The following is a 57,671-nucleotide window of genomic DNA, read 5'->3' on the forward strand; positions in this document are numbered from 1 at the left end:
TCAGGCGCAGGGTGACGGCAAGTTCGGCCTGCCGGAGTTCTGGAATATCAAATACCCCTTCCCGGCCAATGAGCCCTTCATCCCGCACGATATGATCGAGGTGGGCTCGTACAAACGAAGCTTCGACGTCTCGGCCGACTGGGCCGGTCAGGACGCCTTCCTGCATATCGGGGCGGCGGGCGCGGCCTATTACATCTGGGTCAATGGCGAGAAGGTCGGATATTCAGAAGACTCCAAGCTGCCGTCCGAATTTAATGTCACAAAGTTCCTCAAGCCCGGTCATAACGAGATCGCGCTGGAAATCTACCGCTATGCCGATGGCTCCTATCTGGAGGATCAGGACTTCTGGCGGCTGTCGGGCATAGAGCGCTCGGTCTATCTTTATGCGGAGCCAAAGACGCGCCTGCGCGATTTCACCGTGCGCGCCTCGCTGGACAAGACCTATACGGACGGCGTCTTTGCGCTGGAGGCCGAACTGGCCGGTCAGAAGGGTGCGGCCACGGTGACCGCCACCGTCTATGACGGCGAGACGCAGGTGCTTAAAACGTCAGCAAAAGCAAATGTCGGCAAGCCCGCGCAACTGAGCGGCACGCTCAAAGGCGTCAAGGCGTGGACGGCGGAGACGCCCAACCTCTACCGGCTGGTGATCGAGGTCACGGACGCCAAGGGGAACCTGATCTCGGCCACCGCCAGGAAGATCGGCTTCCGCACGGTGGAAATCCGTAATGGTGAGGTGCAGGTCAATGGCAAGCGCATCCTGATCAAGGGCGTCAACCGTCACGAGCACGATCCGAAGACCTACCGCGTCATGTCGCCGGAGCTGATGCGCAAGGATGTCGAGCTGATGAAGCAGGCCAATGTCAATGCGCTGCGCACCTCGCACTACCCCAACGACCCGTATCTCTACGACCTCGCCGACGAATACGGTCTCTACATCATGGATGAGGCCAATATCGAGAGCCATGAATATATGACGCTCGGTCGCGACACGGGTGATGTCAGCGTGCAACTGGGCTATAAGCCGCACTGGGCCGCCGCGCATCTCGACCGGGTCAGCCGCATGGTCGAGCGCGACAAGAACCACCCCTCAATCATCTTCTGGTCACTGGGCAATGAGACGGGGGTTGGGCCCAATTTCGAGGCCGCGGCAAAATGGGTGCGCCAGAATGATCCGACGCGCCTCATTTCCTTCCTGGGCTACAGCGCCCTGACCGAAGACCACAGGCCGAACGCCTATGTCGATATCTACGCGCCCATGTACGATGATATCGATCGGATGCGCGACTATGCCGAGAACCAGCAATTCACCCAGCCGATGATCCAGACGGAGTACGCCCACGCCATGGGCAACAGCCTGGGTAATTTCGCTGACTACTGGGAGACGATCGGCGCGCACAAAAAGCTTCAGGGAGGCTTCGTCTGGGACTGGGTCGATCAGTATGTCTACGCCAAAGATTCCGCGGGGCGCACCTACTGGGCGTCTGGTTTCGACCTCAACCCCAAACGCGGTGACAACAGCGTCGTGGGTGACGGTATCGTGCAGGCCGACCGCACGCCGGATCCTGAATACTATGAGTTGCGACACGTACAGGCGCCGCTGACGTTCAGTCAGGACCCAGCGGGTAACGTGTCTGTGCACAACCGCCAGGACTTCAGCGACCTGTCCGGTTATGCGCTGCGCTGGGAGGTGACGATAGACGGCCACCGTCTGGCCGATGGGCCGCTGGAAAAGCCTGTGGTTAAGGCGGGCGAGACGAAGCCTCTGGCGCTGAACCTGCCCGATTTGCCGGCTGACGGAGAAGCGATCCTGACCCTGCGCGCGGTGGCGCATGAGGGCGCAATCAAGGGCGTGCCGGGTGGCACTGAACTGGCGTTTGGTCAGTTCATCCTACGCCCGGCCAGGCCATTGCCTTCGCTGACGGCAGGCGGCGTGCAATTGTTGCGCACAAATGAGGTTTTGTCGCTCAGAGCCGCTGCCCGGCAGTTGACGGTCGATTTGCGCACCGGCCAGATGCATTATGAGCAGGGCGGCCGCCGCCTTCTCAGCGGCGGGACGCCCAACTTCTGGCGCGGCCTGACCGATAATGATGTGGGCATCGGCCTCGCCAAAAGCCACGCCGACTGGAAACACTATTCCACCACAAGGCGTCTACTGGATATCGACAGCGCCGCTGACCGCATCAAGGTGCGCTATGCGCTGGGCGAAGGCGGCGGGCGCTTTGACATCACCTATCAGATGGCCGCCGACGGTCAGGTCGATGTCACCGCTGACTTTGTGCCTTTAAAAGACGATCTGCCCGATCCGCTGCGCGTCGGTCTGCGCTTCGATTTCGATGCAGCGCTGGACGGGTTGAACTGGTACGGGCGCGGACCGTGGGAAACCTATGCCGATCGCAAGACGGGCGCGGCGCTGGGGCTTTATAGCGGGTCCGTGCGGGCGCAGTATCACGATTATGCTCGCCCCCAAGAGTCGGGCAACAAGACGGATGTGCGCTGGCTGAGCCTGGCTGATGCCGCAGGCTTTGGTGTCCGCGTCAGCGGGGCGCAGCCTCTGTCGGTCAATGCCCTGCCATTTCCCTATGAGGACCTCTATATGCGCCCGCAAGGCACATGGAAGTCCTCAGATATTGCGCCGCGTGGTGACGGGTCGCTGTTGGTCGATATCGCTCAGGCCGGCGTAGGCGGCGATACTGGCTGGAACAGTATTGGACGCCCGCTGGTCAAATACCGCATCCCCTTGCAGCCGATCAGCTATCGCTTCCGCCTGACAGCCACTGAAAAGACGAATTAATCAGAGGAAATCCCATGTCACGAGTTTGGCTTTTTTCGACCCTACTACTGGCCTGTTCGGGCGCGGCCTCGGCGGCGGAGACCACCCTGTTTGACGGCACGCAGCCCCTCAGCATTGTGCACGACAAGACCGAGACCACGTCGCTGGCGGCGCAGATGCTGTCGGATGATCTGAAGGCCCTGACGGGTCAGACGGCGAAGGTATCGAAACGCCTGTCTGACTGTGCGCAGGTCTGCGTCGTCATCGGCCGTTTTGATGCGCCGGCTGTCACGCAACTGGCCAAGGCGGCGGGGGTTGATCCGCTCGCGCTGAAAGGCCAGTGGGAACGCTATGGCCGCGTCGCCTTCGCGCATAAGGGCAAGACCTACGTACTCATCTATGGCTCCGACCGGCGCGGCACCGTCTATGGCGTCACCGACCTGTCGCGTGAGCTGGGCGTATCGCCCTGGGAATGGTGGGCGGATGTCAAGCCGCGTCGCGTCAGCCGCCTCGTCATCGACGGCGCGCCGCGTCTGTCGAAGGCCCCGTCGGTGCAGTATCGCGGCATCTTTCTGAATGACGAGGACTGGGGGCTTGAGCCGTGGGCGGGCAAGACTCTGGAGCCCGAAGTCGGCAATATCGGGCCTAAAACCTATAAACGCGTCTTTGAGCTGATGTGGCGTCTGAAGGCCAATACGCTGTGGCCGGCCATGCACATCAATACCGTGCAGTTCTACGGCAATAAGGCCAATCCCAAGCTGGCCGACGCCTACGCGATTGTCATGGGGACCTCGCACGCCGAGCCGATGGCGCGCAACAATCTGCGCGAATGGGATGAGGCGCGCAACGGTCCCTTCAATTTCAAGGTCAACCGCGACAAGATCCTCGACTACTGGCGAACGCGCCTGAAGGAGACGGCCCGCGACGAAAACATCTACACGGTCGGCCTGCGCGGCCTGCACGATGGCCCCATGCAGGGCGCCGACACCCTTGAGGCGCGCAAGGACGTGCTGCAGTCGGTGATCAGCCTGCAACGCGACCTGATCCGCTCGACCTTCGGCAAAGCGCCGGAGACGGTGCCGCAGGCCTATGTGCTCTATCATGAGCTTCAGGAAGCCTACGATGCCGGGCTGAAACTGCCCGACGACGTGACCCTGATGTGGGCGGACGACAATTACGGCTATGTGCGCCGTCTCAGCAATCCGGAAGAGCGCAAGCGGTCCGGCGGCTCCGGCGTCTATTACCACCTGTCCTACTGGGGGCGTCCGCACGACTATCTGTGGCTGGGGACGACGCACCCGGCGCTGATCCATGCCGAAATGCAGAAGGCCTATGCGCTGGACGCCCGGCGCCTCTGGATCGTCAATGTCGGCGACATCAAGCCGATTGAGTATCTGACGCAATATTTCCTCGATCTGGCCTTCGATGCGGACGGCTTTGCCGAAGCCCCGCGCGATCACCTGACGAAATGGGCGGCGGAGCAGTTTGGGGCGGACAAGGCCTCAGAGATCGCCGATCTGATGATGGGCTATTACGACCTCGCCTTTGAACGGAAGCCCGAATATATGGGCTTTTCCGAAACCGAGCCGGTGACGCCGGTGACCGAAAGCGATTTCGTCAAGCCCGATGGCGAAAAGGCGCAGGCGCGTCTGAAGGCCTATGCCGATCTGGTGGCCCGCGCCGAGGCGGTGGAAAAGACCCTACCCGCCGACCGTCAGTCGGCCTTCTTCGAGATGATCCTTTATCCGGTGCGCGGTGCGGCCAATCTCAACAGCCGCAAACTGAACCTCGATCTGGCGGGGCTCTATGCCCGCCAGGGCCGCGCCAGCGCCAACGCCTATGTGGCGAAAGCCAAGGCGGCGCATCAGGCCCTGGTCGCCGATACGGCTGCCTATAATGGGCTGGAAAACGGCAAGTGGAACCACATGATGGATATGGCCCCGCGCAAACTGCCGGTGTTTCTGGAACCCACCTGGCCGCAATGGTCGGTGTCGCCGGAAAAGGGCTGTGCCGCGGCGGTCTCCGGCGGCTGGTGGAACGACGAAAACGCGCTTACCTTTGTCACGGGTCAGCCGCGCAGCCGGGTCATCGAGCTGTTTAGCCGCGATACCGAGGCGCGCGACTGGTCGCTGAAAGTCACGGGAGACAGCCTGAAGGTTTCCGGTACGAGCGGGCGTCTGGCCACCGACAACGGTTTTGAGCAACGCCTGACCGTCTCCTATGACGGCGGGGCGTCCACCGGCCCCATCGACATCGCCTGTGGCGGCAAGACGGTGCGCGTCTATACCAAGCTGCTGCCGGCGCCGCCCCAGACGCCGTTTATCGAAAACGACCGCCGTGTGATCATTCCGCTGGCCACACAGAGCGGTGACGACTGGGAGCGGCTGGAGGGTCTTGGCCATTCCGGCAACAGCCTGCGCTCACGCCTGACCCTGCCCACGCGCACGACACCTGCGGGCACGCCCCTGACCTATAGCTTCACCACCTATAGCGCCGTTGGCGGCACCTTAAGCGTCGTGGCCCTGCCGGTCCATGCGCTGAACCCGGCGACGGGCCTTAAGGTCGCGGTGCAACTGGATGACGGCCCGGTGCAGTTGATGGATTTCGCGACCGTGGGCCGCAGCGATGTCTGGCGCGGCAATGTCCTGACCAACAAGGCCATCCAGACGCAAGGCTTCAAAAAGCTGGAGGCCGGGGTGCACAGCCTGAAGCTCTGGCCGCTCGATCCCGGCGTGGTGCTCGACTATGCCGAGGTGCGACTTGATGGAGCGGACAAATATTACGGGGTGGTGGAACCCGCATCGCATTGAGGCAAAAGGGTATAAGCCCATGAGGATGTGGCATGATCAACGAAACCGACTATGACCTGAACTTCGCTGCCCGCCCAAAGGCCACGCTAATGGGGTCAGAAAAGGAGCCGCTGATTGTTATTGACGAGGCGTTTTTGCATCCGGAACGTCTTGTCCAATACGCGACGACCGAAGCGCGCTTTGGGCCCGGTGGCGTGGCATACCCGGGTGTGCGCGCAGCGGTTCCCCAAGCCCTGAATGTCGCTCTCTTTTACGCGTTACAGCCCCTGGCCCAACATGTGTTTGGCGTTTCGGACGATGATGAGATGTCCATGACGACGTCCTTTGCGATGGTCTCCTATCCGCCTGAAAAGCTGATGCTGGCGCAGGCTTTGCCGCATTACGATTCGACACCAGACAAAAATCTGGCTGTGGTCGTCTATCTGTGTGACTCATCATGGGGAGGGACACGGTTCTACCGCCATCGTTCGACCGGCTTCGAGCGAATCTCGACTGACCGCGCTGAAAGCTATAACAGGCGACTGGCCGATGAGTTGCGGATGACCCCTGCGATTAGCGGTTATCCGGACGCTGCCCACCCCCTTTTCGACGTCGTGCAGGAGGTTGAGGCCCGCTTTAACCGCCTGGTTCTCTACAGGTCGCGTGCCCTCCATTCCGGAATTATAGTTCCGACAAAAATCCACAGTGAAGATCCGGCCGCCGGGCGCTTAACCCTGACCGCGTTCATGGAAGCTGCGACCCCCGCGCACCCACCTGGCGACCATGTTAAGGACTTGCCAAAATAAGTCGTACAAATTAGGGTTTGGATACAATCTTCCATTTCTCTGATAAAATATGAGGCAGGCCAGATGAAAGTCACCAAACGCGAATGGGTCCGGGGAACGGCGGGTCTGGCTCTGGCTTCGGCCTTGCCCGCCAGGGCGGCTCAGCTGGTCGAACCGGGCTTTGACAAGATAGCCGACGGGCCGTTCAAGCCGGAATGGGCCTCGCTTCAGAGCCAGTATCAGGTGCCCGACTGGTTCCGCGACGCCAAGTTCGGCATCTGGGCGCACTGGGGCCCGCAATGTGTACCGGAAGCGGGCGACTGGTACGCGCGTGAAATGTATTTGCAGGGCAGCGGGTCTTATAAGCATTTCGTCAAGACCTATGGCCACCCGGCGGATACGGGTTTTATGGACCTGTTGCCGCGCTGGAAGGCCGAAAACTGGAACCCGGATGAGCTGCTTGATCTCTATGTCAGCGCTGGGGCCAAATACTTCATGTCGATGGCCAACCACCACGACAATTTTGACATGTATGCCTCGCGCTTCCATGACTGGAACTCGACGCGTATCGGCCCACGCAAGGACATTGTCGGCATCTGGGAAAAGGCGGCGCGTAAGCGGGGTCTGCGCTTTGGCGTCTCCAACCACTCCGCCCACGCCTGGCACTGGTTCCAGACGGCCTATGGCTATGATGCCGAAGGCCCGCGTCAGGGCGAACGCTATGACGCCTACAAGCTGAACGCGCTCGATGGCAAGGGCAAGTGGTGGGAAGGGCTCGATCCCCGTATGCTCTACGGTGATCCGGTCATGGCCCTGCCCGATGGCTTCGATAACATAACCTCCGCCAATGCCTGGCACGAACTAAACGACCGGGTGTGGGACGAAAAGCCGCCGCTGAACAATCCGGCCTTTACGCGCCAATGGTATCTTCGCTGTAAGGATCTGATCGACAGCTATCGCCCCGATATCGTCTATTTCGACAATTTCGATCTGCCTCTGGGACAGGTGGGGCTCGATGTCACCGCCCACTTCTACAATGCCTCGGCCAAATGGCATGGGGGCAAGGTTGAGGGCGTGGTCAATATGAAGCCGCACGGCCCCTTCAATGGCGGTATCGTCGCCGATGTCGAGCGCGGCTCGAAATCGGCCATCGACGCGCGGCCGTGGCAGACCTGCACCTGCATTGGCCAATGGCACTATAACCGCCGCCTGTATGACGAAAAGCGCTACCTGCCTGCGGCCGACGTGGTCCATCGCCTGTGCGATATCGTCTCCAAGAACGGCAATCTGCTGCTCAGCGTGCCGGTGCGCCCGGACGGCACGATCGATTCCGAAGAACGCAAGATCGTCGAAGGCATCGGATCCTGGATGGCACGCTTCTCCGAAGCCATTTACGGTACACGCCCGTGGCGGGTCTTTGGCGAAGGCCCCACTCAGGTGGGCGTCGGCATGTTCGGCGAAAGCGCCCAGAAGCCCTTTACCGCCGAAGACCTGCGCTTTACCACGAAGGACAAGGCGTTCTATGCGATCACGCTGGGCCGGCCGGCACAGACGGTCACTATCCGCTCCCTGCAAGGCCGGGATCAGAAGCGCGTCAAGCGGGTGGAGGTGGTGGGCAGCCGCGATCCGCTGACCTTCCGTCAGAGCGCCGACGGTCTGGTCATCGACATTCCGCCAGCGGCCAGCCATGAGTTTGGTGTGGCCCTAAAAATCTACGGCGTGGTCTGATAAGAAAGGGGGCAAACGCCCCCTTTCGTTTAACCTTTGAAGCTGACAACGGCCTTTTGTCCGTCATAGAGGTGGTTGCGGGTCCGTGGCGGGTTTTGCCCGTCGATCAGCACAAGACGCAGCGCGCGTTTTTGCACCATGCCGGGGAAGCGGCCTTTGCGGGCCCCGATGCTGAGGCTCTGCGTCGCCTGCGACCAGGTCAGCGTATAGGTGCTGTACGCGCCTTTTTCGTAGTCATAGGTTTCGTTGTCGTCTTCATAGAGCGTAAAGCTGGCGTCCGCCCCGGCATAGATGCGGACCTCATAGGGCGCGTCCGGTTGCTCGGTGGCGTACTGCACAACCGGCCCCAGCGGCAGGATCGAGCCTTCGCGGATAAAGAACGGAAACACATTGAGCGGGGTTTCGCGCGTCACGCTCTGACCGCCCGCGAGCCTTTCTCCGCTCCAGAAGTGGTACCAGCCGTTGCCCGCCGGCAGATAGGTCTGTGTAGTGAGGTCCCGCACCTTGCGGCTTTCGGCCAGGGCGCGCAGATCGGCCGGCGTGCGCCACGCCAGACGCAAAGACCGCCCGGACGTCGCCTGATAATATTCGATCTTCACCGCCACAGCCTGCCCGCGCTTCAGGGTAAGCGGGGTGCCCTTATAGCGCGGTGCGCCGTTAGACCAGTCTTCGACCACAAGCTTGCCGTCGATAAACAGGCGGAAGCCGTCATCACCTTCGAGCCCAAGCTCAAACGCGCCGTCTTCCGGGGCAATCACCTGACCTTCCCAGCGGGCGGAGAAGTTGTTGAGGCTGCTCAAGCCCCCCGGCGCTTCGGCCAGAGGCGGCCCCGGCCAGGTGTGATCGAGTTTCGCGTCGATGACCTTGCCCTTCGGCGTCTCGAAATTTTCGCCTTCAAAATACTGGCCCGCCAGCCCGGGCCGGCCGTCGGGTGTGCGCAGCGCCTCAGCCGGAATCGTGGTCGCCGGCGGGTCCTGAAGATTATACATGGCGCGCGTCACCGGCTGCACCAGGCAGGCCGGGCCGAACATGAAGGTGTCGTTGATGTCGTACACCTTCGGGTCGTGCGGAAAGTCCATCGGCAGGGCCCGCATCAGCGTATAGTGTGAGGATGTTACCTGCCAGCTCAGGCTGTAGATATAGGGCAGCAGGCGATAGCGCAGATGCACCGCCTCCAGAAGTGCGGCATAGACCGTTGAGTCCAGCGTTTTGAAAATATAGGGCTCGCGCTCGATACTGGTGCCGTGCACGCGCATCAGGGGGTTGAAGACCGCAAACTGGAACCAGCGGGCAAACAACTCTCTGTAGGCGGGGTTGTTTTCACCGCCGGGGAAGGTGGTCACGAAGAAGCCGCCCGTATCCTGCGTCCAGTAGGGATTGCCAGTAATGGTGACGTTGAGACCGCCGGAAATCTGTTCGGCAAAGGTCTTCCAACTGGCGAAGATATCGCCCGACCAAGAGGTGGCGGCTGTGCGCTGCGCCCCGGCCCAGGCCGAGCGCGTCAGGGTCAGGACGCGCTTATTGCCGGTGGCGCGCTGCCCGTCATAGGTGCCCTGCGTCGTCATCAGGGTGTAGGGGTTGAGGTAGCGCGTAAAGTCGCCCATGGCATTGACGCCGAGGCCCTTGATATCGGCCTCCACCTCCGAGGCGTCCCAGCAGGCCGTGCCCACCTCGACCTCGGTGCCATCCATCCACAGGGCATCGACGCCCTTGTCCAGCAACCCGTGCTTGATGTGCTTGAAATAGATCTGCCGGCCCTTGGCGCTGAAGGCGTCGTAGATGCGCGCCTTTTTGGAGATCCAGTGCAGCGGCTTAAAGCGCAGGCCGTAGCTGTCGAGTTCTTTCGCCAACGCCGTATCGTTGCCGATGGATGGCCAGATAGAGATCATCAGCTTCAGATGCAGATCATGGATTTTGCGGATCATGCCATCGGGATCGGGGAAGCGTTCCTTGTCCCAGATCATACCGCTCCAGCTACCGTCCTTGTCTGAGCCCCAGTATTGCCAGTCCTGCACGATATAATCGAGCGGGAAGCCCTCCTTGCGGAAGGTCTCGGCCACCTCGACCAGACGCTGCTGCGTCTTGTAGCGCTCCTTGCTCATGAACAGACCGAAGGCCTGTTTCGGATACATGGGCGCGGCCCCGGTCAGGGTGCGATAGGCGGCGATGACCTTATCGGCGCTGCCGCCGCCCATGAAGTAGTAATCGACGCCGCCCGGCGCGCTTTCGGCCCACAGGGTCGCGCCGTCCGCGCCGTCAGAAAAGCGCATCTTGGAATAGGTGTCCCACAGGATGCCGTAGCCCTCGGACGACACCATGACGGGGATGATGATGCCGGTATTGGTCTGCACCAGAAGCAGGTTCTGACCGCGGCGGTTCAGCGTCGCTTCGTTGACATAGCCGAAGCCGTAAATGCCTTCGCCGGGTTTCAGGGTGAAGCTGTTTTCGACCTCATAACTGGGGGCGTTTTGCAAGGTGACCGGGCGAATGGCCTGCGGTGACGTGGCGCGTTCGCGCGTATAGAGGCGGCCATCGGCCGACAGGAAGCTCAGCGCGCCCGACACCTTGTCGATCTCGATGTTCAGGGCCGCGCTTTTGATCCGCAGCGTGGTCTTGCCGTCCTCGATCTGGAAGGCGACGGATTTGGGGCGACTCAAGATAACGATACTTTTGTTCGCCCAGTGGTTTTTGCCGAGATGCGCGTTCACCCGTACCGTGGCGGGACCATAGAACAGGACCGTCTTCGTGACGCCGTTCAGATGGAACTGCACGCCTTCGCTCAGCCGCTGATACTGAAAGCCCGGTGTATCGGGCGCCGGGAGGCGGATCACGTGCCCGTTGGCGTCAAGCGCGCTCTGACCCTTGGCGTGGGCGGCATGGGCCGCCGCCGCGAGAGAAGAGCCCGTTAAGGCCGCAAAGGCCCGACGTGAAAGACGCATACTCACCTCCCGATCTGTTTTATTGGTCTGAGTATATTATCGTTAGTTTTGTTCGGTGCTCAAGGTTTGATTTGGACCCAATACGGTTTCGTGAGCCGCAATTGGCGTCTGTAAATTGAATTGACACACCACTTTCGTCAAGGCTACGAAATTGGTTGGCCAAATTGAGCGTTACGGCTGCTTTCGGGACAGGGGCATGAGACACGATCTGAGCGTAAGCGTAAAGTTGTGGCGCTATCTGGCGGGCATAGTTTTAAGCGGGTGCCTTATGGCCGGGGCCGTGTTGGCCGAGCCGCTGCGCGCCTCCGGTGTGCTGATGGCCGAACCGTCGGGCCCGGTGATCAGCCGCTACCTCTTCGGTCAGTTTTCCGAACATCTGGGGCGCGGTATCTATGAGGGCATCTGGGTCGGACCCGACAGCCGCATCCCCAATGTGCACGGCATCCGCAGCGATGTGGTGGGGGCACTGAAGGCCATCCACGTGCCGGTCGTGCGCTGGCCCGGCGGCTGCTTTGCCGATGAATATAACTGGCGCGACGGTATCGGCCCACGGGCCAAACGCCCGGCGCGCAAGAACAACTGGTGGGCCGGATCGCCGGAAACCAATGCCTTTGGCACGCATGAATATTTCGACTTTGTGGAACAGATCGGGGCCGACGCCTATGTGTCGATGAATGTCGGCGCCTCTACCCCGACCGAAATGCGCCAGTGGATCGAATATATGACCTCGGACGGTGAGGATGCGCTGGCGCAGGAGCGTCGGCGCAATGGCCGTGACAAGCCGTGGCCGGTCAAGTTCATCGGCATAGGCAACGAATACTGGGGCTGTGGCGGCAAGATGACGCCGCAGCAGTACGGGCGCGACTTCATGCGCTTTACCGCCTTCTACCATCCGCAGCCCGGTCAGGCGGCAACCCGTGTCGCCGTGGGGGCGAAGAACGGTCTGACCGAATGGACCGACGCCGTGATGGATGAGGCGCTGGAGAATATGGACGCGCTGTCGCTCCATTATTACACCTCGCCCACCGGCAATGTCGATGTGACCAAACCCGCCACGGGCTTCGACGCGCAGGACTGGGCCGATACCTTCGTGCAGACCCTGAAGATGGAGGACTACATCAGCGCCCATTCCCGCGTGATGGACGCCCATGATCCGCAAAAGCGGGTGGCACTGTTTATCGACGAATGGGGCACCTGGTACACGGTCGAGCCGGGCACCGATCCCGGTCATCTCTATCAGCAGAACAGCCTGCGTGACGCTCTGGTGGCGGCGGTGAATTTCGACATCTTCATCCGTCACGCCGACCGTGTGCGCATGGCCAATATCGCCCAGACGGTCAATGTCCTGCAATCCCTCATCCTGACGCGCGGGCCTCAGATGGTGCTGACGCCGACCTATTACGCCTATCAGATGTACGTACCGTTTCAGGAGGCGACCGCCCTGCCGCTGCGGCTGGCGGCCCCGGATATCAAGGTCGGTACCACCTGGATGCCGTCGCTCAGCGGGGCGGCGGCGCGCGCGACCAACGGCGACTATCTGGTGGCGCTGAGCAATCTGTCGCCACAGGAGGCCGTGGAGATGCGCCTCGACCTGCGCGACCTGCGGGTACAGACGCTCAGTGCGCAGATACTGACGGCGGAGGCGATGGACGCCCACAATGATTTCGGGCGTGCAGACACCGTAAAGCCGCACCCCTTTGACGGGGCGCGGCTCGAAAACGGGTATCTGGTGCTGACGCAGCCGGCCAAATCGCTGATCGTGCTGACCCTGAAATAGGCCTTCAGGGCTTTACCTTGACCTCACGGATCGTGCCGTCGCGATTGTAGCGCAGCGGTTCGATGGCGATGGAGCGCTTGTGATCGCCGCCGCCGGGCAGCAGGTTGTCGTGATAGAAGAACCACGGCTTGCCCTTGAAGGTGATAATCGCCTGATGGTTGGTCGAGATTTTCAGATAGTCGAAAATCACGCCGCGATAGGTATAGGGGCCCATCGGCGTTTTTGAGGTGGCATAGACGATCTGCCCCGGCCAGCCGGTCGAAAAGCTGAAATAATAGAGGCCCTTATGCTTGTGCAGGAAGGGGGCCTCACCATATTTCTTCTTGGGATCATTGGCCGGAAAGCCCTCGATGACCAGATTTTCGATCGGCCCGGCCAGCGAGGTCATATCGGCATTGAGCTTGACGATCTTGGGCACGCGCGTGCCAAAGGTGAGATAGGCCTGACCGTCATCGTCGATCAGCACCTGCGGGTCGATGGGCTCGTCCCCGGCATTGGCGTCGCGCGCCTTGTCGATCAGGGCGTCGCTGCGCGCATCCTTGAACGGCCCGGCCGGGGTATCGGCCACGGCCACGCCGATCTTATCGCCGCCTACGGGGGCGTAGAAGTAGTATTTGCCGTTGCGATAGGCGGCTTCGGGGGCCCAGGCCTTGGCATCGGGGCGCGCCCATTTGAACACGGTGACGCTCAGAAACGACCCATCGTCGCGCCAGGTTTTCAGGTCGTTGGACGTATAGAGCCGCCAGCTTGTCGAATCCCAGTAGGTGCCGGAATTGGAGGCGTCGTCCGTGGCGTAGAGATAGACCTTGCCATTGAAGACGTGCGGCGAGGGGTCGGCATTGAAGCGCGTGCTGATCGGTTCACCGGCAAGGGCCTGCGTCGCCGAGAGCAGCAGGAGGGCGGAACTGAGTTTAAAGGTCATGACGTCCTCTATCGCGAAGTAAAGGTGAGGGTGGCGGCGCTCAGGCCCTCGGCGCGGGCCTCAAACGTGAAGCGCCCGCCGGTTTTGGTCGTCTGCACAATGGCCTGTGCGTAACCGTTGAAGAGGCGGCGATAAGAGGCCTTGTCCGGCTCGTGGCTGTTGGGATTGCCGTTGCCGACGCCGATCAGGCGGCCCTGACCGGTCAAAGCAAACTGGATCAGATCGTCGGCCAGCGGCACGGTGACACCCGCCTTATCGACGGCGCTGACGCTGATCATGGCCACGTCCTGACCGTCGGCGCTCAGTTGTGTCCGGTCGGCGCTGAGGACCAGACGATGGGGTGCACCGGCGGTCTTGCGCTCGCTCTTCATCATCACCATGCCGCCCTTATAGCCATAGGCGGTGAGGGTGCCCGGCGCAAAAGGCACGGCCCATTCCAGATGCGAGTCGCGCCGCATCGTCTGGCGGCCCAGCGACTTGCGATTGAGGAAGAGTTCCACCTCATCGCAGTTGGAATAGGCCCAGACTGAAACCGTCTCGCCTTCGCTCCAGTTCCAGTGCGGCAAAAGGTGCAGCACGGGTTCGTCCTGCCACCAGGCGCGGTAATAGTGATAGATGTCCTTGGGGAAGCCGCAACTGTCGAAGACGCCGAAATTGGAGGCAACCGACGGCCACCAGTTGAAGGGCGTCGGTTCGCCGCGATAGTCGAACCCGGTCCAGATGAAACCGCCCAGCAGGTAAGGCTTTGAATTATAGAGGCTCCACCAGGTTTCCGCCGTCGCCCCCCAATAGGGGTGTTCGGTGTCGTAAGAGGCCACGACCTGCCGTTTGGCGTCGGTCTTGTATTCACCGCGGGTCGACACCGCGCTGGCCGTTTCGGTGCCGATGATCGGCATGTCGGGGAAGCGCGCGCGGAAGGGCTCGATCTGGGCTTCGTGATAGTTGAAGCCGATGACGTCCAGCGCCGTCGTAATGCCGTCGCCAAAGCCCTTGTTCATGGCCGCATTGACCTTGCGCGTCGGGTCAAGCTCACGGATGCATCGCGCCATGCTTTTGGCGACTTTAAGGCCGCGCGCCGTCATCTGCTGCGGTTCCTCATTGCCGATGGACCACAGGATGACGCTGGGGTGGTTTCGGTCGCGGCGGATCAGGGCCTCAAGCTCGCTCAGGCCCTGCCGGCTGGAGGTCATCTGGCGCACCTCGTCAATGACCAGCAGGCCCAGCTCGTCGCAGGCATCGAGCAGCTCCGGCGTCGGCGGATTGTGCGAGGTGCGATAGGCGTTGGAGCCCAGACTCTTGAGCTGCTTCAGACGCCACACCTGAAGCGCATCCGGAATGGCCGCACCCACCCCCGCATGGTCCTGATGGTTGTTGGTGCCCTTGATCTTGACGGGTTGGCCATTGAGGAAGAAGCCTTCCCTGGCATCAAAACGCAGGTCGCGCAGGCCGAAACGCAGCGAATAGAGATCGTGGGTCGCCTCCGTCGTCACCTCGACCCGCAGCGTGTAGAGATAGGGGCTGTCGATCGACCACAGGCGCGGTTGCGGCAGGGTGAGGCGCACCTCGCGGGTTGCCGGGGATTGCGCGTTCAGCTCAACCGTCTGGCGCGTCGTGGCGACCGCGGTGCCGTCCTTGTCCAGTGCCGTGACCTCAAGCGTGGCAACTTGCGCCGCCTCGCTGCGGTTGACGAGATCGACCGTGGCTTCGACCGTGCCGTTGGTCTGCGGCCGCACAAAGACGCCCCATTGCGGCACGTGAACGGGGTCGGCCTTGACCAGCCAGACATGGCGATAGATGCCGGCCCCTTCGTAGAACCAGCCTTCGCCATAGGACGCATCAACGCGCACCAGCAGCACATTGGGCGTGTCGTCCGTATTGATAAAGTCGCTAATATCGACGCGGAAGGAGGTATAGCCGCTGTCGTGACGCTCAAGGATATAGCCATTGAAGATGATGGTGGCGTCGCGGAACACGCCATCGAACTCCAGCCACAGGCACCTGCCCGCATCGGCCTTATCCAGCGTGATCAGGCGGCGATACCAGCCGACCGAGGTTTCCGGAAACTTGCGCCCGATCGGCTTATAGCCGTGCGCGGCGGCGTAGTCCTCATCGTCCTTGTCCGCCGGGTTGCGGCGATAGTCTTCGTTATTGACGAAGGGCAGTTCGACCGCCCAGTCGTGCGGCAGGATGACGGACCGCCAGGTCGAATCGTCGTAATCGGCCGCGTCCGGCTTGGCCCCGCTGCGCCCCTGTTTGGCAAGGGTGCGTTGGTTGGCCCCAAAACCAAAATCGCGCTCCAGGTCTTCGGCATGACCGAAATGAAAGCGCCAGCCGTCATCGAGCCGCAGGCGCTGACGCGGGCTGCTTGACGCCGGGGAGGTGGCGGCGGCGACCGGGGCCGCCAGAGTGCTGGCCATGCCGATAACGGGGAGGCTGGCCACTACGGTGCGTCGGTTGGGTGTCATCGGTCACGCAATCATAAAAGAGGCGCATCCTCTCAAAAATCCGGAGTTTGGAGAGGATGCGCCCAGTTGCCGAAGCCGGCACACGCTTTGTCCGGCGTTTCGGGGAGAACGGTAATCAGGTCAGACGAGGATCTTGCCGGGCGAGGCCAGACCGTTGCTGGCCCCTCTGGCCAGAAGGATCGCCCCTTCGACGGCGTCCTGTTCCGGCTCGCTGAGGAGGGCTGCGTCACGTGTCGAAAGCCAGGGGCGGATCGGCTCGCCCAGACCGCCCACCAGAGCGATGCGTTTGGCCCCCAGATGGTGCAGGCGACGCAGATAAAGCCCGATATCTTCGGCCACCGCGCGCACCAGTGCCGTGGCGACCAGATCGCCCTTTTCGGCATAGCCCATGATGGTGGGGGCCATCGCGCCATAATCGCTGGGCGTCGCCGTGGTGACAAAGGCGATCACATCGGCGGGCTGCCCGCCAAACGAGGCGATCATTTCGCGCGTGAAGTCGGTCGCCGGGGCGATCTTGTCAAAGCCGCGCAGCGCCGCCCGCAGCGCCGCCCGGCCCAGACCCGCCGCCGAGCCGTCATCACCGACTTCGAACCCCCAGCCGCCAATGCCCTGACCCACACCGTCGCTGAGGATATAGCCCGCGCTGCCTGTGCCGCAGATCTGAATGGCCCCGTCCTTGCCGGAAAACGCCCCCAGACAGGCGGCGTGCGCGTCGCTGGCCACCGAGATCGCGCCGAAATCCGGCCCGGCATCGACGGTCACCTGCGCGCTGGTGGCCGAGGTGACCCCGGCCAGCCCCAGCCCGATATGGATGTCGGGCAGGTCGGCATGGGTGAGCTGTGCCTGTGACAAGGCCTCATCGACGGCGGCCATGATATTGCGCCACACAAGCCCCAGCCCCAGCCGGATATTGCCCGCGCCGCCATAGCCTTCGCCTAACACCTGACCGGCCCGGTTGCGCAGACGCGCGCGGCAGCGCGTGCCGCCGCCATCGACGCCGATATAGTAGAGGGGAGGAATGATATCGGTCATATTATTCATGCTTATAACAGAAACAGGACGCTCCGGTTACCCGGATCAGAGTTTGATGATGAGGTGTTTGCGGTCCATCCACCAGCCCAATCCCCAGCAGACCAGCATATAGGCGACCGCACAGGCCAAAGCGCCCCACGATCCCGTCACCGGCGTGCGGAAGAGGTTAAGGCCGATCAGGTCGTAAAGGCCATGCCCTTCGGCGTTTTTGAAGGTTTGCAGGACGGTGACCAAAAGCTCTGAAAACAGATAGATAACGAGCGGATTGCGCCCGAAGGTCTCAAAGAAGCCCAAGCCCTCGCTGCGTTTGGCCACATCGACATAGGCAATGATCCCCGACAGGATCAGGCAGTCGAACCCTATGGTCAGTAGCGCAAAGGATGAGGTCCACAAACGCTTGGAGAAGGGGAAGCCGAAACTCCAGACGAGGGCGACGGAAGCGAGGGCCAGCCCGACACCACTTAGGATCAGGACGGTGCCAAAGCGGTCTTCGGTTTTGAGGATCAGACGGCCGCACAGATAGCCGGCCAGCACATTGACGATGGCGGGAAGGGTTGAGAGCAGACCTTCCGGATCATAACCCCTGGCTCCGCCGCGGTACATGTGATCGAGCCCAAGCACGAACTGGTCGATTTTGGCCCCCAGATTGCCCGTCATGGTGAGCGCGTCGGCGGCGGGTGTAAAGGCGTAGAGCAGGCCCCAATAGCCCAGCAGCAGCCCGCCACTGAGGATGAGAATGCCCTTTACCGACAGATAGCGCGCCGCCAGCGCTGCAAACAGATAGCAGAGCGCGATACGCTGAAGCACGCCCATAATGCGGGTGTGGCCGATATCATTGAAGGCCCATGCGCCATCCGGCGTCTGATGCACGAAGGGGAACCAGTACATCAGATAGCCGAGCAGGAAGATCAGGGCCGAGCGCTTCAGCGCCTTCAGCAGAAACGCTTTCTGTGGCAGAGGCTTGCGAAAGGCGAAAACCATCGAGTTGCCGATGGCGAACAGAAACGACGGGAAGACCAGATCGGTCAGGGTAAAGCCGAACCATTGCGCGTGCTGAAGCTGCGCAAAGGGCTCGGCCCCGGCGGGCGACGTATTGACCACGATCATGACGCAGATGGTCAGGCCGCGAAACACATCAAGGGCGGTATAACGGGCGGCGCTCATGCCTTGGCCCCCAGTTGTGCGACAAGGGCGTGGGCCGCCTTGAGCGGCTGTTTCGGTGCGTGGCGTTTGAAGGGGATATCGGCCCTGACCCACGCCTGCTCCCAGCCGATCAGGTCGCGCGTAAAGGCCTTCTGATCGAAGGGGGCGCCACCGTTCGCCGAGACGCGCAAGGCGGCCAGAAGCTTCATCCAGCGCGGCAGGTAGAAGTCCTTATAGAGCCCCTGCCACGCTTTTGAGGCATAGTCGTTGAGATTGCCCTTGCCGCCCCAGACCGTCACCTGCGCCTTGGCATTCAGCACATAATAGGCCTTGTCTTCGGGCGTATCGCCATAGGCGCGCGCCGCGTCGATCCAGCTCGCCAGCGTGTCGGGTTGGGCCCCCATCAGCGTATCGACCTGCGTGACCAGCGCGCGGATTTCTTCGCGCAGGGCGTCGCCGGTTTTCATATCGCCCGCCTTATAGGCCTTCATGGCGGCGATCAGACGGTCGTCGATCTCTTCGGAGACCAGATGCCGCACGGCGTCGATCACGTCGTGGCGATAAAGGGCCGAACCTTCAAAGCCCTTCAGCGACAGGAAGGCCGCAACGGCGCTGCGCAGTTTGGCGCGATCGCCCGGATGGCCCTCAAACTCCACCATGTCCGCCGTCGGGCGCTTGCACAGAAGATAGGCCCCGGCCTTGCTGCGCCACCAGCGCGGCGTCCAGTAGCGCGTCGAAAACGCCGCCTCAACATAGGTGGTCCATGCGGCCACCAGCGCAGGTGTCACCTGCCCATAGCGGCTTTTCAGATAGATGGTGAGCCATTCGCTCACCGTCTGGTCGGTCTGACCCCAGGCCAGATCATAGGCGTATTCATAGACGATGGAATTGTTGTGCAGACCTTCCGGGAAGAGGCCGAAGCCTTTGAGATCGCCGGTATCCTTGCGCGCCAGAACGCTTTTGATATCGTCGCGGTAGAAGCCGAGGTCGCCATAGACGGGGTTGGATGCGCCGTAATTGTGCACATAGCCGTAGATCCACGGCTTACCCTGAAAGGCGTTGCTCGATTGCCAGACGCCGGGATAGCGGTCATTGCCGATATCGAGGATCATCAGCCTGTCCTGCGGCACGTTGCGCAGGAAGGCCCCGATGGCGTCCGGCGTCCAGAAATGCTTGTCCGCGCCGAACAGCCAGCCCTGCATGGTCCACACGGCGTCGGGCCGCGCCTGACGGATGGAGTCGTAGATGGCCTTGCCATACGCGGCGAGGCGCTCGGCCTTCACCGCCGGATCGACGACGGTTTCCGTCTCCCTGGTATTGGCGGTGGAGTCGCCATACTTGGCGGCCTTGACGTCCGACCCGTCGTGCGAGATCGGCGGCAGCATCTCATTGAAGGAGTCGGCCAGATAATAACGGCCCCCGCCATAGGTTTCGCTATAGAGCGCAATGAAGCGCGCGGCGATCTTGGCAAACAGCGGATCGGCCGGATCGAGCCAGTAGGTCTCATGGAAGCCTTCCCACGGGCGCATGGGATAGATGCGCGCTTCCGGGTGCTTCTGCGCAAAGGCCTTGGGGACATAGCCGCCAAAGGCCGGCAGGATGGGCGTCATGCCCAGCTCGGTCATGCGGGCGAGAATCTGCACCTGTAGCTTGTGCTTCTTCTCGATCCACGCTTGCGGCACGGGGGCCAGATAGCCTTCGATATTGCCCATGCGGTGCCAGGGCGTGAAGGCGGGGCCTGAGAAGTAGTCGCCCAGTTCGGCGTCGCTGAGGCCCAGCTCGCGCCACAGGGCCTGCCAGACATATTCCTGTCCTTCCATGGCCAGAGGCATGTCGATGCCGTGCAGCGCCATCCAGTCCAGTTCGCGCTCCCAGCGCGCCCAGTCCCAGAAGGGCGTCGTATACCCAAAGGTGCACGTATTCATATAGACGCGGTGGGCGAACGGGCTTTCGACCTTGGCGGTGTCCGCCGTCGGCAGGCGCGCGGGCAGGGCGACGCGGTCGCCTTCCCAACTGGTCTGGGCTGCGCCCACACGTTTTAGATAGCTATAGGCCCCGTGCGTCAGCGCGACCGGCGAATTGCCGCGAATGGTGACCTGCCCCCCCGTCGTCGTGGTCGCGTACCACGGCAGTGCGCCTGACGGATCGAGGCTCAGGCGGATGCGCGCGGCGTCGCGGCCCAGAAAACGCTTCAGCACCGCTTGCGCGGCTGACGGAGCGGTTGCGGCGTGAAGGGCGGGCGCGAGACCAAGCGTGGTCGCCGTCGCTATAGAGGTCGAAAGAAACGTCCGGCGGCTAAGAGCGGGCATTGTCAGGTCTCAACAGAGGAAGATAGGCGCGAGGATCGTCGGTTCACGCCTCAGCCACATCAGGCCTTAGTCACACTTCCTTTTGGGAATGAGGCGGGATGGTCTGGCCAGGTTTACTGTTAAGCCGAAGAAATATTATATTTAATATTTGATCCGGCCCGATAATTCTTTTTTGCCTGTGAAGGCTCTGGTCACTCACTCTATGCGTCAAAAAATTGGCCTGTCAATTTTTTTATGTCAAACATCTGTCGCTTTTTTCCCTTGGCCCGGTCCGGCGTGATCGGGGTCATACGCTGTGTATGGGCGTAGCAAGGCCTTTAGGGCAGAGATTTTCTAGGCTTTTTTAAGCGGTCAATCGTTTGTCGCTTATTACCGCGGATAGACAGGCCCCCTGGCCATACGGGCGTTGAGCGCCGGTTTGGCCCTCGATTTTCGATTTTTCGCATTTTGGCGCGCCAATATTGGTTTGACCTATTTTCCGTCCGGGCGGCCTGATTCCCTCGACCGCATTGGTAAACCAAAGCGCTGGAGGCCGGTTTTCATATCGGCGCTATCTCACTTTGTGTCATATATGAGACAGTGGTTCGACGAGATTGGAATTTGGTTGACCTCTTGTTCGTGCTCGCAAAGAATTTAAATAGCTGAAATATAACAATTAAAAACAAACCGCCAAAAATCGTTTCGCAATTGCGTCAAAATTGGCCCGCAAAAATCGTTTGTGTCAGCCATATTACAAATTGACAGGCCAATTATTCGGCGCATATTCGAGTGCGATGGACGCGGACCGCATAGTAAGTTGTGCGGGTAGCGTTATCAATAAGACGATAGAAAAAGCAAAAAATGCTTAAGTTGAGTTCGCCGCGACTTTAAATTCTGTGTTGCGGTCAGGTGGTCCTGAAGGTGTAATTGACAGACCTTTACCTGACGGCAAGCACAGAACAGAGGCGGGGCACGGAATTGCACCAAGCCTGTGCCGCTCAATTGAGTAAGGCCAGATATCCCAGGAGAAGTTAGAGATGAAATTGCGGTCATACGCGAGGGGGACGAAATCCATCCTTCTTGGCGCCACCATGCTGATGGGTTGCGGTGCCGCTGTCGCGCAAGCGCAGGAAGCGGCCAAGAACGCGGCTGAGCCGGAAGTGGTCGTGGTTACGGGTCTGAAAAAGAGCTATGCCGACGCCGTTCGTGCCAAGCGCAACAATATCGAAATCACCGATGGTATCTCCTCGGATGGTCTGGGTCGCTTCCCCGACCTGAACGTGGGTGAAGCCCTGCAACGCGTCCCCGGCGTCCAGATCAACCGCGAAGCCGAAGGCCGTAACGCCACCATCAACCTGCGCGGTATGCCAGGCTCCTACGCCCGCACGACGCTGAACGGGGTGGCCTTTGCCGCGCCGCCGTCGCTCGCCAATGATCAGGGCGCGCCGCTCGGTGCTTTTAACTCCGACATCTTCTCGGCCTTCGTCATCGAAAAGTCGCCGATGGCCAATGCCCAGTCGGGCGGCCTCTCCGGCAATATCGACATGCAAATCGCCGGCGCCCTGTCGCGCACGGACGGCGGCGTGTTCAAGGCGGCGATGGAATATAACGAGCTGGGCGGTAAGACCGCTCCCGCCTTCACCCTGGGCTATAACAAGCACCTGAGCAGCACCCTGGCCGTCTTTGGTACGGTGGCCTACAAGAAAGAAAACTTCCGCCGTGATACGCTGCGTTTTAACGGCTACAGCCGTCTGACGCCGGGCCTGACGGGCCTGTCGAAGTCGCAGTTTGCCGCCACCTATGGCGATTACTATTCGGCCACAGCTTGTCCGTCGTCGGGCTCCTTCTGCCGCACGCTGAACAGCGTGGTCGGCGCTTTGCCTAACGAAAACTTCAACACCGCCACAACGGGTTCGAAGGGCAATACCGGCGTCTATGCGCTGGACGCCATCCGTCAGTATACCCGTGAGAATATCGGTCAGTTGTGGACCGCTTCGGGCGGCGTTGAATGGAAGCCGAACGACAACACAAAGGTCGGCCTGATCGGTTACTACACCCAGCGCGATCTGCCGAAGACCACCCAGTACTTCCTGATCAACGCCGTCTGGGATGGCGCGGGCACCATCACGCCGTCGGGCACGCCGGTTCAGACCTCTGACGGTCGCTGGCTCTATCAGACGGCCGACTACGCTAACTTCCCGGCCAAGTCGTCGACGCGCCTCTACTCGCAGAAGCAGGAGTCGCAGGGCTTCATCGGCAACCTCGACTGGTCGAACGAAGACTGGAAGGTTTCGGCCATTGTTGCCGGTTCAAAAGGGGCCAACCAGTCTCTGGAAACCGAGCTCGATCTGCAAACCAACCCGGTCACCGGCGGCAACGGGATCAGCGGCCGTCTGACGACCGGCTTCGGCGATCTGGATGGCTTCAGCTACACGGTCAACCCGACCCCGCAAAACCGCATCTTCAACACGGGCTGGATCTGGGGCGGCAGCGACGACCCGGAAGGTTACAACACGGCTGACGGCAAGTACTACCTGAACATCTCCGGTTCGGAGAGTTTCGCTGAGCAGACGGTGACGTCCGCACAGATCGATGCGGAACGCTTTGTGAAGTTCGGTCCGATCACCAGCATCAAGGGCGGGCTGCGCCTCGAAAAGAATGAGTTCAAGTCGCGCGGCTTCCGTAACATGGCTTATGGCGCCAAGTTGCAGAATATCACGCAGGACCTGGTCTATACCCCGTCCTTCGTCAACGACTTCATGAACGGCAATGCTTCGATCAGCAAGAACTGGCAGGTTATCGATGCCGAGCGCTTCATTGCGGCGGTCACCCCCGTGGACATCTACACCCCCTCGGGTGGCGGTCTGACCACGCGCGGCTTTAATATCCTGTACAAGGATGGCGCCTTTGCCGATAACAACTACCGCACCCAAAACGACCTGACCCAGGCCTACATCCAATTCAAGTACGAAACGGAAGTGCTGGGCCACCGTCTGCGTGGTAACTTCGGTACGCGTTACGAAGGCACGCAGAACACCATCGACTCGCTCGACACCTACCGCAACTTCACCGGTGCCGTCGGCTCCCTGTCGGACTTCAAGTGGCAGCGTCTGGAAAACAAGTATCATTACTGGCTGCCGTCGGCGATCTTCGCCGCCGACATCAAGGATGACCTGATCCTGCGTGGCGCCTATTACAAGACCTACGTCCGTCCGCAGGACCGTCAATTCTCGCCGGTGACTCGCATTGGTGAGCCGGTAAGCTCGAACCAGAATGCTGGCAATCTGACTTCGGCGACGGCGTCGATCCGAATTGGTAACAACAAGCTGCGTCCATACCTCGCCGACTCCTACGATCTGTCGCTGGAATGGTATAACCGTCCGAACGGCGTGATCTCGCTGGCCTACTTCAAGAAGGTCATCACCGGCCGTATCGTGGGCACCTCGGACCCGGCCATCCTGTGTCCGGCCGATGGGTCGAACTGGGGTTATGGGCCGCTGTCGTGGGATGGCCAGACGTGTACCGCTACTAGCCGTAGCACGGCCACGAACAAGCTGTATATCTCAGCCTCAGGGGCCTACAACCTCGACAGCGACACGACCGTGGACGGGCTTGAGTTCAACATCCAGCAGAACTTCGACTTCCTGCCGGGCTTCTGGAAGAACTTTGGCGGTAACTTCAACTACGCCTATACCAAGTCGAAGAGCCCGGCCATCGCGCCCTTCCCCGGTATCTCGAAGCACGCGGCGAACGCCATCCTGTACTACGAGACCCCGAAATACGGTATCCGCGCGGTTTACAACTACCGTACCGACTATCCTCTGAACGCCAACGGCACCTATACGGGTGGCGCGCGTTCGGTGAAGGAACGCGGTCAGCTCGACCTGTCGGCCTCGTATAACCTGACCGATCGTTTCACCATCTCGCTCGATGCCTATAACATCACCGACGAGAAGCGTTACGAGTTCGAAAACGATCACCGCTTCGTGCGCTGGATCGACTATGACGGCCGTACCTTCACCCTCACGGGTCGTGCGACCTTCTAAGCCTCCTGCGGGTTCCCGTTCGCGGGAACCCGCCTACACCGTGTCCAGAGCGCTCCCCCTCCTGAAAAATAGCTCTGGATACGGGCCTCGATGCCTGACAAGTGTTTTGTCAGGCATCTTTTTTTCAGCTAGCGGTAAGGGACATGTCCCAGAAGATAAGACACGTGGTCATTGCCGGAGGCGGCACGGCGGGGTGGATGACCGCCGCCTGGTTTGCCAAACTGCTCAAGGACGATGTCGAAACCATCACCCTCGTCGAAAGCGAAGAGATTTCGACCATCGGCGTGGGCGAGGCGACAACCCCCTATATCCGCGTCTTCAATCAGGTTCTCGGCATTGACGAACACGCCTTCCTCAAGGCGACCTATGGCACCTACAAACTCGGTATCGAATTTGTCGATTGGGGTGCTCTCGATAACCGCTATGTGCACCCGTTCGGCCCCTTCGGACGAGAATTCGGGGCCCTGCCGTTTCATTCGGTGTGGCTGCGCCATGCCCTGAGTGGCGATGAGACGCCGCTCGATTCCTATAATCTTCAGGCGCTGGCGGCCAAGGCCGGCAAGTTCATGCCGCCCGCCGGGGCCAATTCGCCGCTGGCTGAAATCAGCTATGCCTATCATTTCGATGCCGCCCACTACGCCGCCTTCCTGCGCCAGATGTCCGAGGCCGAAGGGGTGCGCCGTGTCGAAGGCCGCATCGAACACGTCGATCTGAATGAGCGGGGGTTCATCACCGGCCTGCGTCTGAACGGCGAGCGCCTGATCGAGGGCGATCTGTTTATCGACTGCACCGGTTTCCGCTCGCTCCTGCTGGGCGAGGCGCTGGGGGTCGGTTTTGAGGACTGGTCGCACTGGCTGCCGTGCGACCGCGCCCTGGCTGTGCCCAGCCGCGCCACCGAGCCGCCGGTGCCCTATACGCGCTCGACCGCCCATAGTGCCGGGTGGCGCTGGCGTATCCCGTTGCAGCACCGCGTCGGCAATGGCAGCGTCTATTGCAGTCAGTTCATGGACGAGGACGCGGCGCGCGAAAACCTGCTGGCCAATCTCGATGGGGAGCCTCTGGCCGAACCGCGCGCCATCCGTTTCCAGACCGGCCGCCGCCGGAAATTCTGGGAAAAGAACTGCGTCGCCATCGGCCTGTCGTCCGGCTTTCTGGAGCCGCTGGAATCGACTTCGATCATGCTGATTCAGAACGGTATCGCGCGATTGCAGTATCTGTTCCCCGATCGCGACTTCCATCAGGCCGATATCGACACCTATAATGCCGATCTGACGCGTGAATATGAGGAGGTGCGTGACTTTCTCATCCTGCACTATTATGCCGGATCGCGCCGGGACAGCGCCTTCTGGACCTACTGCCGCGACATGGCCGTGCCGGTCGCCCTGACCCACCGGCTCGACCTGTTCCGCAGCCGGGGCCGCATCCCGCAGGAGCGCGGCGAGCAGTTTCGAACGGGCAACTGGCTGGCGGTCATGTGGGGGCAGGGCCTGCGCCCGGCGGCCCCCGATCCGCTGACGCTCAGCATCCCTGAGGCGCGCTCGGAAACCTGGCTGCGCCAGACGCGCGAAGTGATCGCCGCCTGTCGTGACCGGATGCCACCGCACGAGGACTATATCCGCCACTTCTGCGCGGCCAATGTTTAGATAAGGACTGCCATGACCCGATCGACCCGCCGCGAAACCCTTGGGGGGCTTCTGGCCCTCAGCACCCTGCCTCTGCTGGCGGCGCAGGCCCGTGCACAGACGGGGTCATCGGGTGCGGGGGCCTCGACCAGGGTGCTCGGTTTCAACGCCCCGGCGGCGCGCTGGATGGAGGCCCTGCCGGTCGGTAATGGCCGTCTGGGGGCCATGGTCTATGGCGGGATCAAAAGCGAGCGGCTGCAACTGAACCATATCGAGCTGTGGTCCGGGCGCTCGGTCGAAGACAATCCGAAGACGACGCGCGCCGCCCTGCCCAAGGTGCGTGAGCTTCTGTTCGCCGGCAACCGCGTCGAGGCCAATCGTCTGGCGCAGGATCAGATGATGGGCCCGATGAATGAGGTTGATTACGGGTCCTATCAGATGCTGGGTGACCTGCGGCTGGAGATGGGCCATGGCGAGGCCGTCAGCGACTATAGCCGCGAACTCGACATGGCCACGGGTCAGGTCACGGTCCGCTATAAGATTGGCAAGGCCACCTACAGCCGCACCGTGATGGCCTCGGCCCCGGATCAGTGTCTGGCCGTCTATATCGAAACCAGCGCCCCCGAAGGCCTGTCCCTGACGGCGATGCTCAGGCGCGACCGCGATGTGGCGTTCGACTGGCAGGGCGGGGTACTGAAAATGTTCGGTCAGCCCCAGCCTTATGGCGTGCATTTCTGCGCCTATCTGGCCTGCCGCAGCGACGGCGGCCGCGTTGCGCCGGACGGTCAGGGTTTCCGCATCACGGGCGCGCGTTCCGTCCTTCTGACCCTGACCGGGGCCACCGATCTGCTGGCGCCCGCTCCGGAAACCGTCGCCCGGGCGGCGCAGGCCAAACTCGCCGCCCGTTCTTGGAAGAGCCTCGCCCGCGATCAGATTCGCGATCACCGCGCCCTGTTCGACCGCGTGGAGTTGACGCTGGCACCGTCTGGCGTCCCGGTTCTGGCGTCCGAGCGTCTGGCGGCGGCGTCCGACGCGGCCGAAAAGGCGCTGATCGAGACCTACTTCAATTTCGGGCGTTACCTGCTGATCGGCTCGAACCGGCCCGGTTCCCTGCCGCCCAATCTTCAGGGCCTGTGGGCCGACGGCTTTGCCCCGCCGTGGAGCGCCGACTACCACATCAATATCAATATCCAGATGAACTACTGGCCGGCCGAGGTGTGCGGCCTGTCCGAACTGCACCACAGCCTGTTCGACTATGTGGACCGCCTGATGCCCCATGCGCGTCAGACGGCGCAGATCGCCTATGGCTGCCGCGGGGCCGTGGCCCACTACACGACCAATCCGTGGGGGCACACGGCGCTGGACGGCAATGTGCAGTGGGGATTGTGGCCGGAGGGTCTGGCGTGGCTCACCCTGCATTACTGGGAACATTATCTCTATACAGGCGACCTCGACTTCCTGCGGGCGCGCGCCCTGCCGGTGTTCAAGGCCTGTGCCGAATTTACGCTCGACTATCTGGTCGAAGACCCGCGCACCGGCAAGCTGGTGTCCGGTCCCGCCAGTTCGCCCGAAAACAGCTATGTCATGGACAATGGCAAGGTCGGCTATGTCGATATGGGGTGCGCCATGTCGCAGTCCATGGCCTTCACCGTCCTGACACTGACAAAAAAGGCGGCGGACACCCTGTCGGCAGAGCCTGAATTGCGCGAGGCCTGTGCGGCGGCGCTGGCGCGACTGGACCGGCTGAAGATCGGGCCCGATGGCCGCGTGCAGGAATGGAGCGAGCCGCTTACCGAAGCCGAGCCCGGTCACCGGCATATCTCGCACCTGTTCGGCCTCTATCCCGGCATTGAGATTGATGTCCACGATACGCCCGATCTGGCTGAGGCGGCGCGGCGCACCCTGACCGAGCGCCTGCGGCATGGGGGCGGTCATACGGGCTGGAGCGCGGCGTGGCTCACCATGTTCCGGGCGCGGCTGGGCGACGGCGAAGAATCTCTGGCCATGCTGAGAAAGCTGTTTCGTCAGTCTACGGGGGCCAACTTCTTCGATACCCACCCCTACACGCCGGAGCCGATCTTCCAGATCGACGGTAATCTGGGGGCGACGGCGGCCATCGCCGAGATGCTGGTGCAAAGCCACAATGGCAGCCTGCGCCTTCTGCCGGCCCTGCCGAAATCGTGGGCGAACGGGCGGGTGCGCGGCCTGCGCGCGCGCGGCGGTGTGAGCGTCGATCTGCAATGGGCCGAGGGCAGGCTGACCCACTGTGTAGTCAGGGCGTCGCGCAAGGCGCAATACCGCCTTGTGCCGCCGCCGGGTCAGTCGGGCCTTGCACCGCTCAGCCATGGCAAGCAGAAGCTCGTCTGGGGGCAGGTGGCCGACTTGCAGGCTGGCCAGAGCTATGCGCTCTAGGCCGGGCCGTGACGACGAGATAGCTGCGGGCAGCGCACCCGATCAAATGCGTGCGGGCGCATTGACCCGGCGGGCGGGCACGCGCTATCCAAGACGTTCAACAGCCGTGCGGCGGAACGTCATGTCAAACGAAGACCTAGCCTCGGACGAGTTACGCACCCAGCGCGATCTGAGAGCCTATCAGATCATCGGGCAGTCCCTGCTGCAACGCATCCGGTCCGGCGAGTTTCATGCGACGGGCAAGCTGCCGACCGAGCGCGAACTGGCCGAGGTCTATAGCGTCGGCCGCGCGGTCATTCGGGACGCTCTGGTCATGCTCGAAGTCAAGGGGCTGGTGCAGTCGCGTCAGGGTTCGGGCATCTATATCACCAAGGCCGCCTACGCCGAAGGCTGGCCCGATCGCAAGGAAGAGTTCGCCGATCGCCCTCTGAGCGAAGCGCCCGCGCCGAAATGGCTCGATATCCTGCACGCCCAGCAATGCCTCGAAAGCCATATTGCCCGACAGGCGGCCCTTGCGGGCGCTGACGAGGGGGGTGCGCTGGAGGAGTTGGTCGAGCGGCTGCGCCAGGCACCGTCACCGACCGAACTGAACCGCCTGAATGGCCTGTGGCACGCCACGCTGGCGCAGGCCGCGCGCAACAGCGAACTGATGTGGTTGTCGCAGCAGATGTGGGAGCGGCGTGCGCAGGCGGCCACCGCGCAGACTCTGGGCGACTATCCCAATTTGGCCGCTACCCGACAACTGTGCGCCCTCGATCACAGGCGCACGCTGGAGGCGATCCGAAAAGGCGATGCCGACCGCGCCTATTTTGCTATGTGGCATCACTTCGAAAACCTCAAAGCCCTGTACAAACCCGAAAAGGCCCCCATCAGCGTGTAAGTGCGCCCGGCATTGGCCGGTCAATCTGCATACAGGGCGAGGAGTTAAAAAGTAACAGATATAGCGTTTTGAGCCGCGCGTTCTGAGGCCATAACGTCAAGATTTTGATATTGGTTGGCCAATAAAACGTGTATGCTGCTATGGTTCGGGCCTGACGCACCGGGTTCCAGCAGATCGGAAAGAGTTGAGAGCCCTGATGAACCCCAGAATGGCATCCAGACAAAGCCGTGACGGCCATAGCGACGCCGAGCCTGTGCTGAGCGAGGAAGCGTGGAACGAACGCGATCTGCGGGCCTATCAGGTCATTGGCAAGTCGCTTCTGGAGCGTATCCGTTCGGGTGAGTTTCGCGCCAGCGGCAAGCTGCCGACCGAGCGCGATCTGGCTGAAATCTATGGCGTCGGGCGGGCGGTTATCCGCGATGCGCTGGTCATGCTCGAGGTCAAGGGCGCGGTGCAGTCGCGGCAGGGCTCCGGCATCTACATCATGCCGCAGGCCTATGCGCAGGGCGTCAATGTCGATCCGTCAGACGGCTTTGCGGGCGCAGAGCTGGCGGTCGCGCAACTGAACCCGCAGCACCTGATCGACGCGCATCAGTGGCTGGATTGCCAGATTGCGCGCATCACCGCCGCGCGGCATACCGAAGACGACATGGCGGCGATGGAGAAGGCTCTGCAAGGGCTGATCAATACCAGCGCGGACGAAGAATATGAGCCGCGCAATCACCACTTCCATCGCCAGATCGCTCAGGCGACGCACAATTTCGAGTTCGTCTTCATGTCGGAACAGGCCTGGCAGCGGCGTCAGCAAAGCCCGGCCATGCGCAATCTGAGCGTGCTTCTCTATGGCGACCGCTTCCGCAGTCTGGTCTTTGCCGACCATCAGCGCACGCTTGATTTCCTGCACCGCGGCGACGGCGACGGGGCCTTCTATTCCATGTGGCACCATTATGAGAACCTCAAGACGGCGCTAACCCTGGCCGAGTCGCTCCCTGCCATTCAGGGCTAAAGGCGCCTAAACCCCCTCGGCCTCGAACCCGGCGGCCCGGTGGCTGCCGTCGCAGAACGGTTTGGCCCCCGACTGACCGCAGCGGCACAAGAGAGCGCTCTCGACCCGCGTCACCACGCGCCCGGTCCCGGCGCAGATTTCGAGATTGCCGGTAATGCGCAGCGGGCCATTGCGCTGCGGATCGACCAGCAGTGGCCCGTCCCGTACGGCGAGGGGCTCAAGGCTCTGTGTTTCAGGCTCCCCCGTAGCTGTGAACTGGACCTCATGATGGGAGCCGTCGCAATAGGGCTTGTTCTTTGAGGCTCCGCAGCGGCAGAAGGTCGCGCGAAGTCCGATCGTCTCGCCCGCCACCGTCAGTGGCGCATGGATAGCATTGGGACCATTCTCACGCGTGCGCATCATATTGACTGCCGGTGCCCGTTCATCCGGGCGCGTCTTCCCGCGGTAGCCAATGGCACCGGATGGGCACGCGTGCGCCACCTCGATAAGTTGATCTGTCGGTGTTTCATCCGGGTGCAGCCAGGGGCCCACGACATTTGCGATGAAGCTTTTGGGGGCACCCGTCACGCAGAAGCGCGCATGGATGCAACGTTTCATATCGACGACCAAGGTGAGGTCTTTCCCTTCAACCACTTCGGGCGCGGAGTTGCTGCCGTCGGAAGGGGCGACGCTTTTCAAAGACTCCGGTGCGGCTTCGGGCGGCGTTGTGTCAGGGGTGTCGGTCACGGTGGCTGTCCGAAGGTAGGTGGTGTAAACTGATCTTAGTTGCGAAAGCGCGCGTTCCACGCGGGGACTTGACGCGATCTGACGTCCGCCCTCTTCAATTTCTTTCAGCCGGTCGCCCAGGAGCTTGCGAATAGCCGGGGTCGAACCGGGCGTATCCAGTGTGCGCAGCGTGGCGAAACTCAGTCCGGCATTGCAGTCGTCGTGCTCATTGGCCTTTAAACGGGCCAGTTCGCGCGCCAGCGGGTCGAGCGCCCGCATCAGACTGATCGAGGTATTGATCATCAGCCGCTTCTCGGCCATGTCGGTGGAGGCGAAGCCCTGCGCCAGAAATCGCAGCATATGGTTATAGACGGCGTTGCCCAGATCGAGCACCTGACGCGGACGGTCGCATTCGACCCACACGCGGTCTTGCGGGTCGTGGATCGGTTTGCGCATCACCGGATTGCGGGCAGCATTATAGGCGGGCTTGAAGTCCGGAGTGTCGGCGAGGCGCGCCTCATAAGCCTCACGGATCTTGACGAAGCGGCTGTAGTGACTGCGCTTGCAGCCGATCTCCGTGCCTTCGCCCTGCTCCACAATGGTCTCGATGGCCTTTTTTGCGGAAGCCAGATCGGTGATGCGCACCAATCCGGTCAAAGGCAGTATGCTGGGACACACCTGAAGGGCGGGATCGCCGCAAAAGAGCGAGGCTTCGCCCATCTGTTCGCTCAGTTGCTCAAGCCCGGCCTCTACCGAGCGGTAGAGGTGTCCCACCGTCAGATAGTCCTGCGCCGATGGCATAAGACGCAGACCGGCCAGCGCGCGCTGATAGGCCGGACGATTGTCAAAACCGCGGCCATCCGGTTCATGGCTGCCCTCGGGCCGTTCCAGATAAATGAAATGCTGAAGGGTTTCGGGCGTAAAAGGCGCCAGCCGCACCTGGATCCCCGACGGGTGATAGCCATCGGCCACCGGAAAATTCGGGCGGCTGAGGTGACCTACGCCGCCAATAGCGTTCATCAGATTAGCGACCAGCGTCAGATGCGTCATTTCGTCGATGGCAACGTCAACAATGGCCCGGTGCCAGCCACGCACGGTCTCGCGCAGGTCTTCGGCTACGTCGTCGTCTGCTTCCGTCTTAAGCGACCAGGCCGCGTAGAGGTAGCAGCACATCAGGTTGTGCTCGATCTCCGCCGCCTCGCACAGACTGTCGAGCAACTGCTCGCGGTTATGGATGATAATGGCAGGCTCTGCAGAGGTCATGTGCGGGTCCCGGGAGGCAGGTGAGATCAACCTATCACCGAATTTCGCGGCAAGGCCAGCAATGCTTTCGCTTTTTGACTGCGCCATGGGCACAGTTGCCTTGCGGGCGGCAAAAAACAATGTTCGGATAATTTTTTCGCAGGCGATGTCGAATCCGCCTGTCTTTGTGCGTCAGTCAGCCGAAGACATCTGGGTCTTCGTTCCACGAAGGAAACACGTCATGCACTACATGCTTCTGATTGCCGAGTCCGCCGAAGGCTTCGCCGAGCGCAACTCCGAAAACGCCCCCGCCTACTGGAGCGGCTGGATGGCCTATTCTGCCGCCATTGTTGAAGCGGGCATCTTCGTTTCGGGCGCGGGCCTGGCCGGGCCTGAGACCGCCACCGTCCTGCGTTTTGACACCAAAGGTCAGCGCGTGCAGGATGGTCCGTTCATCGACTCCAAGGAACAGGTCGGTGGCTTTTTCATCATCGACGTACCGAATCTCGATGCCGCCCTGGATTGGGCGCGCAAGGCCCCGATCACGCGCGGGGGTTCCGTCGAAGTGCGCCCCTGCCTGCCCCCGCCCCCGCGTGACTGATGCGGGAGGATAAGCGGCTCATAGAACGTGTCTTTCAGGCGTCGTCCGGGCGACTGACGGCCTATCTGGCGGCGCGTTTTGGTGATGTCGCCCTCGCTGAAGATGCCCTGAGCGCGGCCTTCGCGGCGGCGCTCAGGCTATGGCCTGACACGGGCGTGCCCACCTCCCCGGAGGCCTGGCTCTATCAGGTGGCCCGGCGCGCCATCCTGGACACCCTGCGCCGGCGTAAGACGGCCGCCGCCTATGCGGCCGATCCGGTGGCGCAAAGGCCGGAGGCAGAGGATGCGCCGGGTTTTGTCTTTCCGGACGAGCGCTTAAAACTTTTGTTTGTCTGCGCCCACCCGGCGATTGCGGCAGACCTGCACATCGCTTTGATGCTCAATACCGTCTTAGGGGTCGAGGCGCACCGCATCGCCCACGCCTTTGTTATTTCACCGGCGACCATGAGCCAGCGTCTCACACGCGCCAAGGCGAAGATCCGTGAGGCGCGTATCCCCTTCGTCATACCGGACGCCGAAGATATGCCGCCGCGCCTGCACAGCGTCCTTCAGGCCATCTATGCCGGGTTCGGCATTGGCTGGGACGAGGCGCGCACGCGCATGGGGGCGGAGGACCTGACGCAGGAATGTCTGCTGCTGGCGCGCCTTGTGGCAGAGTTGATGCCGCAGGCCCCGGAGGCTCTGGGCTGTCTGGCCCTTCTGCTCTATAGCGACGCCCGTCACAAAAGCCGTACACGTGATGGGGCCTATGTTCCCTTATCCGAGCAAGACGCCACCCTGTGGGACGCCGATCAGATGCGCGAAGCGGGGCAGGTTCTGCAACGCGCGGCGCGCTTTCAGCACTCGGGGCCATTTCAGCTGATGGCGGCGATCCAGAGCGCGCATATTGAGGCCCGGCTGACGGGGCGTGATTACAGCGAGGGTGTAGCGCATCTCTATGCGGGCCTGCGCCACATCGCGCCCGGTCTGGGGGTCGAGGTGGCTTTTGCGATGGCGCTCGGCAATGCGCAGGGCCCAGAATTCGGGCTGCGCCAGCTCGACCTGATCGACCCGGTGCAGACCGCCAGCTACCAGCCCTATTGGGCGACGCGGGCCGACCTGCTGCGGCGGACAGGGCGGATGACCGAGGCCGCCAGCGCCTATGATCTGGCCATCGGTCTTTCGGGCGACAGTGCCGTGCGCCAGTATCTGATCGGGCGCAGGGCCGGTCTCGGGGCTGGCGGCGCTCACGCGTAACGACAAACCCCGATGATCCGGACGTGTGGTCTTATTGCCGGCGGATCCGGGCGACGTAGCCCCCCTGCGGACTTAAGGTGATGTCGAGGCTTTCACCGGGGGCGACGTGACGTTTGCCCGTAATGAAGGCGGCGGGGTTCTGACGGTCGTCGGCATAGTCTTCGATCTGCCACTTCCCGGGCGTGAGGAAGTCCAGTTTCAGGTGCGCCGACCTTGGGGTCTCATTATTGATGACCGCGATGTACCACGCCTCACCCGACCGACGGGCAAGGGCGGCGACCTCGCCCGGCTGACTGGGCGCCAGTACCCGGGTTTCATCCCAGACGGCCGGCATGTCTTTTATGACCCCGAAGGCCGGGTTGGAAATATAGGTCTGCGGGTGTCCGCCGAACGACAGAAAGGGCGAGGTAAACATGACCATCTGCGCCAGTTCGTGCGACCACGTATTGCCCTGAAGTTCCTTCGGCGTGAAGACGGTGGGCGTATAGTCGCCCGGCCCGGCCACGTAGCGCGTAAACGGCAGGATGGTGTCATGCGCCGCCGGCAGTTTCCGGTTATAGCGCGTGATGTGCCATTCATGACCGCGCACGCCCTCGCGTGTCAGGACGTTGGGCCAGGTCCGTTCGGTGCCGCTGGGCTTTATGGCACCATGGAAGTCAACCATCAGACGCGCAGCGGCGGCATCGCGGGCGGCGTCTTCGTACCAGTTCGACCACGTCCGGCTCCCCGGTTCCGGGAAGTCGATCTTGACACCGACCACACCGGCGTCGGCCAGTCGTTTGAAAAAGCTGCGGCGGGCATCGGCTTCAAAGACTTCGCGGCTGTGGACCCACACCCAGATACCGACGCCTTTTTCCCGCGCATAGCGCACGGTTTTTTCCAGCGTCGGCCAGGGTTGCTTCCACTTGGCCCAGCCGTCGTCGATCAGATAATATTCATAGCCAAGCGTCTTCGTCCAATCGACCCATTGCGGCTGATCGTCTTCGAGGGGATCACCGATCGCCAGCCATTGCCACGTGGAGCGGCCCGGCTTGATCCAGTCGGCCCGGGCCAACTCGGCGGACGGGGCCGGGTTCACGTTTTGAACGAGGGTGGAGTTGACCAGTTCGGTGAGGGTTCGCGCAATGATCGTGACCCGCCACGGCTGAATGACGGCGGCGTCCGTCGTCCAGCCCTCGGGATTGGCGTAAAGTGTGTTGAGGAGCAGCCCGTCCGGAGACACGCCGACCGCGCTGTCGGCATAGTCCCTGACGGCGGCCTCTGTGAGGGTCACCCACAGTCCGTTGATTTTAAGCGTAATCGGCGCGCCGAGCCGTTTGCCTGACAGTTGCGATAAACGGCTCTGATAGTAGGGGTTTTCGTAATCTTCTTTGAGTTCGGATACCCACATTGTGGCGTCCGCGTCGCTGGGTCGCCAGCCCGAAAGGTCCGCTTCGACCTTGCGGCCGGTCTGCGCGGGCAATCTGAGCCTGACCGCAACGCCGTCGTCGGCCACCTGCACATCGGCGAAGGCCACGCTGCCCGTGTCCCGCAGAGAGAGCGTCGCTGTATTGGCCTTGTGTTCCGCAAAGCGCTTGACGCCATAGAGGCGGTACGTTTCGGCGACCTTGCCTCGCTTGACCTTGGTAATGACCGTATGCTGACCCACGTCGATGGCGTTGGTGCGGATGCCAAGAGGCGAGGCGGCCAGTACGTCCTTGCCATCAGCGGTCACCTTATAGGTCAGGTGCCCGCTCTCATCGCTGATATGGACCCTGACCTTTCCGGAGGGGCTTTCGATATTCACCGTGGCGGCGTCCGCCGTCTGGGCGACCGAGAACAGGGCGACCCCCAGCAGCGCGACCGTTCTGAAAACCGCTTTGGTCATTCTCATGAAACCTCTCCAATGCCTCTTTGTGCGGCCCCTGCGGCCCTTTCAGCGCTTATGAGCGCGCTCTTATCCGCCTGTCAGAGTTAAATGCCAGAGCGATTTCGTCAATAGTTAATTGTACGACAAAACAACATTTAAACCGCTATTTTGCATATGGACCAAATCTACCTGGGGGGTTCAAGGCCGCGAACAAAAAAATCTACCGCTTTGGTGCAGTAGTGACCAATTTCTTCATCAGAAGGTCGATCTCCAATGCCCATGCCGCACCGCATATGTATGTCTGATCCCTTGATTAGCGACGAAAATACATGCGTATAAAAGACTGGGTCTTCAATCTTAAGGGTGCCGCGCGCCGAAAGACGTTGAAAATATCTCGCCATTGCCGCTTTGACACGTCCGGGCCCAGCCTCGAAGAAAAGGTCGCGTAAGTTTTGGTGATTGGCCCCATCCGCGCGAAGAATCGTTTCAATTGACATAGCCTCACGACTGTTCATGAGGTTCATGAGACCAATCGCTATAGAGAGAAGAGCTTCCCTTACCGGCAACTCGTCACACTGTTCAAACAGGGCCTCTGGAATAAACTCTTCGCACTTTGCACGAACGACGGCGGCAAATAGTTCTTCTTTGGTCTGAAACCGCCTGTAGAGCGTAAGCTTGGACATGCCAACGCCTTTGGCCACGGCCTCCATGGTCGCGCCCTGGTAGCCGAGTTCCAGAAACAAGTCGCCAGCTACCTTCAAAATTTGAGGGATAAGGTCGGCATTGATCGGCCGGCCGCGCCGCCCTTTTGACAAATTTGGCATATCGCTCATAATAATGGTACTTGACGGTCCATTAATTTATTGCCATTTATGATACTCAATGGTTCACTTAATGGCAACTCCATGAACGCCGTCGCACTTAAGATGTTGTTAGGAGACCGGGCAAAGTACCTCGGTCTTGTTTTCGGCGTTACCTTCGCCACACTTTTAATGGCGCAACAAGTCTCTATTTTTGTGGGGATCATGTCGCGTACAGCCAATGCCATCACCAGCGTCCGGGAAGCTGACGTCTGGGTTATGGATCCTCGTGTACGGTACGTGGATGAAGTCGAGCCTATGCGAGACGTAGAGCTCAGCCGCGTCCGTTCAGTACCGGGGGTAGATTGGGCTGTCCCCTTTTACAAGGGCCTATCGACCATTCGGCTCGCAGATGGCCTGACTCAGCAGGTCCAATTGATTGGGGTGGATGATGTCTCTCTCATCGGTTTATGCGATGACATGCTTTCTGGCCGACGCGACGCCATCCGCGATCCTCAATCCGCGATTATGGACCGAAATGGCTTCTTGTTCGTGTGGCCGGAAGGCGATTTTCAGAATAGCCGTACCTTCGAACTGAACGACAACCGTCTTCGGATTCGAGGCGTATGCAACGAAAAGCCCACCTTCCTGACCTTTCCGATACTCTATGTCACTTACCAGACCGCAATGGAGATTACGCCGCCGCAGCGTAAAAAGATGCCATTCATTGTCGTAAAGGCGCGTGACGGCGTGACTGCGGAAGCGCTCGCAACACGCATTGCACACACGACTGGGCTTCAGGCGCTGACCGCTCCGCAATTTCGTTGGCGAAGCATCAACTACTACCTTGAGCGGACAGGCATCCCGATTAACTTTGGTATTACGATTGCGTTGGGTGCCATTATTGGCGCAGCGATTACCGCTCAAACCTTTTACATTTTCGTTGTTGAGAACCTAAAGCAGTTTGCGGCGATGAAAGCTGTGGGTGTGACCAATGGTCAGCTTCTCAGGATGGTCCTGCTTCAGGCGAGCGTCGTAGGTTCAATGGGGTATGGCCTTGGGATGGGCGCGACTGCGCTGTTCTTTTTCGCCACCAAAAATCAACCCGCGCTTCAGGGTTTTCAGCTCTACGCCCAGGTTATGGCGGGCACCGGGGTAAGCATCGCCATAATCATTTTGGGTTCCATCCTGTTCAGTCTGCGCAAGGTATTTCGCCTTGATCCGGCTGTTGTGTTCAGGGGGTAGGGCGCAATGTCAGACGTTTCACTTAGACATGTCTCGAAAAGCTTTGCCGCTGGAGATGGCCAGGTGCAGGTCCTTCACGATGTAAGTACAGATATCAGGCTTGGCGAATTGACAATGCTTGTGGGGCCTTCCGGCTGCGGGAAAACCACGCTCATATCTATTCTATCGGGGATTTTATCGGCCTCTGCCGGCGAAATCGAACTTCTCGGACATTCACTGACGCAGATGAATGATCGCAAAAAGGTAATGTTCCGACGCAAGAATATAGGCTTTATCTTTCAGCAGTATAATCTTCTACCGGCACTCACGGCGGCTGAAAATGCGGGTATGCCGCTGATGGCGTCAGGTCTGTCGATGCAGAAGGCCTCTCAGCGAGCCTGCGAGCTTCTCGACGCGGTCGGAATGAGCGACCATGTAAACAAGCTCCCACGCCAGCTATCAGGTGGACAGCAGCAGCGCGTCGCGATCGCCAGAGCCCTTGTCCACTCACCTCGTCTGATTGTCTGTGATGAACCTACAGCAGCTCTGGATGCCGCATCGGGTAAGGGCGTCATGGACATTTTAAGGCAGATCGCCAGTACACCTGAGCGCGGTGTGATCGTCGTCACCCATGACAATCGGATCTACTCTCACGCCGATCGTATTCTCGAAATGAGCGATGGTCGCCTCATCGGCGACCAAGCGCCCGATGCCTTCATTCATAAGGAATAGTACTATGGCGGGTTCGTCGAAAGCCAAGACGTGGACGCTTAAGCCGTCAAACTTGATCCTTCCCGCGCTAGCGGTACTTGGGATGGGATTTGCAATCTTCACCGTGTTTTTTAAGCCCGTGGAAGCGGCACGAATTCCAGCAACCCCACCGCCTCGGTCTCCCGCCGAAGGTGCGCTGGCAGCTGTAGGTGTTGTTGAACCGCGAAGCGAGATTATTCAACTTGGTGTCGAGTTGCCGGGGATCGTTCGGTCCCTAAACGTCAAGGTCGGTCAGGACGTCACTGAGGGAGAGGTCTTACTTGCCCTTGACCAGCGCGATATTGATGCAGAGATTGCGCGCAGGCAAGCCGTAGTAGACAGTGCACGGATTCAGGCTGCAGATGCGCTTGCACTCTATAAAAGGATCTCTAACGTCGATGACAAGGCGGCCGTCTCAGCTGAAGAAACCGAGCAACGCCAGTACGCTCTGAAACTCGCCGATGCGCGTGTGAAAGAAGCGCAGGCAACCCTCGAGGCGGCTCGCACGACGAAGTCCCGCTTGACGCTGACTGCCCCCATCCCTGGACGAATCCTGGAGTTGAACGTAAGACCGGGTGAATTTGTCGGCTCGCCTTCTAATCAGGTCTTGATTTCCTTGGGCGACGTCTCACGTCTTCATGTGAGAGCCGAGGTGGATGAAGAGTTTCTCACTCGGCTGTCAACAGGAACCTCCGCCTATGCCACGTTTAGGGGGGATGCAAGGAAGTATCCTCTAAGCTTTGTCCGAAGCGAGCCGTATGTTCGACCAAAGCAAAATCTGACATCAGCTTCGCCGCGCGTCGACACCCGGGTTGCACAAGTCGTTTATGCCCTCCCGGAGGACACGCGCACGGATTTTGTCGGCCAGCAAATGGACGTCTTCATAGGAAGTCCCTCTGAAGGAACGCCGAAATGAGGGCCGTCGTCTTCCTGTTTAGCCTGTCCGCTGCAACACCCGTATTCGCAGCGGAACCTCCAGCAGCCTCGCCTGCATGTATAGACCAGCAGCCCGCTGCCGTCGCCACGTATCAAACTCTTTGGTCGGAGTTTGCGGATCCTGGTCTGATCTGCCTCGCGCAGCACGTTTTGAACGACAATCCAAATCTTAAGGCAATAAGGGCGCGTGTTGAAGCGGGTTCTTCGATAATAAAAGCTCAGCGGGCGCGGCGTCAGCTGAGTGTTGATGGCCTGATAACAGGCTACTCCGGGAACGATCAAATTGGTTCCAATACCGACGCTAGTCTGGGGCGAGCCGGTTTGGAGGCACGCTGGGAGATTGATGTCCGTCACCGCCTCTCCCTAGAAGAAGCCCGCGCCGGTTACGCCCGAGACCGTGATGCGGCTCTATATGAATCATCGGCCTTTAGTCTGTTGGCGGACCTTACCCAGAGGTTGATCGCACTACGCGCCCTAGACGGAAAAATCGACTTGCAAATTCAAATCGTTAATCTCCGTTTGCGTCAGGTTCAACGCGAAACCGCCCGCCTACAGTCCGGGCTCGTTAGGGGAGGACGATCGCAAGATCTCGAAGCCAACCTTGCAGCGGAACAGAATGCACTCGAAGGATTGCAGGCCCAGCGTCAAGCTACCCTGGTCCAAATTGAAGCCCTGACAGGATATTCCAGAGATCAACTCAATGATGCGTTGCGGCCCAAGGCCCTGCCTCCAGTGCCGGCGCCCGCCGCGGTCGCGGCGCTGCCCCTCGACCGACTTGCATTTAATCCCAAGGTGAGAGCTGCCGCGTCCGAGGTCGCCCGTGAAGAAACAAACCACCAGATAGCCCTCGCTGCACGCTGGCCGCGAGTGAGTCTGTCGGGCTTCCTGGGGTTGCAGGATGGGTCCAACGGACTCAGATTGAGTGCCAACCCCATACAAAGCCTCTCGGCGCAGCTTCTTTCGCCCATTTTTGATCGCGGGCGAATAGATGCCGATGTTGCAACTGCGGCCTCCTATAAGAAATCGGCGATAGCGTCCTATCACGCGGCGTTGACCGAAGCGCTCGAAGACAGCCAGCTCGCCGTGGCAGAATACGAAGGCGCGTACAAACAGGGCCTTGCCAGTGAGAAAGCCCTTGCCATGAGTGTGCGCGCTCTTCAAATCGACCAAAGCCGCCAAAGAGCAGGACTCGTGTCCGATGACATTGTGACTGAAGGCGAGCTAAAGCGTCTGTCCCGTCAGATGGCGATAATACAGGAACAGGAACAGGCCCATGTGGCCTTCGTACGCCTTCAGAGGGTCTTGGGTCCTCAGTCGGCGCTTTCAACCTCTTCTGCTTACAATTACGCTAAGGTACAGGGATTAAAACAATGACGGACACAGTACTTGTCACCGGCATCGGTGGCTTTATCGCCAAGCATCTGGCGGCGCAGCTTCTGGCCGAGGGGTTCACGGTGCGGGGCACCGTGCGCAGCCCATCGCGCGCCGAAGAGGTGCGCGTGGCCCTTCGGGCGCAGGGTCTGCCGCTCGATCGTCTGAGTTTTGTCACCCTCGATCTGGAACGCGATGAGGGCTGGGACGAGGCGGCGCGCGACTGCCGCTTTGTGCATCATGTCGCCGCACCCTTTCCGCTGGTGCAGCCCACTGACCGCGAAGCTCTGGTGCCCGCCGCTCGCGATGGCGCGCTGCGCGTTCTGAAAGCCGCCAGCGGAGCGGAACGCATCTGCATGACTTCGTCGATTGCCGCCATGATGTATGCGCCGCGCGCGCAACGCCGCTTCACCTTCGGCCCCGAAGACTGGTCCGATCCCGAATGGTCGCTCAACACCCCTTACGTCGTCGCCAAGACCCGCGCCGAGCAGGCGGCCTGGACCTATATGGACCAGGTTGGTCGCCGTCAGGCCCTGACGGCCATCAATCCCGGTCTGGTGCTGGGCCCGCCGCTGGATGCGCATTGGGGCACATCGCTCGACGTCGTGTCGATGCTGATTCAGGGCAAGTACCCCGCCGTGCCGCCGGTGGCCTTTCCCATCGTCGATGTGCGTGACGTGGCGGCCTTGCACGTGAAAGCGATGACCGCACCGGTCGGAGGGCACCGCCTGCTGGCCGCGGCCGATACCCTCTCCCTGTCTGAAATGGGCCAGTTCCTGCGCACGGTCCTGCCGCAAAACGCGAAGCGCATTCCGACGCAGACATTGCCGCTCAGCGTGACGCGCGTCCTGTCGCTGTTCGACAAATCGCTCGCCACGCTCAGGCCCGATCTCGGTCGCTACCCCGTGGCCGACAGCCGCCTGACCACAGAGTTGACCGGACTGACCTTGAACAGCGCCAGAGACGCGGTCACGGCCGCCGCACGGGCTCTCTCCGGCAAGGCCTGAACCGCTCAGGCTGTCCAGGCGAGGGCCGGGTCGCTCATAAACCCTTCCTTGGGCGTATGGGTCAGGTGATTGGTGTAGTTGGAGATGGTTTTCACCGCGATGATCGTAACGACCTCCAGCACCTGCGCCTTTGTAAAGCCCGCCGCCAGGAAGGCGTCCACCGCCGCATCTCCGGCAAAGCCGCGTTCGCGCACCACGGTTTCGGTAAAGAGGCGCAAGGCCTGTAGTCTGGCGTCGGTGACCGGCGCACGGTTACGCAGAGCCTGGATGACACCTTCGTCCAGATGGGCGTTACGCGCCAGCCAGGTGTGACCCATGGTGCAGTATTCGCAGGCGTGCAGCACGCTGACGGTTAGATAGACGAGCTGAAGCTCTGCCGGGCTGAAGGTTGTTTCGGCGGCGACGGCGGTAAACAGCCCGTCATAGGCCGACAGAGCCAGCGGACTTTCGGCCAGCGTCCCTTGCAGTTTCGGCGTGAAGCCCCAGGCCTTGTGTACGGCTTCAAGGCGCGCCTTTGAACCGGCCGGCGCGGAGTCGATCGAATGAACGGTAAAGAGGGTCATGGTAGGGGTCCTGTCTCGTGAGGCGTCGGGAGTGGTGCTCCGTGATCACCTTATATGCGCCGTTAAATCCGCAATAAATTCATAGACAGGCATGATACTCATGCGTATTTTGCATGAATGGACACGCAGGCGCTCGACCTCTTTGTTGCCGTTGCTCACGCCGGAGGCTTTGCCGCCGTCGCGAAAGAACGGTTGCTCGATCCCTCGACCGTTTCGCGCGTCATTGCGGGACTGGAGGCGGAGCTGAATGTCCGCCTCTTTCAGCGCACGACCCGCTCGCTCAGCCTGACCGAAGCGGGGGCGCTCTATCTGGCGCGCATCGAACCCCTGTTGGATGAGATGCGCCGGGCAGCCGCCGAGGCTTCCAACGTCAATGCCGAACCCAGAGGGGTTTTGCGGCTGACGGCTTCGGTGGCTTTCGGAGTGCAGCAGATTGCGCCTCTGGTCGGCGAGTTTTGCGCCCTCTATCCGGGTCTAAAGCTCGACTGTGTCTTCACCGACGCCAATCTCGACCTTGTTCAGGAGCGCATGGATCTGGCTATCCGCCTGGCCCCGGCGATTGAGGGTGATCTGGTCGCCACCCGGCTTTTTTCAACCCGCTATCATGTGGTGGCAAGCCCCGACTATATTACGCGTGCCGCGCCAGTCACCGAACCGCGCGACCTGCTCACCCACCGATGCCTGCTTCTGGGATTGCGCGCCTTTCGCTCGACATGGAAGTTCAGGGATGCGCAGGGTGCGCTCGAAGAGGTGTCGGTGGACGGGGATGTGGTCATCTCTACCCCTCTGGCCCTGCGCGCCGCCGTGCTGTCAGGCGGCGGTCCGGCTCTGCTGTCCGGCTTTCTGATCGCTGACGATCTGCGCGCCGGGCGTCTGGTCGATCTTTTCCCCGACCATCGTCCGACCCCGACCACGTTCGATACGGGCGCGTGGGCCATCTACCCCAGCCGCGCCTATCTGCCGAACAAGGTGCGGGTGATGATAGACTTTCTCAGATCGCGCCTGAGCTAAGGCCGGAATATCGAAATGCCCTCTGTTATCTGCGGTGTCAGGCCTTCGGCTGAGTGCGGATCCACGCGGCGGCAGCGTCCATAGCCGTATCGCGTCCGAGCGCAATATCCTGCGCGGTCGGGGCGACAAGGACGTCCGGATCTATGCCCTTGTCCGGTTGCGGGGTAGGGGCGAAATAGCCAACCAGAGGCAGGTCGAATTCGATGCCGCTTTGCGGTAGCTGAGTGAAAAAGAAGCCGCCGCCATTGATGCCTTTGAGATTGCCGCCGGTCTGGCGTCCGAACAGTTTAATGCGGCCCGTCTGGCGCGCCGAATAGATAAAGCCGAAGGTGGCGGAGCTGTTGGCGGGCCCGATAAGGGCGGCCACAGGCACGCGCAGCTTTTTGGCCGAGGGTAAAAGTGCGGGCACCGTGTCCCTGGCGGGGCGTTCTATGAACCCGTCGTCCAGCTTACGCCCGCCGACTCCAATGGTTTTAAAGCCTTCGTCCCACGTCGAAACGTGGGGTGCCAATACGTCCGGTACGGTTTCAAAACGCACCTTTTCCACGAAGTTGAAGGCCTGGGTCGGTCGGTCGATCAGGCGACGCAGCAGCGGGTTGCCGCAGTCATCGCCCCCTTCATTGCCGCGAATATCCATGATCAGCCCGCGCGCGCCGCTCAGGCTGTCGAGGCGGTCTTCCAGCCATTCTTCCCACTTCCACGGGCTGTTCCACATGGCCCAGCCGGGCATGTCGAGCACGGCGATACCGTCATCGCGCATCGTCCAGGTCCAGCGCGGGTCCGGGCTGTCTTCGGGCACGCGGGTGATCGTCGCCTGACGCGCCTTCAGCGTCATCACCGGCACCTCGACCTGTCCGGCGCGACCATCCGGCCAGACGACGTCGAGCTGGTGGGTGTCCCCGGACGGCGGGCACAAAAGCCCCTGAAAGACGTCGAAAAACTCAATGGTTTCCGTCCCCTGTACACTGAGGAGAGAGCGGCGCTTGCCGCCGTTGTGACCATCGGCACGGCTAACCGGCAAGAGGCGCGCCAGCATTTGCGCCACCGGCAGACCGTTGACGGACGTCACGCGCGTACCGGGGCTCAGCTTATCGGTGCCGCTAAAGTCCTGCCGCACGATCATCTCGTCGCCCAGCCACTCGAAGTAGAAGGGCAGGCGGGTCGGGAGGTCGAACAGGGCCGTGACCGCTGCTGTCTTCTGGTTGAAGAAATTGCAGTAGCTGTGGCCGCAATTGAGCGAGGAGAGGAAGCGTGACAGGATCAGATAACGGCTTTCGCTCGAAGGGGTTGCCTCATAGGCGCGCTCAACGGCATCAAGGCGCTCGGCGATTTCAGCGGGCGTGTTGTACCGCAACAGCCCCGGATGAATAGCCATCGCCGCCCGGAACACCGTCATGTCCTCGGAGCGGCCGGATCTCGACCATGCCCGACCGGACAAGGTGGCACTGGCCGCCAGGGCGGTGAGGAGGGTTCGTCTATGCATCTTGTGTCTCCCTGTTAGCGGCACCAGGCGGCGACGACTAAGTCCCGCATGAACCCCTTATCCTGCCAAAGCTGTCCCCAGTCGGTGGCGGCGGTGCGGCTGAAGGCGATGATGACCCCCTGCCGCTCCGGCCAGATGAGGTTGAGCGTCTGCACATTGCCGACCGCACCGCGTCGTTCAACGACCGTCATAGCCTGGGCGCAGCCCGTGGGCTTGACCGTGTAGGCCCAAGCCCCCAGCGCCACATAGCCGAGCGACGGTTCTCCTTCCCACAGCGCTTTCAGGCTGTCACGCGACAGCAGGCGTCCGGACATGAGCGCCGTATCAAAGCGCATCAGATCACGTGCCGAGCCCTTTATGCCGGCCGCCGCCTCATAAACCGACAGGGACAGGACCGGCTCCGGCGCGCCGTCGCTATCGACTGCGGTGAAGGGCTCGCGATCGCCCGGCTGGTAAAGACGCAGGGTTTTCAGGCCCAGTGGCCCGCTGATCCGCTCTTCGAGAAGCTGAGCGAAGGGACGTCCCGTCACCTTTTCCAGCACATCCGACAGCAGATAGTAGTCGCAATTATTGTAGTGGAAGGCCTCCGGGTCAGCACGCAACGGCCCGCGGCAAAACCCGTGATCGGCCTTGTCGTGGCTATAGAATTGCGCCACGCCATCGGCATTGGCCGGCGTTTCGGAGGGGTCAGGCAGGCCCGACTGATGCCGCACGAGCGCTTTAACGGTGACGTTTCCGGAGGGAAGGTCGGCAAATTCCGGCAAGACCGCTTTCAAGGGCGTATCGAGCGACACCTCCTTGCGTTCGACTGACATCATCACCAGCACGGCGGTAATCTGCTTGCTGATCGAGGCCAGTCGCCACGGCGTGTCCAAAGTCGCGGCCTTGCGGGTTTTTGAAAGCCGGCCGGCGGGGATGGCTTCGGTGGACTGCCCCTCTACCGAGGCCACCACAATGCCGTTAAAACGGCCCGCGGCATTTTCCGCAGTGACGATGGCTTTGAGCGGTGTTTGCGCGCACGCGGGCAGGGCCAACAGCCCAGCCATCAGAGAAAGGCAAAGGGAAAGACCCCGGCCGGAGCCACGTTTCGCTGCGCGCATGATCTGGCTCCCTTTGTCTGTCTTATGTACGCATAGGAGGGCCATTCCGATGAAGAGTCCAGAAAACTTTGATACGGGAGCCGCTATTAGGGGGCTGTACGGAAGACAGTTTACTCAGACAAATATCAGTGCCACATTGCCCTAAACAGATACGGGAGGTTTATCATGATCCGGTCAGGATGGATGCGGGCGTGCGCGGTGGCGGGCGTGTCCGCCATAGCGGTTTACGCGATGTCGTTTTCGGGGTCCGTGCAGGCCGCGCCGAAGGGCGGCAATCCGTTGTTTACTGACGCCTTTACCGCCGATCCTGCGGCTCTGGTGGTTAAGGACACCCTCTACCTTTATGTCGGCCATGATCAGGCGACGGGCGATGAGATGTTCACCATGCGTGAGTGGCTGGTCTATTCCACCAGGGACATGAAGACCTGGCAGGCGCACGGGCCGATCATGAAGGCCACGGATTTCAAATGGGCGATCCGCGATTCCTGGGCGTCGCAGGTCGTGGAACGCAATGGCAAGTTCTGGTTCTATGCCGCAGTCGAACACGACAAAACCCATCCGGGCAAGGCCATAGGCGTCGCCGTCTCCGACAGCCCCACCGGCCCCTTTGTCGATGCGCGCGGCTCCGCCCTGATCAGCAATGACATGACGCCACAAGGGCCGCACACCTGGGACGATATCGACCCCACCGTCTATATCGAAGACGACGGCACGGCGTGGCTGATCTGGGGCAATGCCAACTGCTATTACGCCCGCCTAAAGCCCAACATGACCGAACTGGACGGCCCGATTCAGCAAATTCCGCTGCCGAAATATGTCGAGGGGCCCTGGATCCACAAACACGGTCAGACCTACTACCTGACCTATGCTTCGATGGATAAGGCGGTGTCTAACGACGAGTTGATCTCTTACGCCACCGCGCCTTCCATAACCGGGCCGTGGACCTATCGTGGCGAGATCAGCGGGCCCGCGGAAAACAGCTTCACCATCCATCCGGCCATCGTCGAGTTCAAAGGGCAACCCTACTTCTTCTACCATAATGGCAAGCTGACGCTGAACGGCGAAAAGGGCGGGCTGGGTCGTCGGGCCGTGGCGGTCGAACATCTCTATTACAATGCCGATGGCACGATTAAGCCGATCGTCCACACGACCGAGGGCGTCTCGGTTCCGCGACAAAAATAGGCAGTGTGATCCTCGCAAACCGCCTTAGCGGTTTTAGCTTTCTGTCGATCATCGAGTGCGGGGGCGACGCGATTGTGAAATCGGATCCGAAACCGAGCCCTTGGAGGTGGGAACCAGGCCTTGGCAGATGTGTGCGGTTACTCACTTCATTGATCGAGCTTCGGATGACGCTCGACTCAAACTATGTGGCGGGCAACGAGATAGACCGTCACGTCGCGAACTATCAATCGTGTGTGGTGGAGCCGGGTTTGCGGTTCCAACGATAAATTCGCAAACCACAGGATCGGGTCGATGTGCATTTGAGAGACCCCGCAATCGACGGCTCTTATGAGCCCCGGGGGTTATCCCGGGGCTTTTGCCGTTTGGAGCGCGGGTCTACGCGTTCAGTCGATCCTTAACCGCCTTGCCCGGTTGGAAGACCAGCTTCTTTGAGGCGGCGATCTGGATGGTAGCGCCCGTCGAGGGGTTTCGCCCTTCGCGTGCGGGCTTTTCCTGGACCTTGAATTTGCCGAAGCTCGGAAAGTTGACTTCCTGCCCCAGAACGGCCGCTTCCACGATGCTGCCAAATACCGTGTCAACGATGGCCCTGGCCGCCGTCTTGGTCACGCCGTGTTCGGTTGCGATTTTGTCGATGAGGTCAGAGGTATTCATGGATCTGTCTCCGATTGAAAGTCTCTGACTTGCCTTCCCGGACAGGCATTGGCAATACCCTTGGTCAGGTATCCACCGTAAGAACCAATGGGCCTTTAATGATGATGGTGAGCAGGGAGACAAGTAGCCACGAGGTCATCGGGCTCTGGTTTATGAGGGTAGTCAATCGTCAGGCAGGTCGTAAACCTCGAGCCTCACCTCATCGCCGTCGATCACAATCTCGACAACTTCGTTTACAAGCCGCCCGTCAGGACCAAGGTAAGTCAATAGAGCCGCCAGGAGCTCGCGTTGCCGTGCAGGTGGGACCTGCGGAATGATAATAATTAGACCCGCGTGGAGGGATTCTCGGCGGTACAGACGTCGGAAATCGGCCGCGTTGTTGGTGACGAAGGTATAGTCCCCGTCGATAATCCGCGGCATGAGGTCCCAGTCCGTCGTGCCGCTGAGCCCGAGCCAGTTCACATGATCGCAATGATGGCCGGCCTGCTGCGCCACCTCTACCAGTGAGGTGTGGAGGCACTCGTCGATCAGGAACCTCACGCGCCCACGCCCGACAGCTTTCCAAGCGACACGCTGGACCGGAGGGTGCCGCTTTTTTCTGGCAGCTTTTTGGGGCGCCCCACGGCCGGATGCGCAGCCGCCCAGACCCGTGCCAGTTCCAGCCGCCGCGCGTTGAGTTTCGGATACCCCTCAAGGAGTTCGGCCTCTGACGCTCCGTCGCGCAGCATGGTGGCCACAAGCCGTACAGGGATACGCGTGTCTTTGAAGACGGGTTCACCACCCATCACGGCCGGGTCTGCCGTGACGTCCGATTCCGCCTCTGTCAGGTCCTTCACGGCTTTCTCGATTTCCTTGCGAGCCGCCGCGACGTCGACGATGAGGTAATCACCGGCCTTGACCGTTTTCGCTTTTGGCTCGCGTTCAATCTCTGCAAAGAGCGCAAGCCTTCGCTCCTGGCTTAAAGCGCCCCCGACTTCTTTCCAGAGTTTGAGTTTCAGAACCGCCAGATCAGACAGTATGCGTTTCGACTTCACAATGCCGGGCCGGGATTGAGCAACCACGATGTGCTTGTCGATCGCGTTGTGAACCGCTTTTACATCCACACCTGTAACGGCAGCGGCCTGGGCAGGGGTAAAGGTTCGGGACAGCGCTGGCATAATTATTCTCCTATGGAAGGATAATTATCATGGAGTGAGGGCTGAGTAAATTCCGATAGAAGGGGAAGATCGACAGGCAATTCAGCTCTGCCATTTTTCATTCCCATACATAAAGCCAAGGCGTCTTAATGGGCAGATGATAGGCCGCGCTTCCGCTTGTTATTTTCGGGCCAGCCCGCTCATCGCATACGACTGGCCCTTCTGGCCTCACCTGGCCATTAGACTTACTTTGGTGCGCGGTCGTCGCATTCAGTTGGCTATCGATCCCTGACTCGGCAAGATGCCTATGTACCTCCTTTTCGCGATTTTCGTTTGGGTACCGAATTTGACGGCCACACCTCTTAAAGCTTTTGACTGGAGCTGTCTGGCTATTTCCGTTGCTCTCGCCGGCGCCTTATGGACGCTAGGTGATTTGCAGCGCGAGACCGCTTAGGTCGGCCAGCACCTTCCCGGTGTCTGCTACGATGTCAGAAGTTCAGACGCACAGGCTAAGCAAGAGCGTAAAGATGAGGCCGAAAATGCCCACAAGCCCCTCCATTAGGGTCCATGTTCTCAACGTATCTTTCACGGACAGACCGAAATACTCCTTGAACATCCAGAACCCGGAATCATTGACGTGACTGAACATCAGGCTGCCAGCCCCAATCACCAGAACCATCAGGTTAGGATTGACGCCGGAAAGCTTAACCAAGGGCGCGACGAGCCCTGCCGCGGTTAGCCCCGCCACGGTCGCCGAACCGAGCGACAGGCGGATTACGCCGGCGATCAGCCAACCGAGCACCAGGGGCGGAATGGGAAGATTTTTGAGCAGCAGGCCAAGCTGTTCGTTGAGGCCACCGTCGATAAAGATCTGCTTTAGGGCGCCAGCACCAGCTATAATCAGCAGGATCGGCGCAATTTCGCGCAAGGCCAGGGAGGAGCCCTGCATCAGTACGCTCAGCTGTTGGCGCTGACCGATACCAAGGGTCACCAGTGCGACCATTACCGAGATTAGCATAACGATCATGGGATTGCCGAGAAAACCAATCAGGGATTTTGTCTCTGGGCTCAGGCCCTGCACATAGCCGAGCCCCGTAGACGCGGTTAAAAGGATGACCGGTAACAGCGCGGTGAGAAAACTGGTGGAGGTGGACGGCAATGCGTCTTCGGCGGTCTCATCCATAACAAAGAGATGTGGCGGGTTAGAGAGGATGCCCCGCGCGCTCAGCGCAAACACAGGACCTGCAATCAGCGCGGTCGGTACACCGACGATAAGACCGTAAATGAGCGTCAGGCCCATATCGGCGCCAAACATCGGCACGATAGCCGCCGGAGACGGGTGCGGCGGCAGGAAGCCATGCGCTATGGATAGACCCGCCATAACCGGCAAGGCCAGATAAACGAGACCTCCTCCGGACTGACGGGCAACAGAAAAGATCAGCGGCACCAGAAGGACAAAGCCCACGTTGTAAAAGAGGGGTATGCCGACAATGAAACCCGTCAGGCACAGGGCGAGGGTGATCCGCCGGTCACCGAACCCCGTTATCAGGACCCGGGCTATTTTCCTCGCCGCGCCACTATCGGCGATGATTTTCCCGAATATGGCCCCCAAAGCCAGCAGAACCGCAAGCGAACCCACCATACTGCCTATGCCGCTCTCGATGGAATGCGTGATCTTATCGAGGGGCATCCCCAGCATCAGGGCCGCCAGAAGGGAGGCTATCACGAAGGCGAGAAGCGGTTGAACCTTGAGCCAAGCGATCAGGCCAATCAAGGACGCGACGGCGACCAGAACCACGACGATCGCAAGGGTATCATGCGTCAGTGACATAGTCAGAACCCCTTGACGCTCAGGCTGTACAGGGTGTGGTGTGTCAGGATGAATAGGGTTTGCCGGTCAGGTCCGCCAAACAACAGTTGCAGCGGCCTCTCGGGAGTGTCGATCCGGCCCATTGGGTCGCCGTTGGCGCCGTAGACAAAAATCTGCCCGTTGGCGACGAACATCCGGCCCTGCGCATCTACGGCGACGCTTTCACCGGCACGCTCGGTGAGGGGTTTCAGGTCAGTGAGCGTCCCTCCCTGACCAAGGATCCCGGAATAAATGCGACCCTCTGACCCGTTGCTGACCCGTATGCGTTCACCCAATCTGCCTGTCACAAAGCCATAAGTGTCTAACGTGTCTGAAAATCTCCATCCGAGGAAATTTGGAGGGCCTTGCCTGTGCACACGAAACGCCGGAAGGACAAGGCTTCCATCGGGCGATACATATTCCAGTGCTTTGGGCACGCCCATGTCACGGCGGAACATCTCAGCGAGCGTGGTAAACTGGTAGGTAACCGGATCCAGCTGATCTCTGAACTCACCGTTGTTCCACAGATTGCCGGGGAAGGCGATGATGGCATCGGGGTGCACGGCGGCAGGCCTTGGCGCAATGCGGGTAATCGGGGCAGTGGGTGTCCACGGATCGAAGCTGAAAACGGACGTGTCCGAGCCGTCCGACGAGAGGACCATGAGCTGCCCGGAGCGGTCAACGGCCAAATTTACCGGATCCAGAGGCGCATCTGCAACGACTTCGAGACCGCGCGTTTGGGACCATCGATAGATGCGATGGAAGTGGTGATCGACAAAGTAGAGATTGCCCTTATCGTCGACGGTGCCGCCGCTAATAGAATAAAAGCCGTCTTCACGCTTCTCGACAATCGCGGTCTCCAGTCCTCTTGGGCGAGGCGTCGCCGGAGGCTGCGGCGGGTTGGCTGAAACATCGAGGACCGCAAATTGACGCTCACGGACCTCAAGCTTGTGCGTCACGTCGGTGATGGCGTTTTCAAAGGGAAACTTGCTGGCCCTCAGATACGTGCCGCACCCTTCCGTATCACAGGCGGCATAGCCACTTTCCGCATTGGTCGACATGTTACGGAAGCGGATATTATCAACGTTGAAGAGTTTCACCGCCGTGGCCGCCGGCTTGAGGCTGCGGGTTACACGATACGCGTGATAGTTAGCGAAAAGGATGTTTTTTGAGTTCCGCACCTCGAGGGACATCGACTCGAGGCCATCTACGACCTCCTGCTCGGTTTGTGGCGCCAGAAACTCCCAGTTTTCGACGCCATCCAGTACGATCTCGTGACGGTTATGGTGCTCAGCGGAAAGCTCATAAACATGGCCTGGGGTTTTGGTGTTACTGACGTAAAAGCCGGCGTCCGACATGGTGTTGGGCGTCCAGTTTCCGACGAAGTAGCCGCCTCCGCCATCTGTCACCCAGATACCGGGGTACTGCCCATCCATCCGGAAAGAGGGGTTGGAAAAATCGACCCGTTTGCCACTGGGCAAAAGCGTGCCGTGTCCACCATGAATTCGGACATCCTCGACCAGCGAGCGCTCTCCGGCCCTCCAAATCAGAGCGGTCGCCCGGGGGTTGACCCCCCCGGTGAAGAGGCCCACCCCACTGATGACAGCCTCCCCGCCACGCGCGCTTTCGACCAGGGCCTTCGCGTTGCCAACGCCCTGATAGGCTGGGGTCTTCTCCGCCAAAGTGATCTGGGTTGCACTGGGGTGCAGTCCAATCAGGACGCTGTCTGATCGCAGATGCAGCGTGTCGCTGACGAGATAATGGCCGGAAGGCAGGTAGACTACGCGGTTGGCGTCGATGGCACGCTGTAACGCCTGCGTGTCATCGGCCATCCCATCTCCGACGACACCGTGCGCTCGGACATTGGTCCACTGATCGACGGGCGGCAAGGCGGGCAACACCGAGCCGCCCCAGGCAGGCATCTTGTCCAGTCGCTTTGCTGTAAATGAAGTGGCCAGACGGCCCATTTGCCCAGGCGCCTCAATCTTGAGGCCGTGGCTGAACTCAGACACCCGATAAACAGGCGCCGGCGCGTTCAAAATCTCGCCTGACTCGCGAAACCGGACAAAAACGGGCACCCTTGCGGCTAGGGCATTGTCAAAGCCGATCTGGGTGAAGGGGCTGTTTTCATTGCTGATAATGACGGCCGCCTGGGAAACACGTTCAAATCGAACGTCTTTGCCCCACAGGCTGTCGCTGTACCCTCTGTCAATTTCGATACCGACGGGCGTGTCTTTGATCTGGACATTAATCAGAGTGAGATCCACTTCGTGCTCGCGGATGGCCGCGTCACGCTGCCCCTCGAAGGTGGCGTCAATCAGTGTGAACTGCCAGGCAGGCGAGGTCTTCTCTGTGACGATACCATAACGGCCGCCAAAAAAATGAAGGTCTTCGGCGACATTGCCGGCCTGGTAAATACCCGCAAACCCAGAGTCGAGATGGAAGTCGATATGGCTTAGAAAGGCATGCTGGGCGATCCGCATCCGAACACCAGCGGCAGCCGGGTTCCCTTTGCCCATCTCGAAATCAACATTGGACAGGGCTGAATAAAAGGTACCGGAATTGGCATCTCGTACAATGGCTGTCTCGGGACGTGCCGACGGGACAGGTACGGGTACCTGTCCGCTTTGATATTGATCCGCTCCGGTGAAGATGACCATGGTGGCCACCCCGTGGTCGAAGCCCGGCGTATGATCGCCTAAGACCAGGACGGGCCGTCTGGCACCGACGCCGTTCAGTCTGACAGCCGGAGGGATGAGCAAACTCTTTGTGATGCGATAGCGCCCGCTGGGCAACCACACGATACCCCCGGCACCTGAGTTTGCGGCGGTATCTATGGCCTGTTGAATGGCCAGGGTGTCATCGGTCCTGCCGTCACCCGCCCCGCGGACGGTCACAGCCTTGGGATCCTCAGGCGCGACCCGGTAAACAGACTCGTGAAGGGCGGCGGACTCTGCGCAGGTCACGCTGACCAGATATACCGTCACGCACATCATTATCAGGCGTTTTAGGGCCATGGATAAGACCTTCATAAAGTAGCTTGAGGGGTTTGGATTAAGAGATCTGCGGTTTGGGGGGAGAGGTTTGCCAGCGCATACCTCAGGCATGCGCCTGTGGACCTCAGGCCGTCGATTCGGAGGACGCTCTCTTCCGGGCCGGGAGGCTCCAACGTCGCGAACTGACTGTCGACCAGACTGGCTGGCATATAATGGTTCGGCCGTCTCTGAAGTCGGGCACGGGCGACGTCAGGTGAAAGCTCCGGAAACACAAATACAATGGGTGTTCTGCACCGTGATCTCAGCATCTGACGGTAAGAGTGACGCAAGGCTGAACACGAGACCACGCATCCATTATCAGGCGACGCGCGATCCAGCGCTTGGGCGACACGTTCGAGCCACGGCCAGCGATCCTCATCGGTCAGGGCAATCCCTGCGGACATCTTTGAGACATTGTCTTGGGGGTGGAGGTCATCGCCTTCGATGAACTTGTAGCCTAACGCTTGAGCTATCCCTTTGCCGAGTGTGGTCTTGCCGCACCCGCTGATGCCCATAACGACGATAGCGTGTGGGGTTGGCATAATTACCTCGCGGGTCGGGCCGAAGCGCGCCGAGGAAAAGGAAACATGCTTCCCGGATGGGGCGGGAGAAACGTGGTCCGGGAAGCATGCCGCCCGCACCGCTCGGGTTAGAGAGCCGAGCGGCGGGCGAAGTGAGATGACTTGGAAGCGTTGAGGGACACCTTGAGCCCTTGCAGGTCGGTGCCCCTCGGTATCGTCGGTTAGAAGTTGAGGCGCAGACCGATGCGGTAGAAGCGGCCCAGCGTATCATAGAGGGCCGGGTTTACATCGAGACCGGTATTGGTCTGCGGTGACGGCTCCGGATCGACATTGAACAGGTTATCGACCTTGAAGTAGGCCGCGACACCCTTGCGGATATTGTAGGTGCCGCCAAGGTCAATATAGGTCGCGCCCTTCATCGTATTGTTGTCGAGCGTCGGATTGTTCGAGGTCGAAACCGGGCAACCGCTGCGGCAGACCACATACTGATTACCGATCACACCATCGCTGAACCAGCGCTCTTGCAGGGTGAGGGTGTATTTCTCTGTCGTGTAGGTCTGGATGAACTGACCTTTCCAGTCCGGAGTCGCGCCGGAGTTCTGGCCGGCGGTCTGAGACGGGATGGTGCCCGGCAGGCCCGGAATGGTCGTGAAGTCACGCACATTCGTGGCCAGCGCTCTCAGGATCAGTTCGCCGGGCAGGCCCAAGGGGCGTGCATAGCGGTAGCTGAACTCGTAATCGACGCCGCTGGTCTTGATCGAGGCCGCATTGATGCTGCCGACATTAACGTAGGGGTTGGCGCCGGTCAGGTTGAAGGTGCTGCACGCCGAAGGCACGGATCCGTCGAAGCAGTATTGCACCAGCTGGGTCGCGTTCGGTCCGCCCGAAATCGCGTCGGTCAGTTCGATCTTGTAATAGTCGATCGAGGCGTTGAAGCCCGGCAGCCACTTCGGATTGGCCAGAACCACGCCGAACGACAGGTTCTTGGCGATTTCCGGCTTCAGATTGGGGTTCGAGCCCTGATTTTGCGACACGGTCAGGGTCGAGTTGGTGAAGGGGTTGGTGAAGTTCGGCAGGTTGGTCGAAACAATCGGCCCGAACAGGTCGTTCAGGTTCGGTGCCCGCACGTCCTGCGACTGCACGGTACGCACGCGGATACCGTCGAACGGGGTATCCCACGTCAGGCCGACCTTCCAGGCGTTGACGCGTCCGGAGGTGCTGTAATCGGTGGCGCGCCCGGCGGTGTTCAGATTGACCACCCCGGCGGCTTCCGAGTTGATCAGCGGAATGTTGAATTCGAGGAAGGCTTCCTTGACGTTATAGCTGCCGCGACCGTTGCGATAATTGCCGGCGTAGAAGTTGCCCCCGCCGGTGCTGAGCAGCGGATCGGCCGGATATTCCGCCGTATAGGGGCTCGATGATCCGTTGCCATAAGGATCGGCGACGGCCTTATAGGCTTCGCGACGATATTCGGCGCCGAAGGCCACCGAAACCGGCCCGGCCCACAACGAGAAGGGTTCGCCCGAGACGTTGAAGCTCGCCACATCCTGCGTCTGGATGGTGTGCTGGAAGGCGCCCACAGCCGGTTGCAGATAGGCGAGGGCCGAGGCGCTGGGCTTCTGGTTGCCGATGACATTGATCGGCTGACAGCCATTGGCGCGGGCGACCGGATCGGCGCAGACAATAGCTCCGTTGAGCAGGACGGCGTTGATGGCGGCGGTGAAGCGCGCCTTCAGGAGCAGATTGCGGACCTTGATGTCCGAGGTTTCCTTACCGTGCTGGTAGTAGGTGTTGTACGACCAGTCGGTGTTGAACAGGTTGAACTTACCGTTTGCGCCCACGACGAAGCGCTCCTGTGTGCGCTCGGTATTGACGCGGATATTGGGCAGGAAGGGCGTCACCGTCCCCAGCTTGAAGCTGGTGATGTTGTTCGTAGCGCAGGCCTGCGAAATGATCTGCGGCACATAGGGGTTGGCGCACTGGATCGTCAGACCGGCCTGGGTCGTGCCGGGGTTTGGCTGATTGTGCGTGCCGACCTTGGCCAGATTGATGGTGAAATAGATCTCGTTATTGTCGTCGAGATCATAGGAGGTGCGGTTGTAGAAGTTCTGGCGGTTGATGCCCGACTGAAGCGTCGCGCCGATCCCCACATTCGCCGAGGTGTCCCCGCCGACGCAGAAGCCGATATAGCAGCCCGCTACCGTGCCCGCCGCGTCCTTTTGCGGCACGCCGCTCGACCCATAGACGAAGTTAGTGGGGTTGCCGTTCTGGTCGAAGGCAATGCCCTGAAGCGGGCCGGCGGTGATCAGGCCATATTTGGAGTAGGTATAGGACTGGGCGTGATCGACATTCCGGAATTGCGGCAGGCCATTATTGGTAATGCCCGTATTGACCAGGGTCGATGAGCGGTACCAGGTGCGTCCATTGGCGGCGTTCTCACCGAAATCACCGGCTTCGATACCCTGTTCGCGGTGATATTCCAGCGCGGTCGCCGTATGCAAGCGGTCATTGAGGAAGGACTTGCCGAAGGCAACCTGAATAACGCCCTGCTTGTCGTCGCCATAGGTGGTCTGACCCAGAGCGATATTGGCCTTGAAGCCTTCGAAGCGGGTATCGGTGACAAAGTTGACGACGCCGCCGACGGCATCTGAACCCCATGAGGCCGAGGCCCCGCCATTGACGACATCCACTCGCTTGATCAGCAGTTGCGGCAGCAGGCTGACGTCCACCGCGCCGGTACCGATATTGGCCGGAACCACGCGCTGACCATCGAGAAGCGTCAGGGTGCGGCTGACACCCAGACCGCGTAGCGCGAA

The 57,671-nt window shown here is 60.7% G+C and carries 38 protein-coding genes (2 of these 38 cut by a window edge); 19 read left to right on the forward strand and 19 right to left on the reverse strand.

The window, feature by feature from the left end:
- The 4 genes from AACH73_RS17430 to AACH73_RS17445 form a co-directional block, all read left to right on the forward strand.
- On the forward strand, positions 1-2,791 hold the 3' portion of the coding sequence (locus tag AACH73_RS17430; RefSeq protein ID WP_338736513.1) for a glycoside hydrolase family 2 TIM barrel-domain containing protein. 341 nt of this gene lie to the left of the window's left edge; the window shows 2,791 of its 3,132 coding nt (coding positions 342-3,132); the start codon falls outside the window, past its left edge; its stop codon occupies positions 2,789-2,791.
- 14 nt (positions 2,792-2,805) lie between these two features.
- Entirely contained in the window at positions 2,806-5,580 is a 2,775-nt protein-coding gene (locus AACH73_RS17435; RefSeq protein ID WP_338736514.1) for a glycosyl hydrolase 115 family protein, read from the forward strand.
- 32 nt (positions 5,581-5,612) lie between these two features.
- Positions 5,613-6,365, forward strand: coding sequence for a DUF6445 family protein (locus tag AACH73_RS17440; protein WP_272740883.1), 753 nt, complete (start codon positions 5,613-5,615; stop codon positions 6,363-6,365).
- Between the two features lie 63 nt (positions 6,366-6,428).
- Positions 6,429-8,072: an alpha-L-fucosidase gene (locus tag AACH73_RS17445; protein ID WP_338736515.1), complete on the forward strand. Its 1,644-nt coding sequence runs from the start codon at positions 6,429-6,431 to the stop codon at positions 8,070-8,072.
- A 29-nt stretch (positions 8,073-8,101) separates the two neighbouring features.
- Here the strand turns inward: AACH73_RS17445 and AACH73_RS17450 are convergent, their stop codons facing one another.
- Entirely contained in the window at positions 8,102-11,011 is a 2,910-nt protein-coding gene (locus tag AACH73_RS17450) for a TIM-barrel domain-containing protein (protein WP_338736516.1), read from the reverse strand.
- A gap of 196 nt (positions 11,012-11,207) precedes the next feature.
- On the opposite strand from AACH73_RS17450, the gene AACH73_RS17455 reads away from it, so the two are divergent.
- On the forward strand, positions 11,208-12,788 hold the full coding sequence (locus tag AACH73_RS17455) for an alpha-L-arabinofuranosidase C-terminal domain-containing protein (RefSeq protein WP_338736517.1): 1,581 nt from the start codon (positions 11,208-11,210) through the stop codon (positions 12,786-12,788).
- Between the two features lie 4 nt (positions 12,789-12,792).
- Here AACH73_RS17455 and AACH73_RS17460 read toward each other — a convergent pair whose 3' ends face one another.
- The 5 genes from AACH73_RS17460 to AACH73_RS17480 all read right to left on the reverse strand — a co-directional run bounded on the left by AACH73_RS17460 (position 12,793) and on the right by AACH73_RS17480 (position 20,659).
- On the reverse strand, positions 12,793-13,710 hold the full coding sequence (locus AACH73_RS17460; RefSeq protein ID WP_338736518.1) for a family 43 glycosylhydrolase: 918 nt from the start codon (positions 13,708-13,710) through the stop codon (positions 12,793-12,795).
- An 8-nt stretch (positions 13,711-13,718) separates the two neighbouring features.
- Complete coding sequence (galA, locus tag AACH73_RS17465) at positions 13,719-16,175, reverse strand: beta-galactosidase GalA (protein ID WP_338736519.1); 2,457 nt, start codon at positions 16,173-16,175, stop codon at positions 13,719-13,721.
- Positions 16,176-16,295: 120 nt separating this feature from the next.
- A complete protein-coding gene (locus tag AACH73_RS17470; RefSeq protein WP_272740889.1) occupies positions 16,296-17,207 on the reverse strand; it encodes a BadF/BadG/BcrA/BcrD ATPase family protein in 912 nt (303 codons plus the stop codon).
- Between the two features lie 45 nt (positions 17,208-17,252).
- Positions 17,253-18,371, reverse strand: coding sequence for a heparan-alpha-glucosaminide N-acetyltransferase domain-containing protein (locus tag AACH73_RS17475; protein ID WP_338736520.1), 1,119 nt, complete (start codon positions 18,369-18,371; stop codon positions 17,253-17,255).
- On the reverse strand, positions 18,368-20,659 hold the full coding sequence (locus tag AACH73_RS17480; RefSeq protein ID WP_338736521.1) for an alpha-N-acetylglucosaminidase: 2,292 nt from the start codon (positions 20,657-20,659) through the stop codon (positions 18,368-18,370). The genes AACH73_RS17475 and AACH73_RS17480 overlap by 4 nt, the downstream gene beginning before the upstream one ends.
- A 1,016-nt stretch (positions 20,660-21,675) precedes the next feature.
- On the opposite strand from AACH73_RS17480, the gene AACH73_RS17485 reads away from it, so the two are divergent.
- From AACH73_RS17485 to AACH73_RS17505, 5 genes are all read left to right on the forward strand, one after another.
- Positions 21,676-24,684: a TonB-dependent receptor gene (locus AACH73_RS17485; protein WP_338736522.1), complete on the forward strand. Its 3,009-nt coding sequence runs from the start codon at positions 21,676-21,678 to the stop codon at positions 24,682-24,684.
- Between the two features lie 143 nt (positions 24,685-24,827).
- Entirely contained in the window at positions 24,828-26,327 is a 1,500-nt protein-coding gene (locus AACH73_RS17490) for a tryptophan halogenase family protein (RefSeq protein WP_338736523.1), read from the forward strand.
- Between the two features lie 12 nt (positions 26,328-26,339).
- Positions 26,340-28,718, forward strand: coding sequence for a glycoside hydrolase family 95 protein (locus AACH73_RS17495; RefSeq protein WP_338736524.1), 2,379 nt, complete (start codon positions 26,340-26,342; stop codon positions 28,716-28,718).
- Positions 28,719-28,839: 121 nt separating this feature from the next.
- A complete protein-coding gene (locus AACH73_RS17500; protein WP_338736525.1) occupies positions 28,840-29,598 on the forward strand; it encodes a GntR family transcriptional regulator in 759 nt (252 codons plus the stop codon).
- A gap of 208 nt (positions 29,599-29,806) precedes the next feature.
- Positions 29,807-30,604, forward strand: coding sequence for a FadR/GntR family transcriptional regulator (locus AACH73_RS17505; RefSeq protein ID WP_272740897.1), 798 nt, complete (start codon positions 29,807-29,809; stop codon positions 30,602-30,604).
- Between the two features lie 6 nt (positions 30,605-30,610).
- Here AACH73_RS17505 and AACH73_RS17510 read toward each other — a convergent pair whose 3' ends face one another.
- On the reverse strand, positions 30,611-32,572 hold the full coding sequence (locus AACH73_RS17510) for a ferritin-like domain-containing protein (RefSeq protein ID WP_338736526.1): 1,962 nt from the start codon (positions 32,570-32,572) through the stop codon (positions 30,611-30,613).
- Between the two features lie 220 nt (positions 32,573-32,792).
- On the opposite strand from AACH73_RS17510, the gene AACH73_RS17515 reads away from it, so the two are divergent.
- On the forward strand, positions 32,793-33,152 hold the full coding sequence (locus tag AACH73_RS17515; RefSeq protein WP_272740899.1) for a YciI family protein: 360 nt from the start codon (positions 32,793-32,795) through the stop codon (positions 33,150-33,152).
- A complete protein-coding gene (locus AACH73_RS17520; protein WP_338736527.1) occupies positions 33,152-34,387 on the forward strand; it encodes a DUF6596 domain-containing protein in 1,236 nt (411 codons plus the stop codon). Before AACH73_RS17515 ends, AACH73_RS17520 begins: the two co-directional genes overlap by 1 nt.
- A gap of 31 nt (positions 34,388-34,418) precedes the next feature.
- Here the strand turns inward: AACH73_RS17520 and AACH73_RS17525 are convergent, their stop codons facing one another.
- A complete protein-coding gene (locus AACH73_RS17525; RefSeq protein WP_338736528.1) occupies positions 34,419-36,260 on the reverse strand; it encodes a glycoside hydrolase family 97 catalytic domain-containing protein in 1,842 nt (613 codons plus the stop codon).
- 161 nt (positions 36,261-36,421) lie between these two features.
- On the reverse strand, positions 36,422-37,069 hold the full coding sequence (locus tag AACH73_RS17530; RefSeq protein ID WP_272740902.1) for a TetR/AcrR family transcriptional regulator: 648 nt from the start codon (positions 37,067-37,069) through the stop codon (positions 36,422-36,424).
- 72 nt (positions 37,070-37,141) lie between these two features.
- Here AACH73_RS17530 and AACH73_RS17535 point away from each other — a divergent pair, with 72 nt between their 5' ends.
- From AACH73_RS17535 to AACH73_RS17555, 5 genes are read left to right on the forward strand one after another with little or no spacing between them, the layout of a single operon-like run.
- Positions 37,142-38,281, forward strand: coding sequence for an ABC transporter permease (locus AACH73_RS17535; RefSeq protein WP_338736529.1), 1,140 nt, complete (start codon positions 37,142-37,144; stop codon positions 38,279-38,281).
- A gap of 6 nt (positions 38,282-38,287) precedes the next feature.
- Positions 38,288-38,992 (forward strand): ABC transporter ATP-binding protein, encoded by a 705-nt coding sequence (locus tag AACH73_RS17540; RefSeq protein ID WP_338736530.1) that lies wholly within the window; start codon positions 38,288-38,290, stop codon positions 38,990-38,992.
- 4 nt (positions 38,993-38,996) lie between these two features.
- A complete protein-coding gene (locus AACH73_RS17545; protein ID WP_338736531.1) occupies positions 38,997-39,926 on the forward strand; it encodes an efflux RND transporter periplasmic adaptor subunit in 930 nt (309 codons plus the stop codon).
- Positions 39,923-41,320, forward strand: a complete 1,398-nt coding sequence (locus AACH73_RS17550) for a TolC family protein (RefSeq protein WP_338736532.1) — start codon at positions 39,923-39,925, stop codon at positions 41,318-41,320. Before AACH73_RS17545 ends, AACH73_RS17550 begins: the two co-directional genes overlap by 4 nt.
- Positions 41,317-42,324: an NAD-dependent epimerase/dehydratase family protein gene (locus AACH73_RS17555; protein ID WP_272740907.1), complete on the forward strand. Its 1,008-nt coding sequence runs from the start codon at positions 41,317-41,319 to the stop codon at positions 42,322-42,324. The genes AACH73_RS17550 and AACH73_RS17555 overlap by 4 nt, the downstream gene beginning before the upstream one ends.
- Before the next feature lie 5 nt (positions 42,325-42,329).
- Here AACH73_RS17555 and AACH73_RS17560 read toward each other — a convergent pair whose 3' ends face one another.
- A complete protein-coding gene (locus AACH73_RS17560; protein ID WP_272740908.1) occupies positions 42,330-42,887 on the reverse strand; it encodes a carboxymuconolactone decarboxylase family protein in 558 nt (185 codons plus the stop codon).
- A 117-nt stretch (positions 42,888-43,004) separates the two neighbouring features.
- Here AACH73_RS17560 and AACH73_RS17565 point away from each other — a divergent pair, with 117 nt between their 5' ends.
- On the forward strand, positions 43,005-43,898 hold the full coding sequence (locus tag AACH73_RS17565; protein WP_338736533.1) for a LysR family transcriptional regulator: 894 nt from the start codon (positions 43,005-43,007) through the stop codon (positions 43,896-43,898).
- Positions 43,899-43,935: 37 nt separating this feature from the next.
- Here AACH73_RS17565 and AACH73_RS17570 read toward each other — a convergent pair whose 3' ends face one another.
- Both AACH73_RS17570 and AACH73_RS17575 read right to left on the reverse strand, forming a co-directional pair.
- Positions 43,936-45,381: a S41 family peptidase gene (locus AACH73_RS17570; RefSeq protein WP_338736534.1), complete on the reverse strand. Its 1,446-nt coding sequence runs from the start codon at positions 45,379-45,381 to the stop codon at positions 43,936-43,938.
- Between the two features lie 14 nt (positions 45,382-45,395).
- Positions 45,396-46,481, reverse strand: coding sequence for a serine hydrolase domain-containing protein (locus tag AACH73_RS17575; protein ID WP_338736535.1), 1,086 nt, complete (start codon positions 46,479-46,481; stop codon positions 45,396-45,398).
- Positions 46,482-46,646: 165 nt separating this feature from the next.
- Between AACH73_RS17575 and AACH73_RS17580 the strand changes: the two genes are divergently transcribed.
- Positions 46,647-47,663 (forward strand): glycoside hydrolase family 43 protein, encoded by a 1,017-nt coding sequence (locus tag AACH73_RS17580; RefSeq protein ID WP_338736537.1) that lies wholly within the window; start codon positions 46,647-46,649, stop codon positions 47,661-47,663.
- 375 nt (positions 47,664-48,038) lie between these two features.
- Here the strand turns inward: AACH73_RS17580 and AACH73_RS17585 are convergent, their stop codons facing one another.
- From AACH73_RS17585 to AACH73_RS17615, 7 genes are all read right to left on the reverse strand, one after another.
- Entirely contained in the window at positions 48,039-48,314 is a 276-nt protein-coding gene (locus AACH73_RS17585) for an HU family DNA-binding protein (protein WP_338736538.1), read from the reverse strand.
- A 162-nt stretch (positions 48,315-48,476) separates the two neighbouring features.
- Positions 48,477-48,854 carry a DUF5615 family PIN-like protein gene (locus AACH73_RS17590; protein WP_338736539.1) on the reverse strand — a complete coding sequence of 126 codons (378 nt, stop codon included), beginning with the start codon at positions 48,852-48,854 and terminating at the stop codon, positions 48,477-48,479.
- Entirely contained in the window at positions 48,851-49,471 is a 621-nt protein-coding gene (locus tag AACH73_RS17595) for a DUF433 domain-containing protein (RefSeq protein WP_338736540.1), read from the reverse strand. Before AACH73_RS17595 ends, AACH73_RS17590 begins: the two co-directional genes overlap by 4 nt.
- Positions 49,472-49,946: 475 nt before the next feature.
- The gene (locus tag AACH73_RS17600; protein WP_338736541.1) at positions 49,947-51,281 is read right to left on the reverse strand and encodes a gluconate:H+ symporter; all 1,335 of its coding nucleotides are present in this window, start codon (positions 51,279-51,281) and stop codon (positions 49,947-49,949) included.
- 2 nt (positions 51,282-51,283) lie between these two features.
- Positions 51,284-54,292, reverse strand: a complete 3,009-nt coding sequence (locus tag AACH73_RS17605) for a glycosyl hydrolase family 28-related protein (RefSeq protein WP_338736574.1) — start codon at positions 54,290-54,292, stop codon at positions 51,284-51,286.
- Positions 54,293-54,327: 35 nt separating this feature from the next.
- Positions 54,328-54,876: a gluconokinase gene (locus AACH73_RS17610; protein WP_338736542.1), complete on the reverse strand. Its 549-nt coding sequence runs from the start codon at positions 54,874-54,876 to the stop codon at positions 54,328-54,330.
- A 200-nt stretch (positions 54,877-55,076) separates the two neighbouring features.
- A protein-coding gene (locus AACH73_RS17615; RefSeq protein ID WP_338736543.1) for a TonB-dependent receptor crosses the window boundary here: on the reverse strand, positions 55,077-57,671 show its 3' portion. The gene runs 327 nt beyond the window's last position; the window shows 2,595 of its 2,922 coding nt (coding positions 328-2,922); its start codon lies beyond the right edge, outside the window; the stop codon is at positions 55,077-55,079.

It is taken from the genome of Asticcacaulis sp. DW145 (genome assembly GCF_037101385.1).
Lineage (GTDB): Bacteria > Pseudomonadota > Alphaproteobacteria > Caulobacterales > Caulobacteraceae > Asticcacaulis > Asticcacaulis currens.

Coding starts and splice junctions, on each gene's coding strand:
- AACH73_RS17435 (WP_338736514.1), top strand. CDS start 2,806: ATGTCACGAGTTTGGCTTTTTTCGACCCTACTACTGGCCTGTTCGGGC.
- AACH73_RS17440 (WP_272740883.1), top strand. CDS start 5,613: ATGATCAACGAAACCGACTATGACCTGAACTTCGCTGCCCGCCCAAAG.
- AACH73_RS17445 (WP_338736515.1), top strand. CDS start 6,429: ATGAAAGTCACCAAACGCGAATGGGTCCGGGGAACGGCGGGTCTGGCT.
- AACH73_RS17450 (WP_338736516.1), bottom strand. CDS start 11,011: ATGCGTCTTTCACGTCGGGCCTTTGCGGCCTTAACGGGCTCTTCTCTC.
- AACH73_RS17455 (WP_338736517.1), top strand. CDS start 11,208: ATGAGACACGATCTGAGCGTAAGCGTAAAGTTGTGGCGCTATCTGGCG.
- AACH73_RS17460 (WP_338736518.1), bottom strand. CDS start 13,710: ATGACCTTTAAACTCAGTTCCGCCCTCCTGCTGCTCTCGGCGACGCAG.
- galA (WP_338736519.1), bottom strand. CDS start 16,175: ATGACACCCAACCGACGCACCGTAGTGGCCAGCCTCCCCGTTATCGGC.
- AACH73_RS17470 (WP_272740889.1), bottom strand. CDS start 17,207: ATGACCGATATCATTCCTCCCCTCTACTATATCGGCGTCGATGGCGGC.
- AACH73_RS17475 (WP_338736520.1), bottom strand. CDS start 18,371: ATGAGCGCCGCCCGTTATACCGCCCTTGATGTGTTTCGCGGCCTGACC.
- AACH73_RS17480 (WP_338736521.1), bottom strand. CDS start 20,659: ATGCCCGCTCTTAGCCGCCGGACGTTTCTTTCGACCTCTATAGCGACG.
- AACH73_RS17485 (WP_338736522.1), top strand. CDS start 21,676: ATGAAATTGCGGTCATACGCGAGGGGGACGAAATCCATCCTTCTTGGC.
- AACH73_RS17490 (WP_338736523.1), top strand. CDS start 24,828: ATGTCCCAGAAGATAAGACACGTGGTCATTGCCGGAGGCGGCACGGCG.
- AACH73_RS17495 (WP_338736524.1), top strand. CDS start 26,340: ATGACCCGATCGACCCGCCGCGAAACCCTTGGGGGGCTTCTGGCCCTC.
- AACH73_RS17500 (WP_338736525.1), top strand. CDS start 28,840: ATGTCAAACGAAGACCTAGCCTCGGACGAGTTACGCACCCAGCGCGAT.
- AACH73_RS17505 (WP_272740897.1), top strand. CDS start 29,807: ATGGCATCCAGACAAAGCCGTGACGGCCATAGCGACGCCGAGCCTGTG.
- AACH73_RS17510 (WP_338736526.1), bottom strand. CDS start 32,572: ATGACCTCTGCAGAGCCTGCCATTATCATCCATAACCGCGAGCAGTTG.
- AACH73_RS17515 (WP_272740899.1), top strand. CDS start 32,793: ATGCACTACATGCTTCTGATTGCCGAGTCCGCCGAAGGCTTCGCCGAG.
- AACH73_RS17520 (WP_338736527.1), top strand. CDS start 33,152: ATGCGGGAGGATAAGCGGCTCATAGAACGTGTCTTTCAGGCGTCGTCC.
- AACH73_RS17525 (WP_338736528.1), bottom strand. CDS start 36,260: ATGAGAATGACCAAAGCGGTTTTCAGAACGGTCGCGCTGCTGGGGGTC.
- AACH73_RS17530 (WP_272740902.1), bottom strand. CDS start 37,069: ATGAGCGATATGCCAAATTTGTCAAAAGGGCGGCGCGGCCGGCCGATC.
- AACH73_RS17535 (WP_338736529.1), top strand. CDS start 37,142: ATGAACGCCGTCGCACTTAAGATGTTGTTAGGAGACCGGGCAAAGTAC.
- AACH73_RS17540 (WP_338736530.1), top strand. CDS start 38,288: ATGTCAGACGTTTCACTTAGACATGTCTCGAAAAGCTTTGCCGCTGGA.
- AACH73_RS17545 (WP_338736531.1), top strand. CDS start 38,997: ATGGCGGGTTCGTCGAAAGCCAAGACGTGGACGCTTAAGCCGTCAAAC.
- AACH73_RS17550 (WP_338736532.1), top strand. CDS start 39,923: ATGAGGGCCGTCGTCTTCCTGTTTAGCCTGTCCGCTGCAACACCCGTA.
- AACH73_RS17555 (WP_272740907.1), top strand. CDS start 41,317: ATGACGGACACAGTACTTGTCACCGGCATCGGTGGCTTTATCGCCAAG.
- AACH73_RS17560 (WP_272740908.1), bottom strand. CDS start 42,887: ATGACCCTCTTTACCGTTCATTCGATCGACTCCGCGCCGGCCGGTTCA.
- AACH73_RS17565 (WP_338736533.1), top strand. CDS start 43,005: ATGGACACGCAGGCGCTCGACCTCTTTGTTGCCGTTGCTCACGCCGGA.
- AACH73_RS17570 (WP_338736534.1), bottom strand. CDS start 45,381: ATGCATAGACGAACCCTCCTCACCGCCCTGGCGGCCAGTGCCACCTTG.
- AACH73_RS17575 (WP_338736535.1), bottom strand. CDS start 46,481: ATGCGCGCAGCGAAACGTGGCTCCGGCCGGGGTCTTTCCCTTTGCCTT.
- AACH73_RS17580 (WP_338736537.1), top strand. CDS start 46,647: ATGATCCGGTCAGGATGGATGCGGGCGTGCGCGGTGGCGGGCGTGTCC.
- AACH73_RS17585 (WP_338736538.1), bottom strand. CDS start 48,314: ATGAATACCTCTGACCTCATCGACAAAATCGCAACCGAACACGGCGTG.
- AACH73_RS17595 (WP_338736540.1), bottom strand. CDS start 49,471: ATGCCAGCGCTGTCCCGAACCTTTACCCCTGCCCAGGCCGCTGCCGTT.
- AACH73_RS17600 (WP_338736541.1), bottom strand. CDS start 51,281: ATGTCACTGACGCATGATACCCTTGCGATCGTCGTGGTTCTGGTCGCC.
- AACH73_RS17605 (WP_338736574.1), bottom strand. CDS start 54,292: ATGTGCGTGACGGTATATCTGGTCAGCGTGACCTGCGCAGAGTCCGCC.
- AACH73_RS17610 (WP_338736542.1), bottom strand. CDS start 54,876: ATGCCAACCCCACACGCTATCGTCGTTATGGGCATCAGCGGGTGCGGC.